Here is a 56,996-nt window from a genome sequence, read left to right as displayed (position 1 = left end):
AGATCGCGACTTTGGAGAAGGCGCTCGGTCATCGCCTCTTCGAGCGGCAGGCTAATGGCTCCGCGCTGACGGAGCAGGGTAGCCGGATCTATGCCATCTTGCAGGCCATCACGCAGGAGTGGAATGATCTGAAAGCGTCCGCTGACGAACGCTATCAGCGCACGGCGCGGGCGCTGCGCATCGGTTCGATCATTCCGACAGGATCGGAAAGTTGGGTTGCACGATGCCTTGGCGCTCTCGTCGCCGAATGGAACGCCCGCCGCAGCAAGAATGCCCTGTCTCTGGTGTTGATGACGGCGGATGACTTGCGGGAAGCTTTGAAATCCGGCCGGATCGACGTTGCCATTCTCGACTCCGTTTTTGGTCTTGAGCGCTTCCAGCATCGCGAGTTGCTGAAGACCGAGATGGTCCTGATAGCACCGCTGCAAAGCCGAGAGCGAACAGTGGCCGAGCTTGTCGAAGGTCACGCGATCTGCACGCCGAGTTCGAGGACGGGGCTTGGACACGCCACGATGGCGCTAAGCCACGAGCGCACTGCCAATCGCAGGCACCGCAACCAGGATATCACTGCCGCCGACTCTCTGCCTGTGATCGTCGACCTTGTCGCCAACCATGGCTATATCTCGTTTCTTGGCCGCGTCAGCGCCATGCCCATTGCCGACAAGGTTCGCATCGTCGAACTTGAGGAGTCCATCCCGATGTCCTATCACGTCGCCTTCAACCATCGGAAAGCCTCGGCTGACGCAAGTGCCGTGATTGTCGCCGCCGTTGCCGAAATAATTGCCGAACCCGTCGCGCAAGAAAACGCTTTCGCTTAAATGGACGGCGCGGCGGACAAGGAGATTCGAGCGTGAGCGTTTTGCTGGAAGTGTGCGTGGACAGCCCGCAGGGGCTTGCGGCTGCAATTGCCGGCGGTGCGGGCCGTATCGAACTCTGCTCGGCGCTGGAGCTTGGCGGGCTGACGCCGGTCGCCGGCCTGATGAAAGCTGCCGCCGCTGCGCCCATTCCGGTCTATGCAATGATCCGCCCGCACGCCGGCCCTTTCGTGTTCGATGCGGCTGACGAAGAGGCGATGATGGCTGATATCGATGCCGTGCGCGCCTTCGGCCTTGCCGGCGTCGTCATCGGCGCCAATCGCCAGGACGGCAGGCTGGACATGCCTCTGATCAGCCGGCTAAGGGCGCGTGCCGAGGGACTTGGATCGACCCTCCACCGTGCCTTCGATCTCGTCCCTGATCCCGGTGCAGCACTGGAACAGGCGATCGAACTCGGCTGCGAGCGCATCCTGACGTCAGGCTGTGTGCCGAAGGCGATCGACGGCCTGGAAACGCTGAGCCGTCTCTCCCGCAAGGCGGCTCGCCGTATCTCGATCATGCCCGGCAGTGGCGTGCGTCCAGGCAACGTCGCTGAGATACTGCGGGCCACCGGCACAAGCGAGGTTCACGCCTCCTGCAGCTCACGGGTCGACAGCATCGACCCACGGGCGGTTACCTTCGGCTTCGAAGCAGCGACAACGAACCGGACGGATGCCGACGTCGTTCGCCAGATGCGGGCGGCGATCGACGCGCTTTAAGCGCCGACCTTGATGACCGCTTTGATCAGGCCGCTCTTTTCATGAGCCCAGCGTGCCAGGTCTCGTGGCGCATTCTCCAAAGTCGTACGGTGGGTGATCAACTGCTCGACCGGTACGAGGCCCTTGGCGATCGAATCCGCGACATGTTCGAAGTCCACGCGGGTCGCGTTGCGGCTGCCGATGACCATCATTTCGCGCTTGTGGAACTCCGGATCGGAGAAGCGAATATCGTCCTTCACGACGCTGACCAGCACCAGCGCGCCGCCATGGGCGACGAAGCCGAAGGCTTTCTCCATCGATGGGCCATAGCCGGTGGCATCGAAAACGACGTCAAAACCGTCGCCGCCAGTCATCGCCCTGACAGCATCGGCGGCACCTTCGCCTGCAATGATGCTAGAGGAAAAGCCGAACCGATCAACGGCCATCTGCAGCCGTTCCTGACTGGTGTCGAGCAATGTCACCTCATGCCCTGATATCCGCGAGAAGATTGCGGCCCCGAGCCCGATCGGGCCGGCACCGATGACGAGCGAGCGTGATCCGGTCGGCGCCATCGAACGGCGAACGGCATGGGCGCCGATTGCCAGAAACTCCGTTGTGGCTGCAGCTTCCAGGCTCACGCCCTTCATCGCATAGAGATTGCCGGCAGGCACCGTGATTTCGTCGCAGAAAGCACCGTCGGTATGAACGCCAAGCACTTTGATATTGGTGCAGCAATTCGGCTTGTCTTGGCGGCAGGCGACGCAGGTGCCACAAGAGAGATACGGGTTGACGACCACAGGCGTTCCGACCGCCATGGCAACGCCTTCGCCCGCTTCGACAACCGTCGCCGAGATCTCGTGCCCCATCACGCGGGGATATTCCAGGAACGGGTGCTTGCCCTCGAAAATGTGGTAGTCCGTGCCGCAGATACCGACATGGCTGACCGCAAGCCGTACCCAGCCCGCTTCAGGCGCGCCGGGGGAAGGGCGTTCCACGAGTTCGAGGACGCCAGGTTCGTGGCAGAGCACTGCTTTCATGATGATCTCGCATTCCCTAGATGGAAGAAGCCGGCCTTTGGGCCGGCTCCCTGTCTCGCTGCCGGCTTACGGGGTGCGGCGGCGGCGCAGTTGGTCAAAGTAGACGATGACGATGATCAGCAGGCCGGTGATGATGCGCTGCCAGAACGAATTGACGTTCAGCAGGTTCGCACCGTTGTTGATGGTCGCCAGAATGAAAGCGCCGATGAGCGGACCGTGGACCGTACCGACAGCGCCGAACAGGCTGGTGCCGCCGATGACCGTGGACGCGATCGCCTGCAATTCCCATCCGTCCGCCTGCGTCGCATTGCCGATCGCGATACGCGAGGCTAGCAGGACGCCGACGAAGGCAGCGAAAGTCGCCGAGAGAATATAGGCGAGATAGATAATGCCGTTCACCCGCACGCCGGACAGGCGGGCCGCTTCGCGGTTCGAGCCGACGGCGAAAAGATAGCGCCCCCAACGGCTCAAGTGTAGGAAGACGTAGGACGGGACTGCGACCAGAATAACCATCCAGAACAGGCTTGGCACGCCAAGGAAGTCGGCGCGGGCAAAGTTCGTGAAGGGCTCGTTGACGATGTTGATCGTCGAACCATTGGTGATCAAAAGTCCGATGCCGCGCAGCGAGGTCAGCGTTGCCAGCGTGATAATGAAGGGCGGCAGTCCCATCTTGACGATGCCGAAGCCGTGGAATACCCCGATGCCGACGCCGATCAGCAGCGTGATCAGGATGGACGCCCAGACCGGCACGCCTGCTTGCAGCAGCCAAGCCAGGATAACGGTGCAGAATCCGACGATCGCGCCGACCGAAAGGTCGATGCCCGCGGTGATGATTACGAACGTCTGGCCGAGCGCCAGAATGGCCGTCATTGCGCCCTGCCGCAGCAGGTTGGAAATGTTCAGCGGCGTCCAGAAGCTCGCTGTGACGAAGCCGAGAACGATCCAGAGGAAGGCCAGGAGACCGATGAGGGTCAGGCCAAAAAGGATATTGACTTTTCGGCGCGGCGGCGGCGCGGCGATATCGGTGGGGGTTACGGTCATTGGTTCTCTCTCCCTCTTATTCTTTTAGACACCGATCGCTTCGCTGAGCACTTCTTCATGTGTTGCCGCGTGGAAGTCGTGGCTTGCAACAAGCTGGCCGCGGCGGAAGACGTGCAGCCTGTCGGCGAGCTCATAAACCTCAGGCAGATAGGAGGAGATCAGGATGATACCCGCGCCTTGCTTGAGAAGCTTTGCAAACAGCCGGTAGATTTCCGCCTTCGTACCGACGTCGACGCCCACCGTCGGCTCATCGAAGATGAAGAGGCGAGCGCCGTAGCTCAGCCACTTGCCGATGACGACTTTCTGCTGGTTCCCGCCCGACATGGCCGAAACCAGGACACGCCGGCTCGGCGTCTTGATCGCCAGGTCACGGATCTGTTGGTCGGCATTCTGCGATTCCTCGCTGTGGCTGATGACAGGACCCTTGCTCAGCCGTTTGAAGACCGGAAGATTGATATTCAACCCGATTGGCAGGTTGAGGCAAAGTCCCTGGTCGCGGCGGCTTTCCGGCGCCAGCGCGATCCCGAGTTCCATTGCAGTGCGCTCGTTGGTGATATCGACCTTCTTGCCCATCCAGTGGATCTCGCCGGCCGTGGTCTTTTCCCGCCCGAACAGGCCGAGCGCGAATTCGCTGCGCCCCGCGCCGATCAAGCCATAGAGGCCCACGATCTGGCCGGCCTTGACCGAAAGGGAGACGTTCTGGAAGCCCGGGCCGGAAAGCCCGCGAACGTCGAGAATCGTGTCGCCGATCGGGATCTCTTCCTTGTGATAGATCTGCTCGATCGAGCGGTTGATCATCAGCGCGATCAGCTCGGCTTCGTTCGTCTCGCCGATGGTGCGGGTGCCGACATGCGTGCCGTCGCGCAGCACCGAAACGCGGTCCGCGAGCTCGAACACTTCTTCCATGCGATGACTGATGTAGACGATCGTGACGCCTTCGCTTTGAAGGCGGCGGATCAGCTTGAAAAGCTGCGCCGATTCCTGGCGGGTCAGGTAGGCTGTTGGCTCGTCGAAGATCAGGAATTGCGTGCCGCGCATGGCCGCGCGCGCAGTCGCAACGAGTTGTTGTTGGCCGATCGTCAAATCGGCGAGAGGCACGCCGGCAGGCAATCCGAAACCGAGATCGTCGAGGACGGCCTGCGCCATCTTCTCCATCTCTTTCTTGCGCATCAGCCCGTATTGATTGACCTCGTCGCCGAGAAAGAGGTTGGCCGCTACCGTCAAGTGCGGGCAGAGAACGACTTCCTGGTGGACGGCGTTGATGCCGCGCGCTATCGCTTCGTTGGGCGTTGCCAGGGCGACGGGGTGGCCGCACCAGAGAATCTCGCCCGCCGTTCTGGCAATCACACCGGTCAGAAGCTTGATCAGGGTCGACTTGCCAGCCCCATTCTCGCCGACGATCGCGTGGATCTCGCCGGCCAGGAACGTCATCGTCGCCGGCTTCAGCGCCTGGACGTAGCCGTAATTCTTTTGAAGTCCTTTAAGTTCGAGGATCGGGGCGCCCGCAGGAATGCGGCTTGCCTCCGTCAGCGTGGCGCTGTCATCGTGGCGATGACTGACCTCTTCCAGGCTCATGGGCGTCTCCTCCTCGCGAATTGCCGTCTCTCCACCAGCAGTCCGCGCTCCTCATGCGGACGATAACACAGGTGAAGGAAAGGCCGCGCGGGATTTCTCTCGCGCGGCCACGTCGTGTGATTTACTTGATCTTGGGGTTCAGCAGAGCGTCGATCTTCGGGTCGCTCATGTTGGCCTTGGTGACCAGGTTTGCGCCGGTGTCGACGTTGGCCTCGACCTTCTCGCCCTTGGATACGGCGAGCGCCGTCTTCACGCCGTCATAGCCCATGCGGTAGGGATCCTGCACGACGAGACCTGCGAGCGAGCCGTCCTTGAGGAAGCCGACCGTCTTGTCGTCGCTATCGAAAGCGATGACCTTGATCTTGTCGCCGAGCTTGTTCTCCGCGATTGCCTGGCCGACGCCCTGTCCCAAGATGAGGTTCGAGGCGAAGGCGCCAACAAGGTTCGGGTTAGCCGTGATCAGATCGGTCATCATGTTGAGACCGGTCGTGGCCTGGCCGTCGCCGTACTTGTCAGCAATGACCTTAAGGCCGGGATGCTTCGTCTTGATCTGATCCAGGAAACCTTCACGGCGCTGCTCGAGCGAGCCGACGCCCGGCAGGTTGGTGAGGATGACGACTTCGCCCTCCTCCTTGCCGGTCATTTCCTTAATGGCGGCAGCAAGGCCGTCAGCCGCGATGCGGCCGCCCTGGACGTTGTCAGTCGTCAGGAACGACTTGAAAGCCTTGGAATCGGCGGCCGAGTCGATGCCGATGATCGGAACGGACTTTGCAGCTTCATCGATCGGCTTGCCAAGCGCCTTGAACTCGGTCGGCGAGATCACGATTGCAGCCGGCTTACCGGCAACGGCGTTTTCAAGAATGCTGATCTGGCCGTTGATGTCGGATTCGGCCTGTGCGCCGAGTTCCGGAACGTTGACACCTAGATCCTTACCGGCAGCGCGGGCGCCGGCCAGAACGATCTGCCAGTAGAAAGAGGTCGTGTCCTTGACGATGATCGGAATCGTCACGTCAGCTGCAAACGACGTTACCGGCATTGCGGTGGCGATAGCGGCAGCACCCGCGAGAGCCGTGAAGGCTCGGCGCGACAGAATGGATTTCATGCGCATGTAGTTCTCCTCCTAGGTGCGTTCTCCTCCAAGAAACCGTACCGCTGAACGCAGGCGGGCGATTTTTATCGATAAAAAACAGTTACCACGAGAAGCTAGCCGAGCGAAAGTCAAATTGCAAGTACTGCAAGCGGCTCGCTCATTGTTTCTTTATCTATCGCAAGTAATTGTTTTTCCAATCGTTCATCCGCAGTCTAAAGTGCTGTCAGCCGCGATAGACTTCGTCCGGGCGAACAACACCTTTCTTCAAAATCAGGTTACCGTACAGCCGGAATTCTGTCGTCGCGACAATATAGGCGGCCGTGCGGGCACGCTCATAAAAGGCGAAGCGTTCGAGGGATGCGATCTTGAAGTCGCCGGCGCGCCTCGAAACGATTTCCTGAAATTCGGCGCAAACGTCGGGCACTGCGGTCGGGTCGCCGACAACTTGCATGCGCCACGCCGTTTCCGGCACGAACGTATCGAGCGGAAAATGCGTCAGGATCGCCTCGGCCATGTCGGTGGCGCTGACGCCATCGGCACGAATGACTTCCGGACCCATTGTGCTCGAGGGAAAGTTGGCGTCGGCGATGACGATATCGTCGCCGTGCCCCATGCGGGCGATCGCACGCAGCAGGTCGGGATTGAGGATGGGGTGGATACCTCTAAGCATGGTCCGTCCTTATACACGCACGGCGTCTTCGCCGAGCGGCGGTGCGACGAGCGTCAGAGAGTCGAATTCCGGGAAGATCGAGTCCGGCAAGGCTGGCTCGAAAAGCTCCATGTTGCGTGTCAGGCTCGAAGCCTTGGCCGTGCCGATCAGTACCGAGGAGACGAGCGGATCGCGGAGCGGGAACTGGAGCGCCGGGGCAGCCAGCGACACGCCATGTTTGGCAGCGATCTTCTCCATGCCCCCGACCTTGGCGAGGACATCGTCTGTCGCCGGCATGTAGTCGAAATGCGAGCCGGGCACGGGGCCCGTCGCAAGGATGCCGGAATTGAAGACGCCGCCAACAACGAGCGAGGTGCCCTTTTTCCGGCAAAGCGGCAGCAGTTCGGCAACCGCCGACCGGTCGAGCAGCGTATAGCGCCCGGCCATCAGGATGCAGTCGATGTCGGCATTGCGCATCACGTCGAGGCAGATCGGAATCTCGTTGACACCGAGTCCAAAGGCATTGATCGCTCCGGAGGACTTCAGTTCCTCGAGCGCCTTGATGCCGGTGTCCAGGAAGTGCTTCTGCAGGACAGCGTTCTTCGCCGCGCCGTGGGTGTATCCGCCAAGGTCGTGAACGTAGAGTATGTCGATCCGGTTCAGTCCGAGACGGGCATAGCTGAATTCCACCGAGCGCATGATGCCATCGTAGGAATAGTCGTAGTCGGCATCGAAGGAGAGCGGGTCGACATAGCTATAGTCTGGAACGGTTCCCGTCGGCACCGGGCGCAGCAGCCGACCAACCTTGGTCGAGAGCACCCACTCCTTTTCCGGCTTGTCGCGCAGGAAGTCGCCGAAACGACGCTCGGCGAGACCGAGGCCATACCACGGTGCGACATCGAAATAGCGAATGCCGCTGTCCCATGCAGCCTCAAGCGTCTCCATAGCCTGTTCGCGCGGGCAGGCGCGATACAGGCCACCGAGAGCGGCGCCGCCGAAGCTTACTTCGGTCACCTCCAGCGCCGTGCTGCCGATCCTCCTCGTCTTCATTATTCCTCCCCTGAAGACTTGATATGCATCTGATTTAGAGTGTCGCACCCAAATGCCACGGCACAAACTCATTGTCGCCGTAGCCGAATTCCTCGCTCTTCGTCTTCTTGCCGGATGCCGTGTCGATGATCAGGTCGAAGATCTCGCGGCCCTTGGCGCTGATCGTCGCATCGCCTGTCGCGATCGTGCCGCAGTCGATATCCATGTCCTCTTCCATCGAGGCATAGAGAGCCGAATTGCTGGAAAGCTTGATCGAGGGCGCCGGGCGGCAGCCGAAGCAGCTGCCGCGGCCGGTGGTGAAGGCGATCATGTTCGCGCCGCCGGCTACCTGACCAGTTGCGGAGACGGGGTCGTAACCGGGGGTGTCCATGAAGACGAGGCCCGGTGCGCTGACGCGCTCGGCATAACCATAGACGGCTGTCAGAGGCGAGCGTCCGCCCTTGGCGACGGCTCCGAGTGATTTTTCAAGGATCGTCGTCAGGCCCCCGCGCTTGTTGCCGGGCGACGGATTATTGTCGAGCGATGCCCCGTGCATCGCCACGTACTTCTCCCACCAGGCGATCTTGTCGTCGAGCTTGCGGGCAACCTCGTCGCTGACGGCGCGGCTGCGCAGAAGGTGCTCGGCACCGTAGATCTCGGAGGTTTCGGAGAGGATCGCCGTGCCGCCGGCAGCTGCCAGCAGGTCGGCTGCAACGCCGAGCGCGGGGTTGGCGGTGATGCCGGAAAAGCCGTCCGAGCCGCCGCACTGCAGGCCGATGATGATATCGCTGATCGGCAGCGCCACGCGCTTTTCCTTGCCGACATCCTGCGCAATTTCACGCAGCATGCCCATGGCGCGCTCGACGGCGCGTCGCGAGCCGCCGGCATCCTGAATGTTGAAGTGACGCTTGGAGTTCCCGGCGCCGCTTTGGCCGTAGAGTGTCAGCTGGTTGACTTCGCAACCGAGGCCGATCATCAGCACGCCGCCGAAGTTCACATGCCTGGTATAGCCGGCAAGGGTCCGGTGCAACACGGCCATGCCGTCACCTGTGGAGCTCATGCCGCAGCCCTGGTCATGGACGATCGGCACGAAACCGTCAATACCGTCGAAATGCGGCAGGATCGTCTTGTTGGCCTCGTCGGCGATCGCCCGACAAACGGTGGTGGAACAGTTCACGCTGGCAATGATGCCGATGTAGTTGCGCGTCGCCGAGCGGCCGTCGGCACGACGATAGCCCATAAACGTGCGCGCACGATCCGCTGCAGTTGCTTCCTCAGGCGCCGAGTTGGCGGTCGCGGCAAGACGGTCGTTCTCGAAGTGCAGATTGTGACTGTGAATATGGTCGCCGGCCTTCACGTCCGCCGTCGTCCGCCCGATCGCCTGCCCGTATTTGATGATGGGCTGGCCAAGCGGAATATCGGCGAGTGCGATCTTGTGACCGGGGTCGATCTTCTCGCGGGTCTGGATGCCGGCGACCGTCGCGCCGGATGGGATCGCCGCCGTCGCAACCGCAACGTTGTCGCCGGCAGACAGGATGATCCAGGGGTCCTTGGTCAACATTCTTCTCCCTAGGGGAAACACTCGCTTCGTCGGCGAATGTTCATTGATTTTGTTTTTTATCTACAATAAACATTTTCAAGTCAACGGGATTATTCATCCTGTGGACGAGGGAGGCAAACAGCCGCATGCAATCCAAAATAAGATAAGGATTGCTGACAGATAAGCTTCTGCCACGCTTCGCGCCGCAACTTCGTGGCCGTCCGATCCGTGTTGCCGAGGCAAAAGGGCGGGGTGTGCATGGCAAGGCAGAATACAGTCTTCAAGGAAGCGTACAACCGCTATGCCGCCGCTTTGCGGACGGATGCGGCATTGCCCTCGGAGCCCGAAATAGCGGCGCAGCTCGGCATCAGTCGCAGCACTGCGCGCGCGATTCTGACACGGCTCAGCGATACCGGCATTATTCGTTGGAACAAGCGTCAGAAGATCGTCCTCAGGCAGCCGACCGAAGCCGATTTCTTTCCATCAGAAGAGACCAACTCACTTCACGACATCATCGAGCGAAGCTTCATGCAGCGCATCTTGTCGGATGATGCCGCACCGGGCATGCAGATCAACGAATTGGAGCTCGCGCGCGAGATCGGTACCGGCACCACGAGTGTCCGCGAATTCTTGATCCGCTTCTCGCGGTTTGGCTTGATCGAGAAACGGCCGAACAGCCACTGGATTCTCAAGGGCTTCACACGCGATTTTGCGCTTGAGCTCGCAGACGTGCGCGAGATGTTCGAGCTGCATTCGGCGGCGGAATTCGGCAAACTTCCGCCAGAGAGCGACGCGTGGCGCGCGCTGTCTGACATCAAGGCGGATCATCAGGCGATGCTGCGTGATCTCGACACGCGCTACAAGGATTTCTCCACTCTCGACGAGCGCTTCCATCTGCTCATCCACGCGGCTTCGCGGAACCGCTTCATTGCCGATTTCTACGATGCTATCGCGATCATCTTTCACTATCACTACCAGTGGAACAAGGCTTTCGCTCGCGAGCGCAACGAACGTGCCATTCATGAGCATCTGGATTATATCGCCGCGCTGGAGTCTCGTGATCAGGCAGCGATCGATTCCGCCTGCCGTCTGCACTTGCGCTCGGCGCGCCAGACCCTGCTGCAATCAATTCCACTGACGCCCTCCGACGAGGTTCTGACGGAAGGCCAATCTTGAGAGAAAACCCGGCCGGAACCGGGCTAATTTCTATTTCACGCCTGCTTTCTATCAGGCGCGACTTTTGCTCCCTCTACCGGCGAAGGGGAGCGCACGTTCCGCAGGCAGTCATTTGCGTCGTCAGCGACAAAATCCTCCTCTTCACCTCGATAGAGGCAATTCCTTCGCGTGTTATTTTGGGGCTTAGAAAGGCCTGCTCACCATTCAACGTTATCGGCAGCGGCGTACTGTCTTGGTGACCTCATCGCCATCGTCGGTCATCGTTCTGACGGTCTTGGTGTAGCAGCCATCGCGATAATAGCGGTCACGATCGCGAACCGCGCCAACTCGGATGCCGTGCTCGTTGATGGTAATTCCGGGACGCACACGATCGTACTCGTCGTCGTAGCTCCGTTCGCGCATTATGGACACGCTGTCAGCCATTGCGGGAGCGACGAACGAACAGAGCGCCATAGCTGCAGCAGTGCAATTCATAAGGGTCCTTCGCATCTCAATTCTCCTTCCCTGCTGAAAGACAAACGAAGGAGAACAGACCTGGTTCCTTAAGAAATGACGCGCAGGTTGGCCTGACGATCCTCTTTCGAGCATCACATGTGGTCCAGGTTGAAGGTTTAGTGCGACGTTTCGGTGGCGGCTGACGTCACCGATGCCCGGCCTTGCTCGCGTCCCACAGGAATGAGCCAGGCCGACAGGAACGTGAGAACGGCAACCACCGCCACGCCCCAGAACGTCCAGTGAAGCGATGCATCGAAGACGGTGCGGATTGCGGGATCGGCGGCCAATTCGGAAAGCCCGGTTGGCTGGTTCAGAACATCATGCAGCGAGCTTGCTGCGTCCCCGGCGGCATAGTGGCTGATGCCGGCGTTGAGAATGGCACCGAGCACGGTTGCTCCGAGGGTATTGCCGAGGCTGCGGGCGAAGATGATCGACGCTGTGGCGCTGCCGCGCATCGACCATTCGACACTGTCCTGTACAAGCGCGATACTGGTGAGGCTGATCAGCCCCATGCCGAAGCCCATGAAGAACGAGCCTGCTCCCGCGAGCGCGGGGTGGCTGTCCGGTGTCAGGAAGAGCAGGAAGGAAGCACCGAAGGGAAACATCAGGCTTCCAACCCGTAGCGTGCGTCGGATGCCGAACGCCCTGAACAAGCGGCTGGAGAGCATCACAGCCAGTGGCCACCCGACGACCAGCATCGTCAACGTGAAGCCCGCGACGATCGACGACCGTCCGAGGACGCCTTGGACGTACATGGGCAATACGGTCGAAAGCCCGATCAGCGCCATGCCGGCAAGCAGTGTTGCGGCGTTGCTGGTCGCGACCAGCCGGCGGCTCCAGAGAGCAATGGAAATGATCGGCTCGGCCGCCCGCTTCTCCTGCAGCAGGAAAAGGACGGCGGCGACGGCGAACACCAGGGCGAGCAACGCCAATACCCACGCCTTGGCATCCGCGGCTTCAGTCAGGATGACGAGCAGCGCAATGACGGCGATCGAAAACAGGATGGCGCCGAGATAATCGATCTTCGCCTGCTTGTGCGCGACCGATTCCTTGAGGAAGAGGGAGAAAGCGGCGATCGACACGATTCCGATCGGCAGGTTGATCCAGAAAATCCAGGCCCAGGAGATGGTATCGACGATCACACCCCCGGCGAGCGGCCCGACAACCGCCGATGTGGCCCACACTGTCGCCATGACACCCTGCACGCGGCCTCGCTCCTCGAGCGTGAAGAGGTCGCCGATGATTGTCATTGTTACCGGCTGGATAGCCCCGGCGCCAAGCCCTTGCAGCAGGCGGAAAACGATCAGCGAAGCCATCGACCATGCCAGCCCGCAGAGTAGGGAACCGAAGAGAAAGATCAGGATGCCCGAAATCAGCACCGGTTTGCGCCCGAAGATGTCCGAAAGCTTGCCGTAAATGACGGTTGTCGTCGACTGGGCCAGAAGAAAAGCCGAGAAGACCCAGCTGTAATAGGTAAAGCCACCCAACTGCCCAACGATCTTCGGCATGGCGGTCGCGACGATCGTGGCTTCGATCGCGACCATGAAAGTCGCGAGCATGATAATGGCGACGACGAGCGCGCGGTTCGAGCGCAGAGCTGTATGGGACATGAGATCTTCTCCGGGTGCTCCGCGAAGTGCCAAAAAATGACGGCAAGTCGGCTAGGCGGGCTGGCGCGGAGTGTAGCACCGGTTCTAGGCCGCCGACCGGAAGGCGTCAATTATTATCCGTTTGGTTACGAGTGCGGCTTCCGCGCGGGAGTCGCATCTGGATGGCGCACGCTTAGGGCGAGTTGGGCGTCAAGAAAGCAAGACGACACATGCGGTATGCGCGGCGCCTCTGCCACCTCAATTGGCTTGAAGTTCAATTACCGGATGTTAATAGTCTCTCTATCGGTTGCAATAATATATACCCCTATTGTTGTAATAAACTCGCGTCATTTTACATTTTACAACAAGAAAGCGCATGCTATTCTTAGAATCTCTAGTTTAGGGACACGTGGCGAGACTATTCTCGGCACGGCGTGCATTTTCAGCGCTGTTTGGTGCTTGAAAGGCCAAATGAGCGCTTTTGGCTTGTGATCGGCATCGGCCGAGCAAGTTGAGGACAAAAAGACTCAATCTTGAGGAGGCATCCGATGTTTCATAAAGAGCCTTGGCTTTTCATCGGCTTCTCTTGAGGCCGCTGAGGGCATGAAGCCGACAGGCAAGTGGCTGGGAACCACCTTCGACCGCATGGTCGGACCGGGATCAAGGTAGCCTGAAAACACTCATGAGGCGAATGCGCGGCAATGGTGCCGCAGTAGGCGATATCGAGCGGCAGCGTTCTGAAACGACGCGGCCGGGCCTAAAAATCTTGGAAATTCGCCAAGCGTTGGAGTGGGTCCGATGATCAATAGCTTTGGTGAAGACACTTACTTGCCTTTGGTACAACTAATCTACGAAACCGTGGTAAGCCCTCCCGAATGGGAGAAGGTCATAGCGGAGCTGATCAATGCCACCAAGGCTGCCGCCGGGGCAGTCGTGGGCTTCAAGGGGGCGGAGGATCGGCGCGCGAGCGTGTTTGCAAAGGGCGTCCCGAAAGCCGCGCTCTGCAATCCGCAGATGATCGCTGCACTGCACGCGGCGACGCTCACCTTGGGACAGGGGGCGTTCCTGACGATCGACCTGAAGGCCAAGCTCAATCCGCAATGGGACAAGCCCGTGCACGAGTGCTTTGGTGTCGAGGGCAGCCTTCTGATACTCGTTCTCGTCAAGGAAGGCGGACGCAGGATTGCATTGATGCTTCATTTCGATCGCCCGGGTCGGAGTGAAACAGATAGAGCGGCCGAAGCGCTGATGAAATTGCTGCCGCACTTTCAGACGGCCTTTGCAATTCAGAAGACCACGCTCTTGGAGCGTGAGAAATCCGCACATATGGAGAGCGCCTTCTTCAGTTCGTCCGCACCCTCTGCGATTATTACGGAAGACTATCAGGTTCGCCTGGCGAATGGGAGCTTCGAGAAATTTGTCGAAGCGTCGCATCTGCTAGTCGAATATAGCGACTCCGTGATCGATTTCGTCGACACGGCACTTCAGGACGAGGTTGCACGGCTGATCGGTATGGCGGCGTCGCATGGACGTGTTCGACACGTTGCCTGGGTTGAGGACAAGGTGAAGAACGTCAAATGGCTCATCAGCGTCGATGCGCTGTCGGGACGTGTCGGCCTCGGCTCGCAGTTCAAGAACGTCTTTGCGACCAACGAGCGCGTTTATATGCTCACGATACGCGAGCTCGGCGGAAACAGCCTGCTGGCGCCTGACACCATCAAGTCCATCTTCGGCCTGACACCGACGGAGGCCGATCTTGCCTATTGCCTGTTGCGGGGAGAAACGGCGTCCGAAATCGCGCGGCAACGCGGGGTCTCGAAAAATACAGTCCATAATCAGCTTGCCTCCGCGATGGCACGCGTGGGCGTGAACCGGCAGACGCAGTTTCTGCACTGCCTTTCCATGCTCTCCGCGATGTGCTGATCGTGCTGCTTAGAACCGCCAGGTAACGCTGACGGAGACGTTGTAATCGATGGCATGACTCATGCCTATCGTGGGCGATACGCCGCCCGCATCTGCGACATAGTTGATCGTCGGTACCTTGTTAATGTAGTTCACGCCGGCGTCCAGGCCGACCTGCAGATTCTCCGTGGGCGCGTAGCGCAGCCCGGCGCCAACGCCGGCAAGCAAGCTGGCGTCGTCGCGCGTCTGGGAGACAAAGTCGAAGGCGCCCGTCGATACGCTCGGCAGAACTGCGGAATAATGGCTTCGATAGTGGGAATGCAGGTAGGCCCCGCCAAATCTCGCATCGAACGAGACGCTGAGATCCGGCTGCAATGCCTTGGCGACCGAGAGCTCAGCCAACGCCCCGACATAGCGTCCATCGAGTTCGTCGTCTTGCGCGACGCTGACCTGCGGTACCACCACGCCCGGGTAGTTCGCGGTAATTTGGAGCGTCCGACGAAAATCCACGTCGCGATCGATGGACCTATACATCGGGCCAAACTTGGGCGTGATCGTCCAGCCGCCTTGAAGGTCGATCGGAGCGCCAAGCAGTAGTGTCTGATCGATGACCGTGGCGTCCTCGCTGCGCTCATCGACGATTGAGCTGTTACTGAGGTCGCCGGTAGCTCGAAGGGTCATCCCAGTGTTGTCGGCATAGGCAGCATAGGCCGCGGCGCTTTGTGTATCGCCGTTCGTGAGGAGCGCGGCAAAGGTGCCGCCGGTTATCGCGCTATTCGAGGCAAACTGAGTCACACGTCCGCCCACCGGTGAGGAGCTTGAAATAAGTATGCCGACTGTCCCGCCTGCGCTGTCGTTGACTGTAACATCAACTGTTGCAACCGCTGGTAGCGTTCCGGCGGGTGACGCGAATAGCGTGCTGATGTTGCCGTTTGCGGAATTACCATAGACCAGGTTCAGGGAATTTTGCCCGGCAAGGCTTGTACGGTCCGTGGAATTGGAAGAAAGGTCCGAGATGCTGCCGTTCCACTCCAGGATCAACGGCTGCGATCCTATCTGACCGAGCGGCACATCCAAGCTGATGCCAAAATTCGGGCCGTCGTCAACGACCCTGCTGTCGCCGCTTCCGAAGAAATCGGGCCGACGCGAACCCCAACTTGGCAAACTCAGCCAGTTGATGCCGACCCCGAGCTGCAAGGTTAGAGCAACTTCGTCGCTCTGTGCTGTAGGCACTGGCTTGGTGTCATCCGCAGCCGCAATGGATGGCGTCCCTGCAAGGTTTGCCAAAACTGCCGCGAGGACAGCAGGCAGCTTGTGCGACCGAACAGCCAGCCAGATCCGCATTCCCTCGTCACCCCAAGATAGCCGTCGACACACACGCCGACGCTGCGCACCGAGGTCTATTACTATTATAATTTAGTGTACAATCAATTAGCGGCCGTTTCCTTTCCTGGGAAGATCGTACGAACGGTGCATAAATATCACGGCACCGACACCACGCAGAGCTTTTCGCCGTTTGGACCATAGACAGTCAGCCGGGCGCTCCATCCGTTCGGCGACGCGGAGATCGTTGACCGTGAAAGCGCAAGCCGTCCCGGGTCATCCTTCTGGAAATCGCCGCCTTGAACATTGCTTGAGGTGTTGCCGTTGGAATTCGAAAAAATCTCGAATTGATAGCTTCCTTCGCCGCGACCGTTGCTTTCGATCGTCGGGACCAGAGTCATGACACCTCCACTCTCCTTATGATGCTCTATAATGCAGTGTACGGGCGGGAGGGCCGCAATCATTGTAGGACTCCGAGCAAAAGAGGTCAGCGGCATCGCCGCTGACCTTCAGGGATACTCTGTTAATGCTGGACGGTCGTGGAGCTGTTGCCGACGCCGGACTGAACGGTGAGCGAGTTGTTGCCGAAACCGCTCTGGATGGTGGCGGAGACGTTTCCTAGGCCCGCTTGCACGGTAGTCGAGTGGTTGGCGATGCCGTATTGGGCTGTACCGGATACGTTGTATGCACCGAACTGAACGGTTGCCGAGTGGTTCGCAATACCGGATTGGCCGGTAAAGCTGAAGTTCCGGAAGCCCAATTGGCCAGTACCGGCGACGTTGCCCCAGCCGCTTTGAGCTGTGATGGACTCATTATCCGCAGCGAATACGCCGGAGATCGACGAAAGAGCAAACACGGTTGCAATTACTAGGCCCTTGATTTTCATTGTATCTCTCCTCTTCCTCCCGCCGGAATTGACGGTTGAGAGACACTACCGCATCGCCATTCGCGCGAGGGTTTCAAAGCTTGCCTAACGGAATGGGGAATTTCCCTGCTTCAGCCAAGGAACATGGTGTCGCTTAGTGATGTGGGACGTGGCAAGTGTATTCGCAGCTATGTCAATAGTGATACTTGCCAGAAAAATAGGTTGGAGAACTATAGTTCCGAAGAGGTTCGGCTCGTGCGACAAATCGCGCGACGACATACGCTTTACAATGGTTCGATACAAGCGATTTGTAAAGAACGGCACGGACGCAAGATCCTCCATCTCTTCCATCCGACAGTTGCTGCCTGCTCCGCCAGGCGGTTGATGAAGGCGATGATCTCGGGGTTGTGTGTGGCTTTTGCATTTTTCCAATCCTTTCAAGCCAGGGTCATGCCGCCGTCGACGTGAAGCTCGATCCCATTGACGAAGCTTCCTGCATCGGAGGCGAGAAACAGTGCGGCGCGCGCCAGCTCCTCCGTCCGCCCCAGCCGGCCTGCGGGGATAAGCGAGGCCATGTAGTCTTCGAATGCCGGGCGTTCTGCTTCCGATACGCCGAGCTTGCCGAGGATTTCGGTCTCGACCGGCCCCGGGCTCAGGATGTTGACGCGGATCCGCCGCGACTTGAATTCGATCGCCCAGTTCCTGGCAATGGCGGCGACGGCGGCCTTCGACCCGGCATAGACCGTATGATTTGGGAGGATCTTCGTGGCCGCGAGCGAGCTCGTCACGATGATGCTGCCGCCGTCGCGGATCAGCGGCGAGATTGTCTGCACGCCGAAGAATACGCCGCGCGTATTGATGGCGAAGTGCCCGTCATAGTCTTCGGGCGTGACATCGGCAGACGCGGTAAGGTTGATAACACCGGCATTGGCCACGTAGATGTCGATTCCGCCGAAGCTCCTGTTCACGATATCCGCCAACTTGCGGTGATCTTCGAGGTCGGCAACATCGCCCACGAAACCAACGGCTGAATGGCCGATGTCCTGCACGGCCCGATCGACGACATCCTGCCTCCGGCCAGTGATGATGACCTGCGCTCCCTCTTCCGCGAAGAGCTGTGCGATCGCTTTGCCGATGCCGCTATTGCCGCCGGTGATGATGGCGACCTTGTCTTTAAGGTGTTGCATTGCTTATCTCCTTTTCAACAAGAGATGAGATAGACGTTGCCTCCCGGCGTCATTAGATCATGGGCGGGCACATGATCTGTGCCGCGGAGGTGCAAGTGGCAAACCTGCTGAACGAGACGTCGGGATTGATGGCTTTCGTACGGACCGTGCAGGCTGGCTCGTTCAGCGCCGCCGCGCGTGACCTGGCCACGACGCCGTCCGCGGTGTCGAAGAGCGTGGCGCGGCTGGAAAAGAAGATCGGCGCGCGCCTATTCCTGCGCTCCACCCGTGCCCTCACGCTGACCCAGGACGGTCAGGTTTTCTTCGACCGCGTTGCGCCGCTATTGCGGGATCTGGATTCGAGTGACGAGGCGATCAGGTCCGATGCCTCGCCTTCGGGTCGTTTGCGCATCAGCATGCCCAGCGAACTGGCGCCTCTTCTGCTCCCGCGCCTGCTTTCCAGCTTTGCAGCCGACCATCCGAACCTTCATCTCGATATCGGTCTCACGGATCGGTTTGTCGATCTGATCAGGGAGGACTATGACGTCGTGCTGCGTGCAGGTAGACCCCTGGAGGGTGATCTGATCGTGCGCCATCTCGCCGACCTGCGGATGGCGATCGTCGCATCTCCGGCTCTTCTTGAAGCCTGGGGCAATCCCACCAGCGACGAAGCCCTGGCAGCGATGCCTTTTGCCCGATATGCGCCGGGCGGCGTGATACAGCCTTTGCCCCTGGCGGATGGGAAGAGCTTTACTCCGTCAGGGCGCGTGGATTGCGACTCGGGAGCGGCGCTCATTCAAGCTGCGCTCGGCGGGTTGGGGGCCGCCTATGTTCTGCGATGCCTGGTCGCCAAAGAACTAGAATCCGGTGCGCTTGTCGCCGTCGAGTCGGGGATGGGGTTTCCCAAGCTTCCATTCAACGCGCTGCACGCGTTTGGCCGCACGGTGCCGCTGCGCGTAAAGTTATTCTGTGACTTCATGGCCCGCGAGGCAAAAGCCATCGAAGCGATCTAACCAACGGCGCATCATCGCCAATGCCGGCATCTGTTCAGCCAACTCAAAATTTCGAGCCACCCGCCTCCCGCATCGCAGTCGGCAACGTTTCCCATGCCCTGATCAACTCTCCGATCGAGCCGGCGCCCATCTTGCGCATGACGTTGGCGCGATGCAGCTTCACCGTCACTTCGCTGATGCTGAGGTCGAAGGCGATCTGCTTGTTCAGGCGCCCGCGTGCGACTTCGCGTAGGATTTCGCGCTCCCGGTGCGTCAGTGTCTCCAAGCGCTCGAGATTGCGCTTGACGACAACAGCCTCCGCGCGCCGCGCCACATCGAGCTCAATCCCGGCGATCACCGCATCGAGCAGCGTCTGATCCCGCACCGGTTTGGTGAGAAAGTCCACCGCGCCGGCCTTCATGGCCTGCACCGTCATCGGGATGTCGCCGTGTCCGGTGAGGAAAATGATTGGCTTGAGATTGCCGTTTTGCGCCAGATGGTGCTGCAGATGAAGCCCGCTTGCTCCCGGCATGCGCACATCGAGGATCAGGCAACCTGGGCTGTCCAATATGTCGGCGTCGAGCACTTCTTGGGTTGAGGCGAAATCGACTGACCGGAAACCCGCCGAAAGAATCAACTCAGACAAAGCCTCGCGGACAGCCGCGTCGTCATCGACGATGATGACGATTGGCTGCTCGGCATCATTCTTGTGCTGTGGTAACAGCGGCGCCGATTTCCGCGGCAGTTGTTCAACTCTCATGTCACCCTCCATTTTTCGATTTTTGCAAAGCGTCTGCGATGGCTACGAGCAGGGCAGGGGCGTCGAAAGGCTTGCGGAAAAAACCGCTGATGCCTTGGGCGCGGCCGTGGTCCGCGATTTCATGGCGGCCGGTGATCAGGAAAACCGGCAGTTCCGGACGCGCCTTCTTCACGATGTCGCGAAGTTCGAAACCGTCCGTACCGGGCATGCCGATGTCCGTTATGAGAAGGTCGAGGTCCGAGAGTCCGCGAACGAGCAAGTGCCCGGCCGAGCGGAAGCAGCAAGCCGTATAGCCGGCGGATTCCAGCAGTTCCTCCAGCGATTCGAGCAGCCTCGGATCGTCATCGATGACCGCGATGGTCGGTCTTGTTCTCTCCATGACTAATTTCCTCCCGCGCGGCGCGAGTGGGTGACAGGTATCTCCAACCTCTCCGCAATACGCACGAGATCGGCGAGCGATGCTGTTCCCATTTTCTGCATTACATTCCTTCGATGAATTTGCAGCGTGACTTCGCTGATCCCCAGTTCCGATGCTGCCTGCTTGTTGAGGAGACCACTGACCACGAGCGGCAGCACCTCGCGCTCCCGTGGGGTCAGCTCCAGGTATCGCTGTCTGAGCTGGCTCAGTTCGGCCCGCTCTGACCGCTTTTCCCGATCCTGGGAAATCGCCGTGTGGACCGCTGCCATGAGGTCCGCATCGCTGAAGGGCTTGGTGAGGAAGTCCACCGCGCCATGCTTGATCGCCCGCACCGAAGACGGAATATCGCCGTGCCCGGTGATGAAAACGATCGGCGGATGATCGCCTTCGGCGATCTGCCGCTGCAGTTCGAGGCCGTTGATATCGGGGAGTTCGACGTCGAGGATAAGGCAGGCAGGAACATCCGGTTTCTTACCGCCGACATATTCGCCCGCCGACCCGAAGGCGATGGTGTGTATGCCGTGGGTCTCGAGGAGTTCGCCGAGCGCCTCCCGAATGCTTTCATCATCGTCCACGATGAAAACAACATGGTCGTCCGTCGTCATGAGGTCTCTTTCGCTGCAATTGGTAAGGTGAAAATGAACCGCGCGCCGCACGGTTCATTCTTCTCGGTCCACAAACGCCCGCCATGCGCCTCGACGATCGATCGACTGATGGCCAGTCCCATACCCATCCCGTGCTGCTTCGTCGTGAAGAAGGGCTCGAACACACGATCGGGAGATTCGACGCCGCGTCCACGATCGCTGATTTCCGTCTGAACCTCGCTGCCCGCGCGATGCGCATGCACCTCAAGGACTTTTTCGCCTTCAACGAGATCCATCGCATCCATGCCGTTGCGGAAGAGATTGATGAGGACCTGTTGAATTTGGATGGAATCCAGTGTGACGGCAGGAAGGTCGGCATCGACATGAAACTCCATGCGAATGCGGCGTCGGGCGGCCTCCTCGGCCATCAGGCCACGCGCTTCGGCTATGACGCTCGAGAGCGTCGCGCGGCTCCTCGTCTCCGTGGATTGCTTGAACAGGGCCCGAATGCGGCTCACGACATCGGCGGCGGCGTTCGCGTCACGGATCAGGCGCTCGATCACGGTGTTGGCGCGTGCCACGTTCGGAGGCTCGAACGACAGCCAGCGATGGCAGGCATGCGAGTTGGCGACGATGGCGGCCAGCGGTTGGTTCACCTCATGGGCGATCGATGCCGAGAGCTCCGCAAGGCTTGCCGCCTGCGAAGCGACCGCCAGCCTCTCCTGCGTCCGGCGCAATTCCTCCTGGGTGCGCACGTCGTCATCGATGTCGAAGCTCACGCCGTACCACTGCAATATGCTGCCGTTCGCATCGCGAAGCGGCTCGGCGCGCCCGTTGATCCAGCGATAGACGCCGTCGGCCCGTCGTTGCCGGTATTTCATCGTGAAGGTGCTGCCCGTTGTAAACGAGTGCATGAGAGCTTGCCCGACTGCGGAGGCATCGTCCGGATGGACGGAATTCTGGATCGCCATCTGCAACCGGGTGGCTTCAGGAGAACTGAGATCGGTCAATGTCAGGCCGACATACTCGGCCAATCGCCTGTTCAGGTAAGACGGCTCGCCATCGGCCGCCGCTGCCCAGATCTGTACCGGGAGGGCATCCACGAGCCGTCTCAGCTGCGACTCGCTCTCCCGAAGAGCTTCCTGTGCCCGCATCTCATCTTCGATATCGATCGAAACCTGGTACCATTGCACGATCGCGCCAGACGCATCGCGCAAAGGCTGCGCGCGGGCCTCGATCCAGGGATAGGCGCCGTCCTTGGTACGCCGCCGAAAACGATTCACGAAAGGTGTTCCTGTCGCAAAGCCATCCAACGCCCTCCGCAGTATGACCGGGAGATCGTCAGGGTGAGCCAGATGCCGGGCCAGCCCCTCAAAATCCGTGACGTGATCCGGCACCGCTCCAACATTGTCCAGATATCGCTTGCTGGCGGAGGTGAGCTTGCCCTCGGGATCGTAGCTCAGGATGTTGATGGGCACTGCGTCGATCATCTGCTCCAGTTGCCGCTTGCTGTTGCGCAGCGCCTCTTCACTCTGCAACTGATCATCGATGTCGTGGCAGAGACCGTACCATTGGGCGATGCTACCGTCCTGATCTCGCATCGCTTCGGCGCTTGTCGCCATCCACCGATACGTGCCGTCAGCTCGACGCATCCGCCATTTCATGGAGAGTGGCTCACCACTCGCCAGGGAGCGTTGGAACGCGTCCGCAACCTCAACGGCATCATCGGGATGAATCGCGGTCTCGATAAATGCGTCGAGCCGGCTGATGTCCGGCTTGTCCAGGCCCGCGACATCCAGGCCCAGGTAGTCGACAAGTCTTTTGTTGAAAAAGACGGGCTGGCCGTCTGGTGAGATCCGCCAGAGATAACTCGGGACCATGTCCACGAGGAGCGACAGTTCCTGTTCCCGGCTGCGTAATGCAGCTTCCGCACGCTTGTGTTCGGTCAGATCGAGAATGTACGCAACCCCTTGTCGAGACTGCCCTTCGAAGCAGGCCGCCCCGATCAAGACCGGCACTCGACTGCCATCCTTCCTGAAATACTCCTTCTCCCGGGCTTGCATCTTGCCCGTCGCCGCAAGTTCTTCCGCCTCTTCGCGGGCATGCACGGTCTGCCATTTGGGAGGCGTTATATCGAACCACCGAAGGCCGGCCTGCACATCCTCCCGTTCGTACTGGATCATACGGAGAAACGCGTCATTGGCGTCGATGACTGTTCCGTCCAGATCCCATATGACGATCCCGATAATGTCTGAATCTATCAGTCGCCGGATTCTGGCTTCGCGCTCGGCTATGTCGCTGTAGAGGCGCGTCTGATCGTCTATGTCGTGTGAAAGGCCGTACCACTGGATGATCTGTCCCTTTTCGTCCCGCATCGGCTCGGCCCGGCCTGACATCCATCGATAGACGCCGTCTGCGCGACGCAGGCGGTAGTCCATCGCGAAATGGTTGCCGGTCGCAAGGCTGTCACTGAGTGACTTGGCGAGCCCGGGTGCGTCATCGGGGTGGATAGCGGCGTTGAGGATCGCTGCCATCTGGCTCGTATCCAGCTTGCCGGCGTCGGGCCTATCCACACCGAGGAAATCCATCATGCGCTTGTTGAAGAAACTCGGCTCGCCGCTTGGATTAAGTCTCCAAAGCAGGCTCGGCACCATGTCGACGAGCTGCGAGAGCTCCCGTTCCCGGTCGCGCAATGCCTCTCGCGCGGTCACCAGATCATGTATGTCGACGCTTACCGCGTACCAAGCGAGGATGGCGCCTGACTCGTCGCGCAAAGGCTCTGCGCGACTCTCTGTCCAGCGATAGGAGCCGTCGCGCCGTATGTGGCGATAGTGCACAAAATAGGGCGTGCCGGTCTCGAATGCGTGGGTGCGCACCTGCGCCCTCATGGCCCTGTCGTCCGGATGGATGACGTTTAAAGGGAACGCCGGCGTCCCGCCGTTGGCGGTAAAGTCCTCAAGAGTGGCGCCAGTTACGTCCGTGTACCACTTGTTGAGGTAGGTCGGCGTTCCTTCAGGGGTCGTGGTCCAAATCATGGCGGGCACGGCGTCGATCAGCTGCTGCAGCTGCCGCTCCCTGTGCCGCAACGCGTCTTGGGCGCGCACTTCGTCGTCGATGTCGATGGAGATGGCGAACCATTGCACAATCGCGCCGTTTTCGTCGCGTAGCGGTTCTGCTCGGCCATCGACCCAGCGATAGACGCCATCCGCACGGCGCATGCGATACTTCAAGGAATAGGGCTCTCCGGTGGCGACGGAACGACGGACCGCTTGCAGTAGGACGGGTGCATCATCCTCGTGGACCAGGGTTTCTATGTTCGTCGCCAGCCGGCTCGTGCCCGGCTTGTTCAACTGATCCAGGTCAATCCCGAAAAAATCCACCAGACGCTTGTTGAAGAAGGTCGGTTCGCCTTCCGGCGTCAGCCGCCTGATGTGGACCGGGACCATGTTCACGATTTGCAAGAGCTCCCGCTCCCGGTCGCGCAGGCTCTGTAGCGTCAGCTGATGCTGCCGGGATATGGCAGCAACGATGAGCGCGGAAAATGCCGAGATCGCCAGGAAGAGCTGCAGCATGATCTGGTTGTGGCGCTGGGTCTCGGCATCGCCGGCAAATTGGATGGCGCCGGATATCGTGAATGTCGCCGTGATCAGTGCAAGAAGGGCCAGCGTAACGGCGGCACCCTTGAATTCGAAGCGCACCGAGGCCCAAAGAAGTGGCGGCATGATGATGTAGGCGAAGGGCAGAAAGCCACTCAGCGAAAGGGTGGCGACGCCGAGCAGGATTACCCCCAGAACGCAAGCCTCCGCCCACCGCGCTGCCGAAAACTCGGCCTTGCCACCCCAACTCTGGAACACGACAAGTGCGAGCGGCGCCACGATCAGGACCCCGGTGGCATCCCCGATCCACCACAGAGCCCAGGCGTCCAGGAAGGTTTGCGAAGACATGCCGAACCAGACCAGCGTGGCACTTCCGACCGTCGCGCTCAGCATCGGCGCAATCCCTGCGCCGACGACGACGAATGCGACAACCTCCTGCAAGGTTTCCAATCGAACCGACCGCTTCAAAGTACGGTTCACGAGCCATGCACCGATGGTGGCTTCGAGCGCGTTGCCGGAATAGATAAGGAGGGCTACGGGCAAAGGACTATGGAACCATAGGATATTGCCAAGCAGTTCCGCCAGACCGCCCGCCAGCACCCACCACGGCCAGCTCCACATGGGAGCGAGGATTAGAGTCGCAATGAACAGTCCGCTTGGAGGCCAGATGGAGATGCCCGTTCCGGGCACGATTGCGAGCGCCTGAGCGAATCCGCAGCCCAGGACATAAGCCAGAATAAAGAGGCCGAGATGCAGGAGTTGCGGGCGATACGACCAGACGCGCGTCATTGGGGCTCCTGCAAGGTACAATAGTCCGGGATCGTCAGCCTTTCGTATTGAACTTGTTGTCAATCCCGGTGCTGGCGAAGCTATGCCGCACCCTAATCGCGCCACCGCACCGCCGCAACTTATGGAAATCCATATGTTGGTGGCGATGCTGCCGCAGAGCCGAAGGAGACCAGGTCCAGAAGAATGCGCAAGACGTGAGGGCCGGCAGCAAGATGTGCCAGCCGAGCCCCCCAGGCAAATCCTATGCGGGAAGGAAATGCCGCATCGAAAACCCTGTAACGGTTCCGGTCTCAGTCCAGAAGTGGGAGGGGAGTGGTCGGCTCGTCGAAGTCCGTCGACCGGCTGATCTTGTCCCAATAGAGAGCGGCTGCGGATCGAACCGCATCGCTTTGGGCAATCCGTCCCAGGGCATCGCTTCCGAGGACGAGTTGTTCTGGCAGATCATCCTGGCGCGAAAGATCGAAGATGACGACGGCCACCTTGTCCGGGTCGCCGGGCTCGGTGCCGGCATAGCCTTCAGTCATCCTCATGATCGCGCCGATGGTCGGTTCGTATTCCGGCAACAGCGGCGGGACGTGCCCACGGGCAACCCGCGTCCAGTTCGTGCGGATGCTGCCAGGTTCGATGGCGATGGCCTTGACGCCGAACGGCTTGACCTCCTTGGCAAGCGAAGCGGTGAAACCGCTCACCGCCCATTTGGCGGCAGTATAGGCGGTCGACCCAGGACTGCCGAAGCGCGCCGAGCTGGACGAAATATTGATGATATGCCCTGATTTTTGACGGCGCATCACGGGGAGCGCCGCGCGCGTGAGATTGACCACACCGTAGAAATTGGTGTCGATCTCCGCCTTGAAATCATCTTCCGAAACCTGTTCGAAGGGACTGAGATGCGCATAGCCGGCATTGTTCAGCAGCACGTCGAGGCAACCGAACCGTTCCATCGCGGTGTCGACTACGCGGCGTGCTGCTGGCGCATCCGTCACATCGAGTTCGATGAGTTCCACCTGCTGGCTGTAGCGGCGCGCAAGGTTGAGAAGGCGGTCGACGTTTCGGGCCGTCGCAACGAGGTTTTCGCCGCGCGCGAGGACGAGTTCGGCCGTGCTCAGGCCGATCCCGCTGGCGCTGCCGGTTATGAGCCAGGTCTTCGACATGTTGGATTTCCTTAAAGGGCGATGATGGAAAGGGCTTGAATGGAAATGGCGCGGCCTTGCCGCGCCACCGATGGTCCAAGTTACGAGCGTCAGGCCTTGAGGAAGGCGAGCAGGTCGGCGTTGACCTGGTCCTGATGTGTGGCGGTGATGCCGTGCGGCGCGCCGGGATAGTAGATGTCCTTGGCGCCCTTGATCAGCCGGGCGGACTTGACGGCGGAATCCTTGACCGGAACGATCTGGTCATCCTCCCCGTGCAGGACGAGCGTCGGCACGTCGAACTTCTTCAGGTCTTCGGTGAAGTCGGTTTCCGAGAATGCCTTGACGCATTCATAGGCGTTCAGCAGGCCAGCCTGCATGCTCCAGAGCCAGAACTGGTCGAGTGTGCCCTGGGAGACGTTTGAGCCCGGTCGATTGGCGCCATAAAATTGCGGGGCAAGGTCGCGGTAGAATTGCGAGCGATCCTTGACGAGGCCGGCGCGGATCGCGTCGAACGCTTCGATCGGCAGGCCTTCCGGATTGGCCTCTGATTTCACCATGACCGGCGGCACGGCGGCGATGAGCACAGCCTTGGCGACACGCTTCGTGCCGTGCCGGCCGATATAGCGGGCGACTTCGCCGCCGCCGGTGGAGTGGCCGACCAGCGTCACGTCCTTGAGGTCAAGCGCCTCGATCAGGGCGGCCAGATCGTCGGCGTATCCGTTCATATCGTTTCCGGATGTCGGCTGGCTGGATCGTCCGTGGCCGCGGCGATCGTGCGCCACGACGCGGAAGCCGTGCTGGGCGAGAAAGAGCATCTGGCCGTCCCAGGCGTCGGAGTTCAACGGCCAGCCATGCGAGAAGGTGACGACTGGACCGGTGCCCCAATCCTTGTAGTAGATTTCCGTGCCGTCCTTGGTGGTGATCGTGCTCATGGCTTGCTTTCCGTGGTTGCTGGTGGCGGGGAGAGGCTGCTTCGGCGTCTTTGCGGAGGCGACCGCCGGCAAGCCCACGGCGATCCCGGCGGTGAGGCTGCCGAGCAGGGCGTCGCGACGTGAGACACTGACAGTCGATGGGTTTGAAATATTGCGCATTTTCTATCCTTCGCGGTGATTGACATGCGACGGAGGATGGCGACCGGCGGCCCGGAAAACCATTGGGCGGAAGCATCTGGGGACTGTGCGAAAGTCTAGGTGACCGCATCGAACGATTAGGGCGGCTGCTCGCACCGAGGCGTTCACGACGCAAAACACGCGCTGATGAAGCGCGCGTTTTCTTGCTTGTCTATGTGCGGTGTGGGTTACCGATAGGGGGCCAGCGATGTAGTGGTGAGTGCAGGCCCTTGCAGCACTTCCTGTTCGAAGTGCACGTCCATCGCATCGAACATGGCGATCATTCATCGAAGGGCGCATTTGCCACCAGATCGACCGAGGAGGTCGGCACTTTATAGCCAGGAACCAGGCGCTCCCCGAAATCCCGCGCGAAGTTGTCGTAAGTCGTTTCCGGCTGTGTCGCGGCGATGTGGCAAAAGCACAGGGTCATCTGCCGCTTCATCCCAAGCCGCGGAAATTCGGCGACAATCGCCTTCATCTCAGCCGAGGGAATGGAAGTGTATTGCAGGCCGACCACGTCGAGGCAGATGCCGGCGGTGCAGAGTGCGACCTCGGCTTCCTTGTAGAGGCCGATCGACGGCGTCGAGTTGAGAGCGACGCAATCCCAGATCTGTTGGGCTCGATAGTTGTCGAGCCCGGCTTCCGTCGCAAATCCGCGCGCCAGATCCGCGGCCTCCACCTCGAAGCGCCGCGGCCCCGCAAATCTCTCGTTGAGCGTTATGTCGTGCAGCAGCGTGCCGACGGCCAAGACTTCCGCGTCGTGCTCGATGGCATGAAGCTGCCCGATCCGCTCGGCAAACAGCCAGGAGCGGACAACGTGGTTGAAGAGGTACGGCTCGCATGCCTGGCGCGCATGCTCCAGCGCGCGCTCGACGAGCGGCGTCTGGGGGACCGAAATTCCGGCAAGTGTTCGCATTGCTGTCGCGCTCATGGGCCCAAGCCTTGTTGATCTGAGTCTCTCGAAATATCGGCGGGTGAGGGCTGCGATGTCAGGCATTGGCCGGGCATCGCAGAGGTTTGTCTCACTTGTCGTCGATCGTTATGTTCTTCTCGTCGGTATCGACGACGAAGACCGCAAGCAGGCGCGCCGGCTTGGTCTTGCTTGCATTCTCGCTGACGGCGTGGTGATCGCCCGGAAACTCCGAGAAGCTTTCGCCGGCATGGTAGGTCGTGACCGGGCCGCTATTGACCTGACTGCGGATTGCGCCTTCGAGGACCGTTGCATAGATGAAGGCTGAGTTCGGATGCGTGTGGGCAGGCGAGGTGCCGCCCGGCGCATACTCGACCAGCACGCCCTTCATGCTCTTGCCGGGCACGTTGGGAAGCTTCTGGTCGTAAACGATGGTGACTTTCGCGTCACCGGAGGAAGTGTCATGCGCGACGGCGGCGCCGCCGAGGACGGCCGTCAATGCGGTTGCCGCCATAAAGGTCCGGAACATGCTGGTTCTCCTGTCGTGATTGTGCATGGAAGGGGCAGCCTGGGCCTTGCCGGATGCGCCGCGCCCCTCCGAAGGGGTTACGTTCTCGGCTGGTAGTGGCTGAGCCAGTCCTGGAAGCTGACGCGGCCAAGCCGGGCGTCGCCGATCGGCACGAGCGAGCCCTCGGCGAGCTCGGTGCCGAAATAAGGCGCATGCGGATCAGCGACGACCTGGCGGGAATCGCCGGTCGACTTCAGGAACTGCGCCGCGATCTCGTTGAGGCGAAATTTCTCCGGACCGGCAATCTCGATGATGCCATTCAGGGGTCTACCGAGGGCCACGTCGGCCATGGCGTCGGCGACATCCTCCGACGAGATCGGCTGCACATAGGCGGAGGACAGATGCACCGTCTGGTCGACCGTGCCTGACTGCACGATGCCCGGAATGAATTCCAGGAACTGCGTCGAATGCACGATCGTGTAGGGAATGCCAGAAGCACGGATCAGCGCTTCCTGGGCCATCTTGGCGCGCATGTAGCCGCTGCCCTCGAGCCGCTCCACGCCGACAATGGAAAGGGCGATATGATGTTCGATGCCTGCCACGGCGGCTGCCTTGAGGAGGTTACGTCCCGCGGTCTGGAAGAATTCCATCACCGCCTTGTCCTCGAACGAGGGCGAATTGGCGAGGTCGATCACCACCTTCGCGCCAGCCAGCGCGTCGTCCAGGCCCTTGCCGGTCAGAGTGTCGACACCCGTATTTGGGGATGCTGCGAGGACGTCGTGGCCCTTTTTCCGCAGCCGTTCGACGGTCTTCGAGCCGATCAGTCCGGTGCCGCCAATGACAACGATTTTCATGCCTAGTCTCCTTCTTGGGTCATGTGCCCGGATCTTGATTGAAACCCGCCAGTGTCAGCATTCCGTGTGTGGGATCAGCGAAAGCCACGCCCGGATGCGGCTCCGATGGCGGGACAATGCGTTGGATCCCCGTCTTGAACCATTCTACCGGGGACGCGCTCATCTCCTGCCGAAGTATAGGAAGGGGTGTCCCGAACGGTGGAAGGCCTGATCGATCGGCGGGCGTCTGCTGAATTCCGCGTTAGGCCGGGCGCATCGACCGGCCAGATGGATGGTCCACGATGTCGGGGATACCTCCTGTCCGGGCGCAACGTCCCGATCACTCATGTCACGGAGAGCATGATGACCAAGCGTTTGAACATACTGGCCAGGAAGAACGGAGGCATAGAAGGCCTCGTTGCCGTGGAGGCCTGGATTGCCAAGAGCTTCGATCCCACGCTGATGGAGCTCGTCAAGGTGCGCGGGTCCCAGATAAACGGATGCGCCAATTGCCTGCACATGCATCGTCAGGACGCGTTGAAGCTGGGCGAGACAGAAGAGCGGATGCTCTTGTTAAACGCCTGGCATGAATCGGAGCTCTATACGGATCGCGAACGGGCGGCACTGACATGGGCCGAGGCGCTGACCAATGTCGCTGAAGGCCATGCGCCGGATTCGGACTATGAGGTCGCGCAAAACGCCTTCTCGAGGGATGAACTCGTGGCGCTCTCGATCGGCATCGCAATGATCAATGCCTGGAACCGCCTGGCAATCGGCTTTCGGCTGCAGCATCCAGCGGATCGCAAGCGCGCCGCCTGACCCAAGCGTTCGCCGGGCAAATCCGTTCGCCCGGCGACTGCGCGTCCGCGCCGCCATGCAACCCAACTTCTTGTGCGCGTTACCGACGGGTCGCTGCGTCTTTCAACGCGGGCGTAGAGCGAATGACGAGTTTTCGATCTCCACGACGAGGAAGAAGGCGAGCCCGCCCAAGATGAGCCAGAGCCAGACTGAAGGGGGCAAGACCTCGGTGTCGAACACGGCGTGGAGCGGCGGTGCATAAGTGAAGAGGATCTGCAGCACCACGACCGCGGCTATGCCGTACCAAAGATAGGGATTGGCCAGATGGGCACGCACAGACAAAGACGAATCGAGCAGGTAACGGCTGTTGAAAGGTAGTAGAGCTGCCCGAGCGTGATCGCGTTGACGGCAGCCGTGCGCGCCATCTGGTCCGAAGCGCCTTGCCCCTTCATCCAGAAGAAGACCACCAGCGTATAAAGGACAAGCGCCGCGCCCACGAAGAGAATGCGCCAGATACCGAAACCGGTGACGATCGGCCGGTCGATCGAGCGGGGAGGGCGCGTCATCACGTCCGCCTCATGGGGCTCGAACGAAATGACAAGACCGAGCGCGACCGACGTGACCATGTTCACCCACAGCACCTGTGGCGCCGTGATCGGCAGCGTGAAGGCGAACAGGATTGCGATCGCGATCACCGCGCCCTTGGCGATATTGGTGGGCAGCAGGAAGAGCATCGCCTTCTCGATGTTGTTGTAGACCGTGCGGCCCTCCTTTACGGCCGCCGAGATCGAGGCGAAATTGTCGTCGGCGAGGATCATCTCCGCGGCCTCTTTCGTCACCTCCGTGCCCTTGATGCCCATCGCCACTCCAATATCGGCCTTCTTCAGCGCCGGCGCATCGTTGACGCCGTCTCCGGTCATGGCGACAATCTGACGATTGGCTTGGATTGCCTTCACGAGCCTGAGCTTGTGCTCGGGGCTGGCGCGGGCGAAGACATCCAAACACCCACGCTCCCAGCATCCAGAAGGCTATCCAGATCAAGGCTAAAGCGCCGACGACGAGGAGGAAGGCGAATATCATGCTGGGGATCTCGAAGCGGTTCCCGGCTCTTCCTCACTGCGTATTGCCCGAACAGCATTTCCCCGCCATTCGCTCCACACACGGAGCACTTCAACCGAGGTTGGATCTCATCAATATACGCCTGCCTCAATCGATCCGGCAGGCCTGTTTCTGTCGAATGGTCGCTGTGTCCCGCAGCCATGGCACTTTACCTGAATATCGACGTGGTACGGGGCGTAGTGGAGAGATCCGGGGTTCTATCCCCCTGGAAACGAGTCACGGCATCATGGTCGATTTCGATGACAGCTCGGACAAGAGCATTGAGGGCGCGCGGTCGAAGCAAATTCGCCTTGAGCCCCAACCGCACACCCCATTGCTCTGGAGGGGCTGGGGTCCTGGCTCCAAAAGCAACGTGCCGGAAGCTAAGAGTTCAGGGTTAATTTAGTATTTAGGAATGACTAATATTAAAGAAAAGGGCCCCACTGCTGGTTCGACACTCAGCGAAGACCCTGGGGCCGTGCTGGTGGGCTGCCATAAACCTCAGGGCCACCGCCGAGAAACCCGCCGGTGTACGCTCCCACGGGTAACACGATTATCATACGCCCGCCGCGGGACGGTTGCCAGTTGATCTTCGGTCAGCCGACGTCGTCCGCGAACTTAATGCTTTGCAGGGTAGCGGGTCATTCCGAGTGTTTGCCGCGATATGTGGTCGGCGGAGGAAGCGCCTCGTGAGCTTGAGCAAGCGTTTCGAGCCACGAGGCCAAGCCAGCTGGAACTTCAGCGTTCCCGGCCTCCAGCGCTTCCACCCATGAAAGGTCGCATTGCAGGGCCGATGCCAGATTGATCGGCGTCCACCGGATATGAAGAAGGCATTCCGTGAAACGGGCAGGGGTCATTGCTCACATCCTCGTAAAGCACCGACAAACATGGCCTATGATGTACTGCCAGTTCGGCAGGTCAACCATATCTTCAGCCTCCTCGATCTGGCAGTGCGTCAACCTCCGCCGTCACTGCCGTAGGAGTCGTCCTTCACGCACCTCAGAAACTTGTTTCAATTATTTCCGGGATCGCTAATGTTCCCGCATGGCAAACCGAACGGTGCGGCTTAAACAGGGCGCAGCGGGGACCGAGCATCCTGTACAGGACGAAATCTCGAATGCCAGAGGGAGAGAAGCTTAGCTCTTCGGAGGCAACGCCTGAGCTTCTCTCCCGATCCTGCGGCTTCGGCCCAGCTATGCCGCCCATTTGAGGCCAGCTAGACCATTGTTGGTTCTGGATCTGGATCAATCTCGTCAAGGCGTCGGGCGTGTCGTTCCTCGGCAAGCCGACCTTTCTGCCGACGGGCCACATCTTCATGACTCCGGCCGGAAAGGGCTTCATAAGGTCGACGGGATCGGGTTCCGGCGGTGCGGGGATCGGCGGGCAAGCCGATTTGCTCGGCCTCAACCTCCGTGAGCTGTGCCCAAGTCTTTGCGTCTTCGAGGCGGCTGTATGTCTTGGAGAGTGGGGCGCAGCCCTGAACGCGGACCTGCACCTGATACTTTCCATTGCGCCTACGGATGGTCGCCATTGCAAAACCTCATGCTGTGACCGTGGTGTGACAGCGATGAATTGCAACGGGCTTGGTGGAGCGCGACCCGTGATAACTATTTGATTTATCGAGGAAAGAATGGTGCCGCTTACGTGACTCGAACACGTGACCCCATCATTACGAATGATGTGCTCTACCGACTGAGCTAAAGCGGCAATCCCTGCGGCCGAACCATGCGGCCCGCGATTTGCATGGGCTGATACAGGCATTGTTTGAAGATTTCAAGCGCCCTGTCGGCTCTTCGGCAAAAAAGAACGGTGCTGTGGAAATCCGCCGCCGATCCCTACAGTGACAGCCGCGTCCGGGCAGCCGCATATTCGGCTTCCAGCCGGTCGACGAGCTTGCCGACTGGTTCGATCGCCTTGATGACGCCGATGCCTTGTCCGCTGCCCCAAATGTCCTTCCATGCCTTGGCACCGCCGACGGCCTGTTCGAAATCCATTTTCGAGGGATCGGCGACCGGGAGATTGTCGGGGTCGAGGCCGACGGCCTTCACCGACGGTTTGAGATAATTTCCATGCACGCCGGTGAAGTAGTTGGAATAGACGATGTCGTTCGCCATGCCGTCGACAATCGCCTGCTTGTAGGCGTCTGAGGCGCGGGCCTCTTCGGTCGCGATGAAGGGCGTGCCGATATAGGCCATGTCGGCGCCCATCGCTTGCGCCGCGAGGATGGCACCGCCATTGGCTATCGCGCCGGCAAGCAGCAGCGGCCCGTCGAACCATTCGCGGATTTCCTGGACAAGCGCGAACGGCGAAAGCGTGCCGGCATGGCCGCCGGCACCGGCTGCGACGGCAATCAGCCCGTCCGCGCCCTTGCGGATGGCTGAGTTCGCATGGCGATTGTTGATGACGTCGTGAAGCACGATGCCGCCGTAGGAGTGCACCGCGGCGTTCACTTCCGGCACGGCGCCGAGTGACGAGATGACAACCGGCACCTTATATTTGACGCAGAGCCTCAGATCGTGCTCCAGCCGCTTGTTCGACATATGGACGATCTGGTTGACGGCAAACGGAGCCGCTGGCCGTTCGGGGTTCGCGGCGTTGTGCGCGGCGAGATCCTCGGTGATAATGGCGAGCCATTCGTCGAGCTGGCTTTCCGGCCGCGCATTCAGGGCCGGGAAGGCGCCAACGATTCCAGCCTTGCACTGCGCCAGCGTCAGTGCCGGGTGCGAAATGATGAAGAGCGGGGAGGCGACGACCGGCAATCTGAGATTCTGGGTCAGGATCGGAGGCAGGGCCATGGGACACCGTAGGAATTGACGTTTACGAAAACGTCAATGTGATAGCAGAGACTTTGACAGAGGAAAAGTGCGCTCTATCGATTCCTCAAATATCGGCTATTGTTGCAAGGACATAGGACGGTCAGGGTCTCCTGCGTTATCCCCTGCCGATGCGAACCCGGACACCGGGTGAGGCTTGCGATTTGCGGCGGCAGCGGCTACCGCATTTACGAATTGTTAAGTACAAAGCCCAGTCTCAGAGTAAAGGACCGGACGTGAGCGGATTAGAAACGGCTATCAAAACGGCGCTCAGCAATGCCGATCGCGACAATCCCGAAGTCCGTGCAAAGATTTATCAGTCCGCGCGTCAGGCTCTTGAAGCCGGTCTCCGCAAGCAGGACATCACCGAGACGGAAGCGGTCGCCTATCATCGCCACAGGCTCGAAACGACGATCCATATGATCGAAGCGGAGGAGCGCGAACGCCTTCATCCGCGCCAGGGGCCGCCGGAAGTTGCTGTTCCCCCCGTGGTGGAAGTACCAAGGCCGGCTGATCATGTGGCAGAGGAAGAAGTCGCGAACGTTTCGATTGGCGGCGAAACCCGTGAGCATTCGGTTACCGACCCACGCTTCGACGATGAATCCAGCCTCGCCGGCGTCCATGCCGGGAGCGGCAATCATCTTGGCGCCGAGCCGGTCGCTGAATCGCCAGCGGCGGAGCGAAAGCCCACGCAGATGGATTTCCGGCCGGAGCGCGCCGCGGTTCGACGCAAGCCGCGCAAGTTTTTCTCCCGACTGCTTGTCGCCTGCGTGCTCCTGGCCTTCATCGGCATGGGTGCGTGGTGGGTATACACCTCGGGCGTGCTTAAGACCGCTGCGGAACGAGATACAAGCGTTGCCAATCCGCCGGCGAGCACTCAGCCGGAAGACTTCGACGGCGCGGACAACAGTGGCGACAGCGGTGCCGCAGGCGGCAATGCGGCGCCGGTTGCGATCGACCCGCAGAACTCCTTCTCCGCCGACTGGATTGAGGTTTTCAAGCCGTCCAATGCGGACAAGATCAAGACCGGTGCACGGGCGGAAATTCAGAATGTTGCGGAAAACGAGGGCACCGCGGTCCGCCTGATCTCGCAGAGCAACGACAGCGACGGCAATATCAGCATCAGCGTTCCCGCCGATGTCCTTCAGCAGTTGGCCGGCAAGTCCTCGACGATTGCAATCACGCTGCAATCGACGTCCGACGAACCAACTCAGGTTACGGTGGAATGCGATTTCCAGTCGCTCGGCGACTGCGCCCGTCACCGTTTCTCGGTCACCCGGCAGAAGTCGGATGTGCTTCTCCAGGTCCGCTTCGATCGCTCGCTGGCGCCGAACGCCGCCGGACGTCTGATCATCAACAGCGATGTCGACGGCAAGGCGCGCGGCATCAACCTCTACGCTATCCGAATCCTGCCGGGGCAATAGGCTATTTCAGGAAATGCGGACCCGAGCCGATGATCTTGTCATCGAGTTTGCCGATGGCATCCTTGTCCTTGCCGTCATAATCCATCGTCTTCAGCATGTGCCGGATCAGGTTTAGCCGGGCGCGACGCTTGTCATTGGCACGAATGACCGTCCAGGGCGCGAATTCCGTATGTGTCTCTTTCAGCATCCGGTCGCGTTTCTCGCTGTAGTCGCCCCATTTCGTCAGCGCTGCGATGTCCATCGACGACAGTTTCCAGACCTTGAGCGGGTCGTGGCGCCGATCGTGGAAGCGCTTCAGTTGCATCTCGCGGCCGATATCGAGATAGAACTTGAAGAAGAAGATACCCTCGTGCGCGATGACCTTCTCAAGCTGAGGCGCCTGGTTCAGGAAATCTTCGTATTGCTTGTGCGTGCAGAAGCCCATGACGGGCTCGACGCCGGCACGATTGTACCAGGACCGGTCGAAGAGCACGAACTCGCCCGCGGTCGGGAATTGCGCGACATAGCGCTGGAAATACCATTGCCCGGCCTCACGATCGGTGGGCTTGGCCAATGCGACCGCCCGGGCAAGGCGGGGATTCATGTGCGCCGATGAGGCGGAAATCGCGCCGCCCTTGCCCGCCGCATCCCGTCCCTCGAAAAGCGCCATGACCCGCTTGCCGGTGGCCTGCAGCCAGAACTGCACCTTGACCAACTCGATCTGCAGCTTTTTGAGTTCTTCAAGGTATTGTTCTTCCTTGAGGTGTTTGTCGTATGGATAGCCGCCGGATTCCAAAGCCGCCTTGTCAACCCAGTCCGGCAGCACGGCATTGTCGACATCAAAGACGCGCTTCTCTCCGCGGATGTCCAGTTCGACGGCTCTGCTTTCGACATCATCGGCCATGGCTTCTTCTCCGGTGAACTTCGTCGCATACAGGCGACCATATTTCCTGTTGAAAATCAAATGTCTTGCGGATCGTGGAAATTTCTGTGTGTTCGCACCAAAGCCTTTCCGCGTGTCGTGTGCAGGCGAAAACTTCTGTCATGAATCACGGCTATCAGGCAGAGTTTGAAGATAAGAGTACGAGCCGAAAACCGCGAGGGGCAGTTGGAAGACAAAGCGCCATGGACACGAAGCCTGATTGCACGCATTCGGCAGGAGCGTCCCGTCCTGCTCGTGGCTCTGCTGATTGCCCTGATTGCTCTGGCTGCAGGCGCAAACAAGTGGGTCGTGCTCGGTCTTCTGTTGCTAATGATCATCACGGCGTTGTGGCACACGGTTCCGGCGGCCCTCCCGAAAGTCCAGCTGGAACCAGTTCCCGAGACTATCGAAGCGCCCGGCAACCGCTTGGCCGAGGTTGCCGCGGCGCTTGCCGCGCTCGACATCCCCGTCATGGTGCTTTCCGGTGATGCCTCGGTGCTTTACCAGAACCGCGCGGCCGAAAAGGCTTTCGGCGAGGCCGCCATTGGTGCGCATATTTCCGCTCGCCTGCGCTCGCCTGGCATCCTCGACATGGTCAGCGAAACGATTGCAACCAACGCGCCGAACCAGATCGAGCACTCCGAACGCCTGCCATCCGAGCGCGTTTACATCGTCCGCAGCGCCCCCGTGGAGTTTGACGAACAGCAGCCGGCTGATGAGCGTTTCTTCGTGCTCTCCTTCCGGGACATTTCCGAGGTTCGCCGCATCGACCGCATGCGCTCCGATTTCGTCGCCAATGCCAGCCACGAGTTGCGCACGCCACTCGCGTCCCTGCGCGGCTTCATAGAGACTATCCAGGGCCCGGCGAAGAATGACGGCAAGGCGCAGGAGCGCTTTCTCGGCATCATGCTGGATCAGGCCACTCGTATGAGCCGTCTTGTCGACGACCTCCTGTCCTTGTCGCGGCTGGAACTCAAGTCACACATCGCCCCGGATCAGAAGGTCGATCTCGTTCCACTTCTCGGCCATGTGAGGGACTCGCTGGCACCACTCGCAAACGATGTCGGCGTTGAGATCGTGCTGCATCTTCCGCTGGGCAAGGCAGAGGTGCTTGGCGACCGCGACGAACTGGTCCAGGTTTTTGAAAACCTGATGGAAAATGCCTGCAAGTATGGGCAGGAGGGCAAGACCGTCGATGTGTTCCTGAAGAATGCACCGGGCGAGCCGGTGGAGGTCACGGTTGTCGACAAGGGACCGGGAATTCCGGCCGAGCATGTGCCGCGACTGACCGAGCGTTTCTACCGTGTGAGCATCGAGGACAGCCGCTCGAAGAAAGGCACGGGGTTGGGCCTTGCCATCGTCAAGCATATCCTGACGCGGCACCGCGCGCGCTTGATCGTCAAGTCGGAAGTCGGCAAGGGAACGAGCTTCACCGTGCGGTTTTGACATAAAACTGCGATCAATCGTGCGGGATCGCATTCTTTGTATAATGATTTCATATATTTAATCTGTCACAAATGTTTCGTGAAAATGACATAAAAGCTCTGGGCATCAGGGGCTAAAGAGAGCGGGCCGCTGATGAAGACGGCACTGCAAAGGCCGCTCAAGGCCGCACTCAGACCGCTATATGCCCGGGAGATTGTTATGAACGCTTTTAAACTCACGGTCGCAGCACTTGCCGCTTCCGCCGCTTTCGCTGGCGCGGCCGTTGCTCGCGACCAGGTTCAGGTTGCTGGCTCGTCCACCGTCCTGCCTTACGCCAAGATCGTAGCCGAAACCTTCGGCGAAACCTTCAAGGACTTCAAGACGCCGGTCGTTGAATCCGGCGGCACGGGCGCTGGCCTCAAGGAATTCTGCAAGGGCGTCGGCCCGGACACCATCGACGTTGCCAACGCTTCGCGTCCGATCAACGCCAAGGAACTGGACGCCTGCAAGGCAGCCGGCGTCACCGACATCCAGGAAGTGAAGATCGGCTATGACGGCATCGTCTTCGCGACCGACTCGTCCAACCCTGATGTCGCCTACGTCCCGGCCGACATCTATAAGGCTCTGGCTGCCCAGGTCGTTGTTGACGGCAAGCTCGTCGCCAACCCTTACAAGAAGTGGTCGGAAGTCAACCCGGCACTCCCGGCTGTTGACATTGCTGCCTACATCCCGGGCGAAAAGCACGGCACGCGCGAAGTCTTCGAACAGAACGTTCTTGCTGCTGGCTGCAAGGCTTCCGGCGCTCTCGACGTCATCAAGGCTTCGATCTCTGACGCCGCCGCTCAGACCAAGGCTTGCGTCGCAGTCCGCAAGGACGGCGCTGCTGTCGACATCGACGGTGACTATCCGGAAACGCTGGCACGCATCGCTGCCAACAAGACCGGCGTTGGCGTCTTCGGCCTTTCCTTCTATGAAAACAACGCCGACAAGCTGAAGGTTGCGACCGTCAACGGTATCGTTCCGTCGACCGAAACCATCTCCGACGGCACGTACCCGGTTTCCCGTCCGCTGTTCTTCTACGTCAAGAAGGCACACCTCGGCGTCATCCCGGGCCTGAAGGAATACGTCAACTTCTTCGTATCCGAACAGATGATCGGACCGGACAGCCCGCTCGTCGAGTACGGCCTCGTTGCCGCTCCGGACGGTGAGCGCGACGCGATCCGCAAGGGCGTTGAAGACGGCAAGACTATGTAATGACCTTGCCGGCGCGATCACCAGATCGCGCCGGCTTTGCCTTGTTCCGCCAAGTCGGGACGGGGTCTGAACTTCTGCAAGTTTGAGAACCGGATCGGTCCGCCTGCCGTTTCCGCTTTTGGGGTCAAAGGGCCTGGGACCTAAACGAATGGGTACATCCATCATACTCTTGTGTCTCGTGGTGCTTGGCGCCGTTGCTTTCATCGCAGCGCGCAGCCGTGCTACGGCACTTGCCGGGGGCAAGTCCTCCGCGCTGCATTCGCGACCGGGCTACTACGGCGCCTATGCCGCCATCTGGGCGGTGCTGCCGGCACTTATCGTGCTGTGCGCCTGGCTGGCGATCAGCCCTTCGATCATTGAGTCTTCCGTCCGTGGCACTTTCCCGGATGACGTCAAGGCGCAGCCGGCCGCGCAGCAGAACCTGAATTACGGGATGGTCAGCGCGATTGCGCGCGGCTTGCCGCTCCTCACCCCAGAGGAGATCAGCGGTGCTGCCAGCGATCCGGCTGGCCTCCAGGCAAAGCTTGCTGCAAAGGGCGTTCCGCTGGCCGGCCAGCCGCAGCCATACATGATCGACGCAGCGCAAAAGCTGAACGAAGAATCGGCTTCCAGCCGCCTCGTCATGACGGCGGTCGTCCTCATCCTTGCCGTTGCCGGCGCATTCTATGCGCTTCGTGAAGTCGCTCCGCGATTCCGTGCACGCAACCGCGTCGAACGTGTCATGCTTTGGGGCCTGCTCCTGGCGTCCTCGATCGCCATCCTGACGACGATCGGTATCGTTCTGTCAATGCTGACGGAAGCCGCGCATTTCTTCGCGGTCGTTCCTGCTGCAGACTTCTTCTTCGGTACGGTCTGGGATCCGCGCTTTGCCGGTGCCGGCGGCTCGTCCTTCGGGCAATTCGGCCTGATACCGCTGCTGCTAGGCACGCTCTACATCGGCTTCGTTGCGATGCTGGTGGCGGTGCCTGTCGGCCTGTTCGCGGCGATCTACATGGCGGAATACGCGGCCCCCGCGGTGCGATCGATCGCAAAGCCGCTGCTCGAAGTGCTCGCTGGTATTCCGACGATTGTTTACGGCTTTTTCGCCCTCGTCACGGTCGGCCCCTTCCTCCGCGACCTGTCTTCGCAGGTAAACGGCCTCCTTACCGGCAATTATGCGAACTTTATTCAGGCGCAGAGCGTTCTGACAGCGGGTATCGTCATGGGCATCATGCTGATCCCATACGTTTCGTCGCTCTCCGACGATATCATCACCGCTGTGCCGCGTGCGCTCCGCGATGGTTCGCTCGGTCTCGGTGCGACGCGTTCGGAGACAATCAAGAAGGTGGTGCTTCCCGCGGCGCTGCCCGGCATCGTCGGCGCGCTTCTGATGACTGCATCGCGCGCCATCGGCGAAACCATGATCGTGGTGCTGGCGGCGGGTGTCGCAGCGCGCATCCAGATCAACCCGTTCGAGCCAATGACGACAGTCACTGTCAAGATAGTCAATCAGCTCACTGGTGATCTGGAGTTCACCTCGCCGCAGACGCTGGTTGCCTTCGCGCTTGGTATCACGCTGTTCTTCATCACGCTTTGCCTCAACATCTACGCGCTCTATATCGTGCGCAAATACCGGGAGCAGTACGAATGACGGATATTGTTTCTCCGGGTCAGGGCGTTGTCGTTTCGAAGGCGCCTGAACGTCGCGACATCGGCCTCAAGCGCCGCTATGCCGCCGAGCGCCGGTTCCGCATCTATGGCATCGCTGCGATCTCTTTTGGCTTGATCTTCCTGGCGGTTTTGCTGACGAGCGTCGTCAGCAAGGGCTACACGGCCTTCCTGCAGACGGCGATCACGCTGCCGATCGAGTTCAGCGAGAAAACCATCGACCCGAACAACAAGCGCGCAACGGATCCGTCCGTGCTGATCGCGGCCAACTATTCGGTTCTCATCCGCGACGCGATGGTCAAGACGCTGAACCTCAATGCATCGAGCCGTCCCGAGGTGCGTGACGCGACCGCTATGATCTCCAAGGGCGCGCCGATCCAGCTGCGCGACATGGTCGTTGCCGATCCGTCGCTCATCGGCAGGACAGTCAACATCACCCTGCTTGCAGACGCCAACGTTGACTCCGCCAACAAGGGTCAGATTGACCTCAAGGTCGACGAGAAGAACCGCAAGGTGAACGACAGGCAGGTTGGCTGGATGAACCAGCTGGCGGAAACCGGTGCGCTGCACAAGAAATTCAACACCGGGCTCTTCGTCAACGGCAACTCCAGCCGTCCCGAGGCCGCCGGTCTTGGTGTCGCCCTGGTTGGCTCGCTTTATCTGATGTTGATCGTGCTCGTCCTTTCCCTGCCGATCGGCGTTGCCGCTTCGATTTACCTCGAGGAATTTGCACCGAAGAACAAGCTGACGGACCTGATCGAGGTCAACATCAACAACCTCGCGGCGGTTCCCTCCATCGTCTACGGTCTGCTCGGTCTTGCTGTTTTCATCAACTTCGCCGGCCTGCCGCGTTCAGCGTCGCTGGTTGGTGGCCTGGTACTGACCCTGATGACCTTGCCCACGATCATCATCGCGACCCGCGCAGCGCTTCGCGCCGTCCCGCCATCGATCCGCTCGGCCGCGCTCGGCCTCGGCGCCTCCAAGATGCAGATGGTCTTCCACCACGTCCTGCCGCTTGCGATGCCCGGTATCCTGACCGGCACGATTATCGGTCTGGCGCACGCGCTCGGGGAGACGGCGCCGCTGCTTTTGATCGGCATGGTCGCTTTCGTCGCGAATGCTCCGGCGACGCCCATGGAGCCTTCGACGGCCCTGCCGGTGCAGGTCTACATGTGGGCCAATGAAGCCGAACGCGCCTTCGTCGAGCGGACCTCCGGCGCCATTATCGTCCTGCTCCTATTCCTGATCCTCATGAACCTCGGAGCCATCCTCTTGCGTCGTCGCTTTGAGCGCCGCTGGTAAACGGAGTAAACATTATGAACATGTTGACGGAAGCAGCAGTTGAGAAAGCGGTTGATCAGAAGATGAACACCATTCCCTACAAGATGATCGGCCAGGACGTCTCCGTTTACTACGGCGAGAAGCGCGCGCTGTTCGACGTGAAGCTGAACATCCGTGAAAACACGGTGACCGCCCTGATTGGCCCATCCGGTTGCGGCAAGTCCACCTTCCTGCGCAGCCTGAACCGCATGAACGACACGATCGACGGTTGCCGCGTCACTGGCAAGATCACGCTCGATGGCGAAGATATCTACGATCCGGATATCGACGTTGTGGAGCTTCGCGCGCGTGTAGGCATGGTGTTCCAGAAGCCCAACCCGTTCCCGAAGACGATCTACGAAAACGTCGCCTACGGTCCGCGTATCCATGGGCTCGCCAAGTCGAAGGCCGACATGGACCAGATCGTCGAACACAGCCTGCAGCGCGCCGGCCTCTGGAATGAGGTGAAGGATCGCGTTCACGAAGCCGGCACCGGTCTTTCCGGTGGTCAGCAGCAGCGCCTCTGCATCGCCCGCGCCGTCGCCGTCAGCCCCGAAGTCATCCTGATGGACGAGCCATGCTCGGCACTCGATCCGATTGCAACGGCCAAGGTCGAGGAGCTCATCCACGAGCTCCGCGAGAACTACACGATTGTCATCGTGACGCACTCGATGCAGCAGGCCGCCCGTGTTTCGCAGCGCACAGCCATGTTCCACCTTGGCAACCTCGTCGAGGAGAATGACACCGACAAGATGTTCACCAACCCGGACGATCCGCGCACCCAGGACTACATCATGGGCCGCTTCGGTTGATCGGCCGTCTCGGTAGCACTTACGATATTCAAGGATGAGCCCTATGGCATCGACACATATCTTTTCTGCCTACGACGATGATTTGAAGTTCCTGTCCCGCCGTATCTCGGAAATGGGCGGCTTGGCCGAGCAGATGGTCTCGGATGCCGTACGCGCGCTCGTAAACGGCGATACGGCTCTTGCCCAGAAGGTCATCTCGGACGATGTGATCCTCGACCACGCGGAGCGCGAGATCGGCGACAAGGCGATCGTCACGATCGCCCGCCGCCAGCCGATGGCGGCCGATCTTCGCGAGATCATGGGCTCCATCCGCATCGCGGCAGACCTGGAGCGCGTCGGCGACCTGGGCAAGAACACTGCCAAGCGCGTCATTGCCGTACAGAGCGCCGGCGTGCCGCGCAAGCTCGCCCGCGGCCTCGAGCACCTGTCCGAGCTCGCCCTCGTCCAACTCAAGGAAGTCCTCGACGTCTACACGAGCCGTGCTGCCGACAAAGCAAAATCGGTCCGTGAGCGCGACGAGGAAATCGACGCGATGTACACCTCGCTGTTCCGTGAAATGCTCACCTACATGATGGAAGATCCGCGCAACATCACCAGCTGCACGCATCTTCTGTTCTGCGCCAAGAACATCGAGCGCATCGGCGACCACGCCACCAACATTGCCGAAACGATCTACTACATGGCCACCGGTGCCCAGCCGGAAGGCGAACGTCCGAAGGACGATACCGCCAACACCGTCGGCGCAGTCACTGAATAGTCATTCCGCGACCGCGCCCCCAGGAGACCGAAACGAATGATCCCTAAAGTAGCTGTCGTTGAAGACGAAGAAGCGCTGAGCGTGCTTCTCCGCTATAACCTTGAGGCCGAAGGCTTTGAGGTCGATACCATCCTGCGCGGCGACGAGGCCGAGATCCGGCTTCAGGAACGCACGCCGGACCTTCTCATCCTCGATTGGATGTTGCCGGGCGTGTCTGGCATCGAGCTCTGCCGCCGCCTGCGCATGCGGCCGGAAACCGAGCGCCTGCCGATCATCATGCTGACCGCCCGTGGCGAGGAAAGCGAACGGGTTCGCGGCCTCTCGACCGGTGCTGACGATTACGTCGTCAAGCCGTTCTCGACGCCGGAGCTTGTCGCTCGCGTCAAGGCGATGCTGCGTCGTGCCAAGCCCGAGGTGCTCTCGACGCTGCTGAAGTGCGGCGATATCGAGCTGGATCGCGAGACGCACCGCGTTCACCGCAAGAGCCGCGAAGTCCGCCTCGGCCCGACCGAATTCCGCCTTCTCGAGTTCTTGATGGCATCGCCCGGCCGCGTCTTCTCGCGTTCGCAGTTGCTCGACGGCGTCTGGGGTCACGACATCTATGTCGACGAGCGTACTGTTGACGTCCATGTCGGCCGCCTGCGCAAGGCTTTGAACTTTTCCAACATGCAGGACGTCATCCGCACCGTGCGCGGTGCCGGCTATTCGATGGAAGCCTGATCCTTTCAGGCGAGAGCCTGAGAGGTCTTTCCCTTACAACGAAAAACGGGCCCGCGAGGGCCCGTTTTCTTTATTCCTTATCCGGCTTCCGGGTCAGGCGACCCGGTTAGCGGCCTTGCGGCGCTCGTTGACCGGCTGGTAGGCCATGCGCTGATGATACGTGCAATACGGGGAAGAGTCCGGGGACTCGCAACCGCAGAAGTGGAAGTCGTCATTGAGCGGATCGCCGACCGGCCACTTGCAGGTGCGCTCGGTGAGCTCGGTGAGGCCAAGGCGGCGAGAAATCGGAACGATTACATTTGCGGCCGGACGGAAGCGGACTTCCTCCACCGTATCGATTTCGATCTCTTCCTTGAGCATCGTCGCGCCCTGTTGGCGGGTAACGGTGCGTGTGGTGATCCGCGAGGCGTAGTTCGTGGCGCGGGGCGCCGAAGTCGTGCGCTTGGGGGTTCTGACGGTGGTCGTCGAACCGCCGGCCTTGGCACGGCCGGGCAGACTCAAACGATGGACTTTACCAATGACGGCGTTACGACTTACACCGCCAAGTTGTGCTGCGATCTGGCTGGCGCTCAGGCCTTCGGACCACAGCTTCTTCAGTTTTTCAACGCGCTCGTCTGTCCAGTTCATGCCCCTGTCTCCGCCTTATTAGCGTTGGTGTAGGCAGAATCCTTCACCGTTGCCACGGACGTATCCGAGGCAAGAAACGCTTACTCAAATTTTGGTGACTAGTTCCGCCGCATGCAGCCTAGTAATTGAGTTTTAACCTAGTGTGAGGCCGACTCCGTGACAAGAGTCGGTTGAATCTCGGGGAATCGATTTTCAAGTTTTCCCCAACTTGCTGGGCGTGAGAGTCATTTATGCAACATAGTTGTTGATAGGTCGAGCGCCTCGGGATGGCTGCTTGACGCATGCAGCGAAACCTCAGTTTTGTTGACATTGCAGTGCGAAAAGTAAATAGTGCTGCTCGCCGCCGAAAGGCGGCATTTTTAATTTTCCGGACCTGCTTTCCTTAGCCGGAGTCCGGCTGCTGATGATTGCTGATAGGAGATCGCGCCATGGCTGAAGCCGCGCTTTACGACACCTACTCTCGTGCCCCGCTGCGGTTCGAGCGAGGAGAAGGCGTGTGGCTGATCAGCGAAACGGGCGAGCGATATCTTGATTTCGGCGCGGGCGTTGCCGTCACCTCCGTTGGCCACAGCCATCCGCATGTGGTTGGCGCGCTGAAGGAGCAGGCCGACAAGGTCTGGCATCTGTCCAACATCTATGAGATCCCGGGTCAGGAAACACTGGCAAAGCGGCTGACCGATGCGACCTTCGCCGATAAGGTGTTCTTCACGAACTCCGGCGCGGAAGCCTTGGAATGCGCGATCAAGACCGCGCGCCGCTATCAGTTTTCCAAGGGCCATCCCGAGCGGTTCCATATTATCACCTTTGAAGGCGCCTTCCATGGCCGTACGCTGGCGACGATTGCCGCCGGTGGCCAGGAGAAATACCTCGAAGGCTTCGGTCCCAAGGCGCCCGGCTTCGATCAGGTGCCGTTCGGTGATCTCGATGCAGTCCGCAGCGCCATCACAAATGAAACGGCCGCGATCCTCATCGAACCTATTCAGGGGGAAGGCGGCGTCCGCCCGGCGACGAACGAGTTCCTGAAGGCACTTCGCGCGATCTGCGACGAGCATGGTCTGCTGCTGATTTTCGATGAAGTGCAGACCGGCATGGGCCGCACGGGCAAGCTCTTTGCGCATGAGTGGTCAGGCGCTACCCCCGATATCATGGCGGTTGCCAAGGGCATCGGCGGCGGCTTCCCGCTCGGAGCCTGCCTTGCCACGGCAGAGGCCGCTTCCGGCATGAAGGCCGGCACGCATGGCTCCACTTATGGCGGCAATCCGCTCGCCATGGCAGTTGGCAGTGCCGTGCTCGACGTGATCCTCGCGGAGGGCTTCCTGCAGCAGGTGCGTGACGTCTCGCTGGTATTCCGCCAAGGGCTGGCCTCGCTCAAGGATCGCTATCCTGATATCATCGAGGATATCAAGGGCGAGGGGCTGCTGCTCGGCGTCAAGGCCGCCGTGCCGTCCTCCGAACTGCTGCAGGCGATCCGTGACGCCCATCTGCTCGGCGTACCCGCTGGCGACAATGTCATTCGTCTTCTGCCGCCTCTGGTCGTCACTGCTGACGAAGCCCGCGAGGGCCTTGCCCGCCTCGAACGCGCCGCCGAAAGCGTGCGCGCTGCGAAGGTCAAGAAGACGGCTTAATGAATAGTGCCTGTCGGAAGGCGGGCGTGATAGGTAACGATAATGGCTTCCCCCAAACACTTCCTCGATCTCTCCGCCGTCGCGGCATCCGACCTACGGCTCATCATGGATGACGCAATCTCGCGCAAACAGGCCTTCAAGGCCGGGCAGGGCGACAAGCCGCTATCAGGCAAGATGCTGGCGATGATCTTCGAAAAGCCCTCGACGCGCACCCGCGTGTCCTTCGACGTCGGCATGCGCCAGCTCGGGGGCGAGACGCTGTTCCTGTCGGGCACAGAAATGCAGCTTGGCCGCGCCGAGACGATCGGTGACACGGCCAAGGTGCTGTCGCGCTATGTCGACGCGATCATGATCCGCACGACTGATCATGCCCGCATGCTGGAGCTCGCCGAGCATGCAACCGTTCCTGTCATCAACGCATTGACGGATGATACGCACCCCTGCCAGATCATGGCTGATGTCATGACCTTCGAAGAGCACCGCGGCCCGATCAAGGGCAAGACGATCGCCTGGACCGGCGACGGCAACAACGTGCTGCATTCGTTGGTCGAAGGAGCCGCGCGTTTTGGCTACCGCATGAATATGGCGGTGCCCCTTGGTTCCGAGCCAAAGGATCACTATCTGAACTGGGCCCGCAATGAGGGCGCCGAAATCATGCTTTACCATGATGCAGACCGTGCGGTCGCCGGCGTCGATTGTGTGGTGACCGATACCTGGGTCTCCATGAATCAGGAACATCGGGCCCGTGGTCACAACGTATTCCAGCCTTATCAGGTCAATTCGGCTTTGATGGCGCAGGCCGACAAGGATGCATTGTTCATGCATTGCCTGCCCGCCCATCGTGGTGAGGAAGTTACGGACGAGGTGATCGACGGCCCGCAATCCGTGGTCTTCGATGAAGCGGAAAACCGTCTTCATGCGCAGAAGTCGATTCTTGCTTGGTGCCTGGGCGCGATCTGAACCATACTGGACGCCACGTTTGGCCGGAAGGCCCGGTGGCCGTGCGAGCGGATGGACACCCTTGTCTGCCGCTCTCAGACTAGGAGAAGACCATGGCAGAACCTGCAGCCACCCTCGGCGAATTCAATTTCGCCGGCGATGATCATGTCGTTCCGTTTCAGGTTGAGGGACTGGATGTGCGCGGTCGCGCCGTCCAGCTCGGGCCGATGCTGGACGCGATCCTCGAGCGCCATCGCTATCCTGCGCCCGTCGCGCGGCTTCTTGCCGAAGTCGTTGTGCTGACGGTGCTGCTCGGCACGTCGCTGAAATTTGAAGGCAAGTTCACGGTCCAGACCAAGGGCGACGGCCCGGTGGACCTGCTTGTTTGCGATTTCTCGACGCCTGAGAACGTGCGTGCCTACGCCCGCTTCAACCAGGGCCTCCTCGACAGGGCCGTTGCGGCAGGGCAGATCGAGCCCGAACAGCTTCTCGGCAAGGGCATGCTGGCCTTTACGATCGATCAGGGCAAGTTTTCCCAACCCTACCAGGGTATCGTTGCGCTCGACGGTGCGACCCTTGAAGAGATTGCCGGCACCTATTTCCGCCAGTCTGAGCAGATCCCGACGCGGGTGCGTCTTGCTGCTGCCGAACTCTTCGATCGCGACGACGCGGGCAAGCCGCGCCACCGCTGGCGGGCTGGCGGTCTTGTCGCCCAGTTCCTGCCGGAAGCGCCGGAGCGCATGCGCCAGCCGGATCTTCACGGCGGCGACGGCGATAGGACTGGCGGCACCCACAAGGAAGACGATGCCTGGATGGAAGCCCGCTCGCTCGTCGACACGATCGACGCCGACGAACTGACGGATCCGCAAGTCGGCACCGAGCGGCTGCTATATCGTCTGTTCCACGAGCGTGGGGTTCGCGTCTACGAACCGCGCGAGGTGTTCGATCGGTGCAGCTGTTCCCGCGAAAAGATCAAGGGGGTGCTGAAGGGCTTCTCGGCGGCGGAAATTGATGCCAGTCAGGAAGACGGCGCAATTTCGGTCACCTGCGAATTCTGCTCGACGACCTATCGTTTCGAAGTGGAAGAGGTGGCAGAGCCTGCGGAGTGATCAGTTCAGGACTCTCAGCAGCCCTGGCGAATCCAGTGAGAAGGCGGGTATTTCGACATTGAAAAGCTCGCCTTCGTCCGTTTCCATCTGGTAGTGGCCGAACATCAGCCCCGACGGCGTATCCAGCGGGCAGCCCGAGGAATATTCATAGGTATCGCCGGGCGCGAGCCGCGGCTGTTCGCCCACGACGCCGGCGCCCGTGACCTCATCGACGAGGCCGTTCTGGTCGGTGATGTTCCAATAGCGGTTCACCAGTCGCACGGACTTGTCGGAATTGTTGCTGATGACGATCCGGTAGCCCCAGACATAGCGATCGTCTTCCGGATCGGATTGCTCCTCCAGATAAAAAGGTTCGACGACGACTTCAATGTCTCGTGTAAGGGCGCGGTACATGCCTACACCATAGTCAATATACGTTACCGGTATCTTATACGACAGCCGATCCGTCAATAAACCGATAGTCGATCACGTCCGTAATGCCTGTAAAGGCAAGAAGTTTCGCCACTTAAGCCTGACTTTGACCTGTCTTGGGTGGGGCAAAGCAGCATGTGGCGGTCGGCCGGATTTGCGTCGATCCGGCCGATGTCGGCTGATCAGGCGTTCACTTTTGCGAGAGCCTGGGCGAAGTCCTCGATCAGGTCGTCCGTGTCCTCGATGCCGGCGGAAAGACGAACGGTACCGCCGGAAATGCCGAGCTCCGCCCGTGCTTCGTCGGTCAGGTTCTTGTGCGTCGTCGTAGCCGGATGCGTGATCAGGCTCTTGGCGTCGCCCAGATTGTTGGAGATCTTGACGACCTGCAAGGCGTTTTGGAGCGCGAAAGCTGCTTCCTTGCCGCCCTTGAGTTCGATGGCGACCAGTGTCGAGCCACCCTTCATCTGCTTGGCGACGATGTCGGCCTGCGGATGATCGTTGCGGCCGGGATAGATGACCTTGGCGACCTTCGGCTGATCGGCCAGGAAGTCGGCGATCTTCGATGCGTTTTCGGTCTGCTGCTTGACGCGCAGCGGCAGCGTCTCGAGTCCCTTCAGCAGCGTCCATGCCGTGAACGGCGACATGGCCGGGCCGGTGTGGCGGTAGTAGTCCTGAAGGTTCTCGTTGACCCATTCCCGGTCGGAGAGGATGACGCCACCGAGGCTGCGGCCCTGGCCGTCGATGTGCTTGGTGGCCGAATAGACGACGATATGGGCGCCGAGCTCGAGCGGCTTCTGGAAGATCGGCGTGGCGAAGACGTTGTCGACCACGACCTTGGCGCCGATCTGGTTGGCGAGCTTGGCGACGCCGGCAATGTCTATCACCTCGAGTGTCGGATTGGTCGGGCTTTCCAGGAAGAACACCTTGGTGTTCGGGCGGATCGCCTTTTCCCAGTTTTCCAGATGGCGACCGTCGACCAGCGTGCATTCGATACCGTATTTCGGGGCGAGCGTCTCGACGACCCAGCGGCAGGAGCCGAAGAGGGCGCGGGCGGCAACGATGTGGTCGCCGGCCTTCACCTGGCAGAGGATTGCGGCGGTGACGGCTGCCATGCCGGAGGCCGTGGCGCGGGCTTCCTCCGCGCCTTCCAGTGCGCACATGCGCTTCTCGAACATGTCGTTTGTCGGGCTGCCGTAGCGAGCGTAGATATAGCCTTCCGTTTCGCCCTTGAAGCGCGCTTCGGCCGCTTCCGCGCTCTCATAGACGAAGCCCTGCGTGAGGTAGATGGCTTCCGAGGTCTCGCCATATTGCGAGCGCAAAGAGCCGTCGTGAACGAGTTGGGTTGCGGGGCGCCAAGTCTTGCTCATGAATCACCACTTTCAAACAACAAAAAAACCGGCCGCGAAAGCAGACCGGTTTTGCACCCGGTCCTTTTAGCCACTTGTTTAACGTGGCTGCAAGCCGACCGGCCAAATCACCACGGGATAAAAGTGCAATACTGCCGTTCTATGCTTGCGTCAATTCCTTGAGTTTGGTTTTGTCTCCCGCGAATATGGATGGGGCATGATGGCTCGCGAAACAGGAATTTTGGCGGATCGCGCGATAGCCGCGCTCTTTGAGGCGGGACGTCTCACCAGCGAGCGCGATTTGGACCACGACCAGATCCAACCGGCAAGCCTTGACCTCAGGCTTGGCGCGAAGGCATTCCGCGTTCGCGCGAGCTTCATGCCGGGTCCTTCCCATTTGGTGTCCGATAAGCTCGATCGCCTCAGCCTCCACGTCGTCGACCTCAGCGAAGGCGCCGTGCTGGAGACCGGCTGTGTCTATATCGTTCCCTTGATGGAGCGCCTCGACCTGTCGGCCGACATGTCGGCCTCGGCCAATCCCAAAAGCTCGACCGGACGTCTCGATATCTTCACCCGCGTCATCACCGACTACGCGCAGGAGTTCGACAAAATCCCGGCTGGCTACTCCGGCCCGCTCTATCTCGAAATCAGTCCGCGTACTTTCCCGATCGTCGTGCGTCGAGGCTCGCGCCTGTCGCAGATCCGCTTCCGGGTCGGCCATTCGATACTTGGGGAGCCGGAATTGCTCGCGCTCCACGATGCCGAAACGCTGGTCGCCAGCAAGCTGCCGAACGTCTCCGGCGGCGGCATTGCCCTGTCGATTGATTTGGCCGGCGACAAGGATGGACTGATCGGCTACCGCGGTAAGCACCACACTGCAGTCGTCGATGTCGACAAGAAGGCGCAGCACGACATCTATGACTTCTGGGAACCTCTCTATAGCCGCGGTCGCAACGAACTGATCCTGGATCCGGACGAGTTTTATATTCTCGTCTCGCGCGAAGCCATCCATGTGCCACCGCACTACGCGGCAGAGATGACCCCCTTCGATCCGTTGGTTGGCGAATTTCGCGTGCATTATGCAGGCTTCTTCGACCCCGGCTTCGGCCACGTCCCCGCCGGCGGCCGCGGCAGCCGCGCCGTGCTCGAGGTCCGCAGCCACGAGGTTCCCTTCATCCTCGAGGACGGCCAGATCGTCGGTCGCCTCGTCTATGAGCATATGCAGGAGCACCCCGAGAGCCTCTACGGCTCCGGCCTCGGCTCCAACTATCAGGCCCAGGGCCTGAAACTCTCGAAGCACTTCCGCATCTGACAACGCCAATGCCCGCTTGACAGCGGCACCCATCTATTGGAAATCTCGCTCCAACGCGGGTGTAGCTCAATGGTAGAGCAGCAGCTTCCCAAGCTGAATACGAGGGTTCGATTCCCTTCACCCGCTCCAAGTTCAGATGGTTTTGCTGGGACTGAGCGGATTCATCCGCACTGTGGTCTGAGCGTGGTGCCCACGTGGGCCGCCGTCGTTCGCTGTCTTACTCCACGAGGAAAGAACGCCCTTAAGAGGTAGCCTCGAAGGAAATTGAAATAGTTGACAATCCTCTAATAAACATGGTTAATTTTTAACTATTCTCCGATATCACGGGAACGCAGGCGACCCCTTGGTCGTTGTCGGCATGATCAGGAGGAGTTGCAGAATGCTTTTGAAGATTTTCACGGCGAAGCGCGAGATCCGGGAGAATGGCGATACCGGCACTTACGCTGACGGCTACTATGCGCCGGAAGTGGTTCTTGCGTCTGCGCGCGATGACGATCGTGCTTCCTATGAGCGCGATTATGGTCGCGGCCGCAAGGTCGAGCAAATTCCGCTCGGGTTTGCCTGAGCACCCTTTTTAGCTTCCGTCTTGTGCGGCAGCCGGGCCATGGCTCGCTGTTTGAAGTCGAAAGTCTATAATCGAAAAGGGCGGCATTGAGCCGCCCTTTGCTTTTGTACCGTTTTGCTGGGATCAGAATTCCGTCCAATCGGCGTCGTCGCGTGGGCTCGAAGAGGCGCTGCTTGCACCAAATGCGCATGCAAGTTTCTGCCCAAGCGCCCGAGCCGGCGAGCTAGAGGGGCGGGTGACACCCGGAGTGGCGATGCGGACGGGTGCCTTTCTGGCTGCGACCGGCGGCGCGGCCGGCCGTGGCGCCGAATGGATGTGAGTGCCCTGCAGCGGCGCTGCCGCGGCAATGTTAGCGCTGAAACTGCCAGTGCCGGTCAGCTTGAACTGGTCGAGCAGGTTGTTGAGTGTCGCCGCTTCCGTCGCGAGCTTGTGGCTCGCCGCCGTGCTTTCCTCGACCATGGCCGCATTCTTCTGCGTTCCCTGGTCCATCGAGTTCACCGCCGTGTTGATCTCCTGCAGGCCGGTCGATTGCTCGCGGGCGGCCTCGGCGATCGCGTCGACGTGCTGGTTGATCTCCTGAACCTCGTGAACGATCGCATCAAGCGCCTTGCCGGTTTCGCCGACAAGCGACACGCCCGTCTGCACATGGTCGCCCGATGTGGTGATCAGCGACTTGATCTCCCTGGCGGCATTGGCCGAGCGCTGTGCAAGTTCACGCACCTCCTGGGCAACGACGGCAAAGCCCTTGCCGGCTTCACCGGCGCGCGCGGCCTCGACGCCGGCGTTGAGGGCCAGAAGATTGGTCTGGAAGGCGATGTCGTCGATGACGCCGATGATGTTGCCGATCTCCGCGGAGGATTGCGCGATCTGCTGCATGGCGTTGACGGCCTTGCTGACCACTTCGCCGGACTTTTCTGCACCGGCGCGCGTGCGTGCCACGAGCCCACGTGCTTCCTCGGCACGCTTGGCGGCATCCTTCACGGTGGTGGTGATCTCCTCGAGGGCCGCTGCCGTCTCCTCGACGGACGCTGCCTGCTGCTCGGTGCGCTTCGAAAGCTCGTCCGCCGAGGCGCGGATCTCGGTTGCGCCGGCAGTGATGGCGCGGGCGTTGGCGCCGACCGTCTGCATAGTGTCGTTCAAGCGCAGGATCGAGTTGTTGAAATCCTGTCGCAGACTATCGAGGTCGCCGACAAACGCCGTATCGATCCGAGATGCGAGGTCGCCTGCGGCCAGCCGGCGTAAGCCGTCGCCAAGCGCGCTGACCGCGCGCGAGAGATCGGCAGCCTCGGTTGCGCGCTGAGCTTCACGTTCTCGGCGTTCGCTGTCGCTGAGATTGCGGCTCTTTTCGGCCTCGCCCTCAAGCCGGATACGATCGACGGCATTGTCGCGGAAGACGGCAACGGCGCCGGCCATCTGGCCAACCTCGTCACGACGGTCGAGGCCGTCGATGGCGCCGTGCGTATCTCCCTCGGCAAGCTGAGCCATCCGGTCACGCAGACGAACCATGGGCGTGGTGATCCCCGATTGCGCGACCCACACAGAAAGGCCGATCGCGCCCATGACAGCGAGCCCGATCAGTACGAAACTGAGAGTGATGCGCTGGTTGACGCTAATGGAGAGCGCGTCGCCGCCATCGTTCAGCAATGCCATCAGCGCATCATTGTTGGCGATCATTTTCGGAGTGACCGTGTTCAGCTTCGCATTGAGCATGCTTGCTGCAAGCTGCGCGCCGGCACTGTCCTTTGCCTTGGCGAGGTCGATGACCTTGCTGGAAAGCGCTTCCATCTCGGCGATGCCGACGAGGATGTCGTCAATCGCCGGCTTGCGGCTAGGTACCAAGGCCGCCGCCTGTTCCAGGCGTTCGCGCGCTTGAGGCATCTTGCTTGGCGTCGTGAGCGCCGTATTGAAAGCCGGCGTCTCCGGCTTGAGGCCGGCGATAAGCGTGACCTGCAGCACGGCAGCGGTTGCCGAGGCGCTGGCGCGGGATGCCTGCATGGCTGCCAGTGCCTCGTTATCGATGAAGGCGCTGTAGGTGGCATCGGCACCGCGGAATTCGGTGATGACATAAACGAGGCCCCCGAGCGCGATCGCCCCGAGAAGCGCGACGACAGAAATGATCTTCGTCCGGATTTTCAAGTTCTTCAGCATGGCTATGTCCAGTCGCTTGACCCGACCGCGGGCGGGCCGACTATTGAAGCATTTTATGTCGCGGGATACGGCATGGTGGGATGCCCGGAAGGCTCGACATGCGCATCATGCATTCGGCCCGTGAGCCGGCGTCGTCCTGGCGAATAGAATGGGACATTGCTTAATGTGGCCCTAACGCTTGGGATCTGTCCCCGGAAAAAATTTCGGGTCCCGCCGCCTAGGGACGAGTCATGCTAAGCGGGGCGCAACTTCTCACTGGTGCTGACAGGGACATGAGGCGTCTTGTCCCAGAAGAAGGGCTTTCTCGGCAGCTCGAGAAGGGCGCGCCATGCCGCCACCGAGATCATCAGGCAATAGAGCGGGACATAGATCCAGCGCCAGCCGATGCTGCGTTTTTCCTCACGCAGCATCGCGACCCTGCCGAGCAGCAGAAAGAGGCCGTAGCTTGCCGCCATATTGGCAAGATCGAGGAGCAAGAGCGCGCCTTCGCTGCTGCCGGCGGGCGGAAAGCCGAGCGCTAGGTAGCCGGCGGTGGTGACAAGGAGCATGATCAGCCAGGGATGGGTGAGAGAGGAAAACAGCATTCCTCCGATCAGCAACTGGAACACCAGAAAGCCGCCCACGCCCATCTCGCGCGGGAGGCGCGCTGGCTCGCGCATCACCAGGTTTCGGGCTTCCGGCACGATCGCCGGCATGCCTTTGCTGATGTAGTTCAGCCGGACGCAGCGAGCCTGCAGAAGCTGGCTGTCGAGTGCCTTGTCATCGTTGACGAGGGAGCTGTCGATTGCCGAAAGGAAGGGAAGCCGGAGCCCGCGCGCCAGGGATGCGTAGTAGCTGTCGGCATCGATGGAGCCGCTTGCAATGAGTTCCTGTTCGATGCTCGCGCCGTTGCGGCGTGCGACCTGCATCGGGCGGGCGATTGTCGGCCTGCCGATGCCGAGTTGCAGCAGAACCTCTGGTAGGAATCGTTTACCGCGCGCGCAGGCGGCGCGCCGTGGCGTATTGAACCATCATCCAAGAGCGTGCGGTCTTCGATCCCGCCCGACGCATATTCCCCGACACGCATGACTCTGATACACCGTTTCCAGAATGGCAGTGCATGCTTTCCCCGAGGTCGATCATAATGATGCAATTTAAACTAGCATCCCTGAATCTTAAGGGGCTATGCAGCTTTTGGCTGTCTTTGATTGTGTTTTTCTGCCCGCTCTCGTTGTCGGCGCAGGAGGCGATGCCAGGCTTGCCGCTGCTTTTCGATTCCAGGGAGCGCCTTGCCAAACCGGATCTTTCGTCGCTCGTCCGCCTGCGTTTCCTGACGACGATCGACTTTCCACCGTTCAATTTTACCGATCAGAATGGCAAGCTTTCCGGTTTCAACGTCGATCTCGCCCGCGAGATCTGTAACGAGCTGGAGATTGCCAGCAAATGCCAGATCCAGGCGCTGCCGTTCGCTGACCTGAATGCCGCGCTCGCGGCCTCGCAGGGCGATGCCGTGATTGCCGGCGTCGCCGTCAGCGAGGAGCTGCGGCGACAGTTCGCCTTTTCGCGCCCCTATCTCATGCTGCCCGCCCGCTTCGTTCGAAACTTAAAGGCTTCCATCAAGGGCGAGAATGCCAGCGCTCTGGCCGATCATCCGGTCGGCGTCGTCAAGGCGACGGCGCACGAAGCCATGCTGGCGGCCTATTTCCCGAAGGTGAAGGCCGTACCCTTCGACAGCAAGGACGCCCTTCTTGCAGCACTCAAGGATGGCAAGCTGGAGGCCGTCTTCGCGGATTCCCTCCAGCTCTCCTTCTGGGTTTCGTCGGAGGCCTCGGCGAAATGCTGCGCGCTGTTCGACGGGCCTTATCTCTCCGAGCAGTTTCTCGGCGAAGGCATGACGATCATGCTCCGTCAGAAGGACGATGTCCTTACGGCAGCGCTCGATCACGCGCTGGCAGCGCTGTCGCGCAGTGGCCGCCTGCAGGAAATCTACCTGCGCTACTTCCCTTACGGCCTGTATTAAACCTGAAAGGCTCTAGGTGTGTGGTCCCGGAATGAGATGGTGCGGATTGATTTTGAAGATTGACGGGTCCCTTGTCCAGGCGTTGCAGATTGCTTGATAGGGCGTTCGCCATCGGAGCGCCTTGAGGTGTTTGGCGAAGTTGTAAGCAGTGACGAAGGCCAGGACATGGGCCTTGAGACTTTCCAGGTCGTCATAATGGTAGACCTTGACGGTGGCGTCCTTGATGGTTCGATTCATCCGCTCGGCCTGGCCGTTCGTCCAAGGATGGTAGGGCTTGGTCAGCCGATG

General features: G+C 60.4%; 51 protein-coding genes, 2 tRNA genes, 2 pseudogenes and 1 riboswitch (1 of these 56 running past the window's edge). Of the genes and pseudogenes, 21 read left to right on the top strand and 34 right to left on the bottom strand.

The window, feature by feature from the left end:
* Positions 1–818, top strand: partial view of a LysR family transcriptional regulator gene (locus tag AF71_RS00270; RefSeq protein WP_169679145.1) — the 3' portion only. It extends 376 nt beyond the left edge of the window; 818 of the gene's 1,194 nt are visible here — the last part of the coding sequence; the start codon falls outside the window, past its left edge; it ends in the stop codon at positions 816–818.
* Between the two features lie 32 nt (positions 819–850).
* Positions 851–1,573 carry a copper homeostasis protein CutC gene (locus AF71_RS00265; RefSeq protein ID WP_018857668.1) on the top strand — a complete coding sequence of 241 codons (723 nt, stop codon included), beginning with the start codon at positions 851–853 and terminating at the stop codon, positions 1,571–1,573.
* On the opposite strand, the gene AF71_RS00260 is transcribed toward AF71_RS00265, so the two are convergent.
* The 7 genes from AF71_RS00260 to AF71_RS00230 form a co-directional block, all read right to left on the bottom strand.
* Positions 1,570–2,589 carry a zinc-binding alcohol dehydrogenase family protein gene (locus tag AF71_RS00260; protein WP_169679142.1) on the bottom strand — a complete coding sequence of 340 codons (1,020 nt, stop codon included), beginning with the start codon at positions 2,587–2,589 and terminating at the stop codon, positions 1,570–1,572. The two genes, AF71_RS00265 and AF71_RS00260, sit on opposite strands and share 4 nt — an antisense overlap.
* A 66-nt stretch (positions 2,590–2,655) precedes the next feature.
* Positions 2,656–3,630: an ABC transporter permease gene (locus AF71_RS00255; protein ID WP_112657577.1), complete on the bottom strand. Its 975-nt coding sequence runs from the start codon at positions 3,628–3,630 to the stop codon at positions 2,656–2,658.
* A 24-nt stretch (positions 3,631–3,654) separates the two neighbouring features.
* Entirely contained in the window at positions 3,655–5,205 is a 1,551-nt protein-coding gene (locus tag AF71_RS00250) for a sugar ABC transporter ATP-binding protein (RefSeq protein WP_169679139.1), read from the bottom strand.
* Between the two features lie 121 nt (positions 5,206–5,326).
* Entirely contained in the window at positions 5,327–6,313 is a 987-nt protein-coding gene (locus AF71_RS00245; protein WP_062373436.1) for an ABC transporter substrate-binding protein, read from the bottom strand.
* 205 nt (positions 6,314–6,518) lie between these two features.
* The gene (locus tag AF71_RS00240) at positions 6,519–6,965 is read right to left on the bottom strand and encodes an RbsD/FucU domain-containing protein (protein ID WP_025658784.1); all 447 of its coding nucleotides are present in this window, start codon (positions 6,963–6,965) and stop codon (positions 6,519–6,521) included.
* Positions 6,966–6,974: 9 nt separating this feature from the next.
* On the bottom strand, positions 6,975–7,994 hold the full coding sequence (locus tag AF71_RS00235; RefSeq protein WP_169679136.1) for an aldo/keto reductase: 1,020 nt from the start codon (positions 7,992–7,994) through the stop codon (positions 6,975–6,977).
* Between the two features lie 34 nt (positions 7,995–8,028).
* Positions 8,029–9,531: an altronate dehydratase family protein gene (locus AF71_RS00230; protein WP_025658786.1), complete on the bottom strand. Its 1,503-nt coding sequence runs from the start codon at positions 9,529–9,531 to the stop codon at positions 8,029–8,031.
* 240 nt (positions 9,532–9,771) lie between these two features.
* Between AF71_RS00230 and AF71_RS00225 the strand changes: the two genes are divergently transcribed.
* A complete protein-coding gene (locus tag AF71_RS00225) occupies positions 9,772–10,689 on the top strand; it encodes a GntR family transcriptional regulator (protein WP_169679133.1) in 918 nt (305 codons plus the stop codon).
* Between the two features lie 210 nt (positions 10,690–10,899).
* Here the strand turns inward: AF71_RS00225 and AF71_RS00220 are convergent, their stop codons facing one another.
* Together AF71_RS00220 and AF71_RS00215 are read right to left on the bottom strand one after the other, a co-directional pair.
* Positions 10,900–11,178, bottom strand: coding sequence for a hypothetical protein (locus AF71_RS00220; protein WP_169679130.1), 279 nt, complete (start codon positions 11,176–11,178; stop codon positions 10,900–10,902).
* Between the two features lie 122 nt (positions 11,179–11,300).
* Positions 11,301–12,794 carry an MDR family MFS transporter gene (locus tag AF71_RS00215; RefSeq protein ID WP_169679127.1) on the bottom strand — a complete coding sequence of 498 codons (1,494 nt, stop codon included), beginning with the start codon at positions 12,792–12,794 and terminating at the stop codon, positions 11,301–11,303.
* Between the two features lie 777 nt (positions 12,795–13,571).
* Here AF71_RS00215 and AF71_RS00210 point away from each other — a divergent pair.
* Entirely contained in the window at positions 13,572–14,696 is a 1,125-nt protein-coding gene (locus tag AF71_RS00210) for a helix-turn-helix transcriptional regulator (protein ID WP_169679124.1), read from the top strand.
* A gap of 9 nt (positions 14,697–14,705) precedes the next feature.
* Here the strand turns inward: AF71_RS00210 and AF71_RS00205 are convergent, their stop codons facing one another.
* The 4 genes from AF71_RS00205 to AF71_RS00190 all read right to left on the bottom strand — a co-directional run bounded on the left by AF71_RS00205 (position 14,706) and on the right by AF71_RS00190 (position 18,050).
* Complete coding sequence (locus AF71_RS00205) at positions 14,706–16,019, bottom strand: hypothetical protein (RefSeq protein WP_169679121.1); 1,314 nt, start codon at positions 16,017–16,019, stop codon at positions 14,706–14,708.
* Between the two features lie 137 nt (positions 16,020–16,156).
* Positions 16,157–16,462: a curli-like amyloid fiber formation chaperone CsgH gene (gene csgH / locus AF71_RS00200; RefSeq protein WP_169679119.1), complete on the bottom strand. Its 306-nt coding sequence runs from the start codon at positions 16,460–16,462 to the stop codon at positions 16,157–16,159.
* A gap of 59 nt (positions 16,463–16,521) precedes the next feature.
* Positions 16,522–16,884, bottom strand: a complete 363-nt coding sequence (locus AF71_RS00195; RefSeq protein WP_169679116.1) for a hypothetical protein — start codon at positions 16,882–16,884, stop codon at positions 16,522–16,524.
* 416 nt (positions 16,885–17,300) lie between these two features.
* The gene (locus tag AF71_RS00190) at positions 17,301–18,050 is read right to left on the bottom strand and encodes a glucose 1-dehydrogenase (RefSeq protein ID WP_169679114.1); all 750 of its coding nucleotides are present in this window, start codon (positions 18,048–18,050) and stop codon (positions 17,301–17,303) included.
* Positions 18,051–18,109: 59 nt separating this feature from the next.
* Between AF71_RS00190 and AF71_RS00185 the strand changes: the two genes are divergently transcribed.
* Positions 18,110–19,042 (top strand): LysR family transcriptional regulator, encoded by a 933-nt coding sequence (locus tag AF71_RS00185; RefSeq protein WP_169679111.1) that lies wholly within the window; start codon positions 18,110–18,112, stop codon positions 19,040–19,042.
* A gap of 43 nt (positions 19,043–19,085) precedes the next feature.
* On the opposite strand, the gene AF71_RS00180 is transcribed toward AF71_RS00185, so the two are convergent.
* The 9 genes from AF71_RS00180 to AF71_RS00140 all read right to left on the bottom strand — a co-directional run bounded on the left by AF71_RS00180 (position 19,086) and on the right by AF71_RS00140 (position 29,679).
* On the bottom strand, positions 19,086–19,781 hold the full coding sequence (locus tag AF71_RS00180) for a response regulator transcription factor (RefSeq protein WP_018857650.1): 696 nt from the start codon (positions 19,779–19,781) through the stop codon (positions 19,086–19,088).
* 1 nt (position 19,782) lies between these two features.
* Positions 19,783–20,160: a response regulator gene (locus AF71_RS00175; protein ID WP_062373386.1), complete on the bottom strand. Its 378-nt coding sequence runs from the start codon at positions 20,158–20,160 to the stop codon at positions 19,783–19,785.
* 2 nt (positions 20,161–20,162) lie between these two features.
* A complete protein-coding gene (locus AF71_RS00170; RefSeq protein WP_018857648.1) occupies positions 20,163–20,804 on the bottom strand; it encodes a response regulator in 642 nt (213 codons plus the stop codon).
* Entirely contained in the window at positions 20,801–25,168 is a 4,368-nt protein-coding gene (locus AF71_RS00165; protein WP_169679108.1) for a PAS domain-containing protein, read from the bottom strand. The genes AF71_RS00170 and AF71_RS00165 overlap by 4 nt, the downstream gene beginning before the upstream one ends.
* 290 nt (positions 25,169–25,458) lie before the next feature.
* Positions 25,459–26,319: an SDR family oxidoreductase gene (locus AF71_RS00160; protein ID WP_169679105.1), complete on the bottom strand. Its 861-nt coding sequence runs from the start codon at positions 26,317–26,319 to the stop codon at positions 25,459–25,461.
* Between the two features lie 89 nt (positions 26,320–26,408).
* A complete protein-coding gene (locus tag AF71_RS00155; RefSeq protein ID WP_113470601.1) occupies positions 26,409–27,389 on the bottom strand; it encodes an alpha/beta hydrolase in 981 nt (326 codons plus the stop codon).
* A gap of 298 nt (positions 27,390–27,687) precedes the next feature.
* Positions 27,688–28,338 carry a hypothetical protein gene (locus AF71_RS00150; RefSeq protein WP_169679102.1) on the bottom strand — a complete coding sequence of 217 codons (651 nt, stop codon included), beginning with the start codon at positions 28,336–28,338 and terminating at the stop codon, positions 27,688–27,690.
* A 91-nt stretch (positions 28,339–28,429) separates the two neighbouring features.
* Positions 28,430–28,846 carry a cupin domain-containing protein gene (locus AF71_RS00145; RefSeq protein WP_169679099.1) on the bottom strand — a complete coding sequence of 139 codons (417 nt, stop codon included), beginning with the start codon at positions 28,844–28,846 and terminating at the stop codon, positions 28,430–28,432.
* Between the two features lie 77 nt (positions 28,847–28,923).
* The gene (locus AF71_RS00140; protein WP_113470603.1) at positions 28,924–29,679 is read right to left on the bottom strand and encodes an SDR family oxidoreductase; all 756 of its coding nucleotides are present in this window, start codon (positions 29,677–29,679) and stop codon (positions 28,924–28,926) included.
* 342 nt (positions 29,680–30,021) lie between these two features.
* On the opposite strand from AF71_RS00140, the gene AF71_RS00135 reads away from it, so the two are divergent.
* Positions 30,022–30,477: a carboxymuconolactone decarboxylase family protein gene (locus AF71_RS00135; protein WP_169679096.1), complete on the top strand. Its 456-nt coding sequence runs from the start codon at positions 30,022–30,024 to the stop codon at positions 30,475–30,477.
* 102 nt (positions 30,478–30,579) lie between these two features.
* Here the strand turns inward: AF71_RS00135 and AF71_RS32105 are convergent.
* From AF71_RS32105 to AF71_RS00115, 5 genes and pseudogenes are all read right to left on the bottom strand, one after another.
* Positions 30,580–31,412, bottom strand: a pseudogene (locus tag AF71_RS32105) (HAD-IC family P-type ATPase).
* Between the two features lie 783 nt (positions 31,413–32,195).
* Positions 32,196–32,411, bottom strand: a complete 216-nt coding sequence (locus AF71_RS31425; protein WP_018857635.1) for a hypothetical protein — start codon at positions 32,409–32,411, stop codon at positions 32,196–32,198.
* A gap of 359 nt (positions 32,412–32,770) precedes the next feature.
* Positions 32,771–32,919: pseudogene (locus tag AF71_RS31420) on the bottom strand (SOS response-associated peptidase); the annotation flags it as partial.
* 266 nt (positions 32,920–33,185) lie between these two features.
* Positions 33,186–33,261, bottom strand: a tRNA-Thr gene (locus AF71_RS00120).
* A 128-nt stretch (positions 33,262–33,389) separates the two neighbouring features.
* Positions 33,390–34,349: a nitronate monooxygenase family protein gene (locus AF71_RS00115; protein ID WP_112665862.1), complete on the bottom strand. Its 960-nt coding sequence runs from the start codon at positions 34,347–34,349 to the stop codon at positions 33,390–33,392.
* Between the two features lie 254 nt (positions 34,350–34,603).
* On the opposite strand from AF71_RS00115, the gene AF71_RS00110 reads away from it, so the two are divergent.
* Positions 34,604–35,791, top strand: coding sequence for a hypothetical protein (locus tag AF71_RS00110; RefSeq protein WP_169679094.1), 1,188 nt, complete (start codon positions 34,604–34,606; stop codon positions 35,789–35,791).
* Between the two features lies 1 nt (position 35,792).
* On the opposite strand, the gene ppk2 is transcribed toward AF71_RS00110, so the two are convergent.
* Positions 35,793–36,674: a polyphosphate kinase 2 gene (ppk2, locus tag AF71_RS00105; RefSeq protein WP_169679090.1), complete on the bottom strand. Its 882-nt coding sequence runs from the start codon at positions 36,672–36,674 to the stop codon at positions 35,793–35,795.
* 237 nt (positions 36,675–36,911) lie between these two features.
* Here ppk2 and phoR point away from each other — a divergent pair, with 237 nt between their 5' ends.
* The 7 genes from phoR to phoB all read left to right on the top strand — a co-directional run bounded on the left by phoR (position 36,912) and on the right by phoB (position 44,627).
* On the top strand, positions 36,912–38,138 hold the full coding sequence (gene phoR / locus AF71_RS00100) for a phosphate regulon sensor histidine kinase PhoR (RefSeq protein WP_025658807.1): 1,227 nt from the start codon (positions 36,912–36,914) through the stop codon (positions 38,136–38,138).
* 198 nt (positions 38,139–38,336) lie between these two features.
* Positions 38,337–39,371 (top strand): substrate-binding domain-containing protein, encoded by a 1,035-nt coding sequence (locus AF71_RS00095; protein ID WP_025658808.1) that lies wholly within the window; start codon positions 38,337–38,339, stop codon positions 39,369–39,371.
* Positions 39,372–39,519: 148 nt separating this feature from the next.
* Complete coding sequence (gene pstC / locus AF71_RS00090; RefSeq protein ID WP_018857629.1) at positions 39,520–41,001, top strand: phosphate ABC transporter permease subunit PstC; 1,482 nt, start codon at positions 39,520–39,522, stop codon at positions 40,999–41,001.
* Positions 40,998–42,320: a phosphate ABC transporter permease PstA gene (pstA, locus tag AF71_RS00085; protein WP_018857628.1), complete on the top strand. Its 1,323-nt coding sequence runs from the start codon at positions 40,998–41,000 to the stop codon at positions 42,318–42,320. Before pstC ends, pstA begins: the two co-directional genes overlap by 4 nt.
* Positions 42,321–42,334: 14 nt before the next feature.
* Entirely contained in the window at positions 42,335–43,150 is an 816-nt protein-coding gene (gene pstB / locus AF71_RS00080; protein WP_062373337.1) for a phosphate ABC transporter ATP-binding protein PstB, read from the top strand.
* Between the two features lie 43 nt (positions 43,151–43,193).
* Entirely contained in the window at positions 43,194–43,907 is a 714-nt protein-coding gene (phoU, locus tag AF71_RS00075; protein ID WP_025658811.1) for a phosphate signaling complex protein PhoU, read from the top strand.
* A gap of 36 nt (positions 43,908–43,943) precedes the next feature.
* Positions 43,944–44,627 (top strand): phosphate regulon transcriptional regulator PhoB, encoded by a 684-nt coding sequence (gene phoB, locus AF71_RS00070; RefSeq protein WP_007529789.1) that lies wholly within the window; start codon positions 43,944–43,946, stop codon positions 44,625–44,627.
* 93 nt (positions 44,628–44,720) lie between these two features.
* On the opposite strand, the gene AF71_RS00065 is transcribed toward phoB, so the two are convergent.
* A complete protein-coding gene (locus tag AF71_RS00065) occupies positions 44,721–45,254 on the bottom strand; it encodes a GcrA family cell cycle regulator (protein WP_018857625.1) in 534 nt (177 codons plus the stop codon).
* A 428-nt stretch (positions 45,255–45,682) separates the two neighbouring features.
* Here AF71_RS00065 and AF71_RS00060 point away from each other — a divergent pair, with 428 nt between their 5' ends.
* The 3 genes from AF71_RS00060 (at position 45,683) to AF71_RS00050 (ending at position 48,927) form a co-directional block, all read left to right on the top strand.
* Positions 45,683–46,879 carry an aspartate aminotransferase family protein gene (locus tag AF71_RS00060; RefSeq protein WP_025660385.1) on the top strand — a complete coding sequence of 399 codons (1,197 nt, stop codon included), beginning with the start codon at positions 45,683–45,685 and terminating at the stop codon, positions 46,877–46,879.
* 42 nt (positions 46,880–46,921) lie between these two features.
* Positions 46,922–47,839 (top strand): ornithine carbamoyltransferase, encoded by a 918-nt coding sequence (gene argF, locus AF71_RS00055; RefSeq protein WP_025660384.1) that lies wholly within the window; start codon positions 46,922–46,924, stop codon positions 47,837–47,839.
* Positions 47,840–47,931: 92 nt separating this feature from the next.
* The gene (locus AF71_RS00050; protein ID WP_169679087.1) at positions 47,932–48,927 is read left to right on the top strand and encodes an Hsp33 family molecular chaperone; all 996 of its coding nucleotides are present in this window, start codon (positions 47,932–47,934) and stop codon (positions 48,925–48,927) included.
* Here the strand turns inward: AF71_RS00050 and apaG are convergent, their stop codons facing one another.
* Both apaG and AF71_RS00040 read right to left on the bottom strand, forming a co-directional pair.
* The gene (gene apaG / locus AF71_RS00045) at positions 48,928–49,320 is read right to left on the bottom strand and encodes a Co2+/Mg2+ efflux protein ApaG (RefSeq protein WP_018857621.1); all 393 of its coding nucleotides are present in this window, start codon (positions 49,318–49,320) and stop codon (positions 48,928–48,930) included.
* Between the two features lie 200 nt (positions 49,321–49,520).
* Positions 49,521–50,705, bottom strand: a complete 1,185-nt coding sequence (locus AF71_RS00040) for an O-succinylhomoserine sulfhydrylase (RefSeq protein ID WP_018857620.1) — start codon at positions 50,703–50,705, stop codon at positions 49,521–49,523.
* A gap of 45 nt (positions 50,706–50,750) precedes the next feature.
* A riboswitch (SAM riboswitch) is annotated at positions 50,751–50,829 on the bottom strand.
* Between the two features lie 72 nt (positions 50,830–50,901).
* On the opposite strand from AF71_RS00040, the gene AF71_RS00035 reads away from it, so the two are divergent.
* The 3 genes from AF71_RS00035 to AF71_RS00025 all read left to right on the top strand — a co-directional run bounded on the left by AF71_RS00035 (position 50,902) and on the right by AF71_RS00025 (position 52,561).
* Complete coding sequence (locus tag AF71_RS00035; RefSeq protein ID WP_025660383.1) at positions 50,902–51,996, top strand: 2'-deoxycytidine 5'-triphosphate deaminase; 1,095 nt, start codon at positions 50,902–50,904, stop codon at positions 51,994–51,996.
* Between the two features lie 55 nt (positions 51,997–52,051).
* Positions 52,052–52,125 (top strand) — tRNA-Gly (locus tag AF71_RS00030).
* Positions 52,126–52,375: 250 nt separating this feature from the next.
* Complete coding sequence (locus AF71_RS00025; protein ID WP_018857618.1) at positions 52,376–52,561, top strand: hypothetical protein; 186 nt, start codon at positions 52,376–52,378, stop codon at positions 52,559–52,561.
* Between the two features lie 123 nt (positions 52,562–52,684).
* Here the strand turns inward: AF71_RS00025 and AF71_RS00020 are convergent, their stop codons facing one another.
* Positions 52,685–54,709, bottom strand: a complete 2,025-nt coding sequence (locus AF71_RS00020; RefSeq protein WP_169679084.1) for a methyl-accepting chemotaxis protein — start codon at positions 54,707–54,709, stop codon at positions 52,685–52,687.
* A gap of 233 nt (positions 54,710–54,942) precedes the next feature.
* Positions 54,943–55,617: a hypothetical protein gene (locus tag AF71_RS00015; protein ID WP_169679081.1), complete on the bottom strand. Its 675-nt coding sequence runs from the start codon at positions 55,615–55,617 to the stop codon at positions 54,943–54,945.
* A gap of 215 nt (positions 55,618–55,832) precedes the next feature.
* Here AF71_RS00015 and AF71_RS00010 point away from each other — a divergent pair, with 215 nt between their 5' ends.
* On the top strand, positions 55,833–56,708 hold the full coding sequence (locus AF71_RS00010) for a transporter substrate-binding domain-containing protein (protein WP_025660379.1): 876 nt from the start codon (positions 55,833–55,835) through the stop codon (positions 56,706–56,708).
* Positions 56,709–56,720: 12 nt separating this feature from the next.
* Here the strand turns inward: AF71_RS00010 and AF71_RS00005 are convergent.
* On the bottom strand, positions 56,721–56,996 hold a 276-nt coding region (locus AF71_RS00005), incomplete at its 5' end, for an integrase core domain-containing protein (protein WP_169679077.1).

The sequence above is a fragment of the Rhizobium sp. 57MFTsu3.2 genome (assembly GCF_012932765.1).
In the GTDB taxonomy this organism is placed as follows: Bacteria; Pseudomonadota; Alphaproteobacteria; order Rhizobiales; family Rhizobiaceae; genus Rhizobium; species Rhizobium altiplani.
The sequence above is the reverse complement of the archived record's forward strand: the minus strand, read 5'-3'. Positions and strand labels throughout refer to the sequence as shown.

Coding starts and splice junctions, on each gene's coding strand:
- AF71_RS00260 (WP_169679142.1), bottom strand. CDS start 2,589: ATGAAAGCAGTGCTCTGCCACGAACCTGGCGTCCTCGAACTCGTGGAA.
- AF71_RS00255 (WP_112657577.1), bottom strand. CDS start 3,630: ATGACCGTAACCCCCACCGATATCGCCGCGCCGCCGCCGCGCCGAAAA.
- AF71_RS00250 (WP_169679139.1), bottom strand. CDS start 5,205: ATGAGCCTGGAAGAGGTCAGTCATCGCCACGATGACAGCGCCACGCTG.
- AF71_RS00245 (WP_062373436.1), bottom strand. CDS start 6,313: ATGCGCATGAAATCCATTCTGTCGCGCCGAGCCTTCACGGCTCTCGCG.
- AF71_RS00240 (WP_025658784.1), bottom strand. CDS start 6,965: ATGCTTAGAGGTATCCACCCCATCCTCAATCCCGACCTGCTGCGTGCG.
- AF71_RS00235 (WP_169679136.1), bottom strand. CDS start 7,994: ATGAAGACGAGGAGGATCGGCAGCACGGCGCTGGAGGTGACCGAAGTA.
- AF71_RS00225 (WP_169679133.1), top strand. CDS start 9,772: ATGGCAAGGCAGAATACAGTCTTCAAGGAAGCGTACAACCGCTATGCC.
- AF71_RS00220 (WP_169679130.1), bottom strand. CDS start 11,178: ATGCGAAGGACCCTTATGAATTGCACTGCTGCAGCTATGGCGCTCTGT.
- AF71_RS00215 (WP_169679127.1), bottom strand. CDS start 12,794: ATGTCCCATACAGCTCTGCGCTCGAACCGCGCGCTCGTCGTCGCCATT.
- AF71_RS00210 (WP_169679124.1), top strand. CDS start 13,572: ATGATCAATAGCTTTGGTGAAGACACTTACTTGCCTTTGGTACAACTA.
- AF71_RS00205 (WP_169679121.1), bottom strand. CDS start 16,019: ATGCGGATCTGGCTGGCTGTTCGGTCGCACAAGCTGCCTGCTGTCCTC.
- csgH (WP_169679119.1), bottom strand. CDS start 16,462: ATGATTGCGGCCCTCCCGCCCGTACACTGCATTATAGAGCATCATAAG.
- AF71_RS00195 (WP_169679116.1), bottom strand. CDS start 16,884: ATGAAAATCAAGGGCCTAGTAATTGCAACCGTGTTTGCTCTTTCGTCG.
- AF71_RS00190 (WP_169679114.1), bottom strand. CDS start 18,050: ATGCAACACCTTAAAGACAAGGTCGCCATCATCACCGGCGGCAATAGC.
- AF71_RS00185 (WP_169679111.1), top strand. CDS start 18,110: ATGGGCGGGCACATGATCTGTGCCGCGGAGGTGCAAGTGGCAAACCTG.
- AF71_RS00180 (WP_018857650.1), bottom strand. CDS start 19,781: ATGAGAGTTGAACAACTGCCGCGGAAATCGGCGCCGCTGTTACCACAG.
- AF71_RS00175 (WP_062373386.1), bottom strand. CDS start 20,160: ATGGAGAGAACAAGACCGACCATCGCGGTCATCGATGACGATCCGAGG.
- AF71_RS00170 (WP_018857648.1), bottom strand. CDS start 20,804: ATGACGACGGACGACCATGTTGTTTTCATCGTGGACGATGATGAAAGC.
- AF71_RS00165 (WP_169679108.1), bottom strand. CDS start 25,168: ATGACGCGCGTCTGGTCGTATCGCCCGCAACTCCTGCATCTCGGCCTC.
- AF71_RS00160 (WP_169679105.1), bottom strand. CDS start 26,319: ATGTCGAAGACCTGGCTCATAACCGGCAGCGCCAGCGGGATCGGCCTG.
- AF71_RS00155 (WP_113470601.1), bottom strand. CDS start 27,389: ATGCGCAATATTTCAAACCCATCGACTGTCAGTGTCTCACGTCGCGAC.
- AF71_RS00150 (WP_169679102.1), bottom strand. CDS start 28,338: ATGAGCGCGACAGCAATGCGAACACTTGCCGGAATTTCGGTCCCCCAG.
- AF71_RS00145 (WP_169679099.1), bottom strand. CDS start 28,846: ATGTTCCGGACCTTTATGGCGGCAACCGCATTGACGGCCGTCCTCGGC.
- AF71_RS00140 (WP_113470603.1), bottom strand. CDS start 29,679: ATGAAAATCGTTGTCATTGGCGGCACCGGACTGATCGGCTCGAAGACC.
- AF71_RS00135 (WP_169679096.1), top strand. CDS start 30,022: ATGACCAAGCGTTTGAACATACTGGCCAGGAAGAACGGAGGCATAGAA.
- AF71_RS31425 (WP_018857635.1), bottom strand. CDS start 32,411: ATGACCCCTGCCCGTTTCACGGAATGCCTTCTTCATATCCGGTGGACG.
- AF71_RS00115 (WP_112665862.1), bottom strand. CDS start 34,349: ATGGCCCTGCCTCCGATCCTGACCCAGAATCTCAGATTGCCGGTCGTC.
- ppk2 (WP_169679090.1), bottom strand. CDS start 36,674: ATGGCCGATGATGTCGAAAGCAGAGCCGTCGAACTGGACATCCGCGGA.
- AF71_RS00095 (WP_025658808.1), top strand. CDS start 38,337: ATGAACGCTTTTAAACTCACGGTCGCAGCACTTGCCGCTTCCGCCGCT.
- pstC (WP_018857629.1), top strand. CDS start 39,520: ATGGGTACATCCATCATACTCTTGTGTCTCGTGGTGCTTGGCGCCGTT.
- pstA (WP_018857628.1), top strand. CDS start 40,998: ATGACGGATATTGTTTCTCCGGGTCAGGGCGTTGTCGTTTCGAAGGCG.
- pstB (WP_062373337.1), top strand. CDS start 42,335: ATGAACATGTTGACGGAAGCAGCAGTTGAGAAAGCGGTTGATCAGAAG.
- phoU (WP_025658811.1), top strand. CDS start 43,194: ATGGCATCGACACATATCTTTTCTGCCTACGACGATGATTTGAAGTTC.
- phoB (WP_007529789.1), top strand. CDS start 43,944: ATGATCCCTAAAGTAGCTGTCGTTGAAGACGAAGAAGCGCTGAGCGTG.
- AF71_RS00065 (WP_018857625.1), bottom strand. CDS start 45,254: ATGAACTGGACAGACGAGCGCGTTGAAAAACTGAAGAAGCTGTGGTCC.
- AF71_RS00060 (WP_025660385.1), top strand. CDS start 45,683: ATGGCTGAAGCCGCGCTTTACGACACCTACTCTCGTGCCCCGCTGCGG.
- argF (WP_025660384.1), top strand. CDS start 46,922: ATGGCTTCCCCCAAACACTTCCTCGATCTCTCCGCCGTCGCGGCATCC.
- AF71_RS00050 (WP_169679087.1), top strand. CDS start 47,932: ATGGCAGAACCTGCAGCCACCCTCGGCGAATTCAATTTCGCCGGCGAT.
- apaG (WP_018857621.1), bottom strand. CDS start 49,320: ATGTACCGCGCCCTTACACGAGACATTGAAGTCGTCGTCGAACCTTTT.
- AF71_RS00040 (WP_018857620.1), bottom strand. CDS start 50,705: ATGAGCAAGACTTGGCGCCCCGCAACCCAACTCGTTCACGACGGCTCT.
- AF71_RS00035 (WP_025660383.1), top strand. CDS start 50,902: ATGATGGCTCGCGAAACAGGAATTTTGGCGGATCGCGCGATAGCCGCG.
- AF71_RS00025 (WP_018857618.1), top strand. CDS start 52,376: ATGCTTTTGAAGATTTTCACGGCGAAGCGCGAGATCCGGGAGAATGGC.
- AF71_RS00020 (WP_169679084.1), bottom strand. CDS start 54,709: ATGCTGAAGAACTTGAAAATCCGGACGAAGATCATTTCTGTCGTCGCG.
- AF71_RS00015 (WP_169679081.1), bottom strand. CDS start 55,617: ATGCAGGTCGCACGCCGCAACGGCGCGAGCATCGAACAGGAACTCATT.
- AF71_RS00010 (WP_025660379.1), top strand. CDS start 55,833: ATGATGCAATTTAAACTAGCATCCCTGAATCTTAAGGGGCTATGCAGC.